Source organism: Terriglobus roseus DSM 18391 (assembly GCF_000265425.1).
GTDB classification, from domain to species: Bacteria; Acidobacteriota; Terriglobia; order Terriglobales; family Acidobacteriaceae; genus Terriglobus; species Terriglobus roseus.
On record NC_018014.1, the window covers coordinates 3,686,240 to 3,743,910 of the forward strand.

51 protein-coding genes (2 of these 51 running past the window's edge) are annotated in these 57,671 nt (G+C 56.9%); 31 read left to right on the forward strand and 20 right to left on the reverse strand.

The features are described from left to right. The 9 genes from TERRO_RS14970 to TERRO_RS15010 form a co-directional block, all read left to right on the forward strand. Positions 1–1,818, forward strand: partial view of a glycoside hydrolase family 2 protein gene (locus TERRO_RS14970; protein WP_014786535.1) — the 3' portion only. Its footprint begins 807 nt before the window's first position; only the last 1,818 of its 2,625 coding nucleotides appear in the window; its start codon lies off the left edge, out of view; the stop codon is at positions 1,816–1,818. Next, positions 1,815–3,131: an APC family permease gene (locus TERRO_RS14975; protein ID WP_014786536.1), complete on the forward strand. Its 1,317-nt coding sequence runs from the start codon at positions 1,815–1,817 to the stop codon at positions 3,129–3,131. Before TERRO_RS14970 ends, TERRO_RS14975 begins: the two co-directional genes overlap by 4 nt. Positions 3,132–3,141: 10 nt before the next feature. After that, entirely contained in the window at positions 3,142–5,403 is a 2,262-nt protein-coding gene (locus tag TERRO_RS14980; RefSeq protein WP_014786537.1) for a beta-glucosidase, read from the forward strand. A gap of 42 nt (positions 5,404–5,445) precedes the next feature. Then, entirely contained in the window at positions 5,446–6,666 is a 1,221-nt protein-coding gene (locus tag TERRO_RS14985; RefSeq protein WP_014786538.1) for a DUF5009 domain-containing protein, read from the forward strand. 1,011 nt (positions 6,667–7,677) lie between these two features. Next, positions 7,678–8,592, forward strand: a complete 915-nt coding sequence (locus TERRO_RS14990) for an ArdC family protein (protein ID WP_014786539.1) — start codon at positions 7,678–7,680, stop codon at positions 8,590–8,592. Next, entirely contained in the window at positions 8,592–9,011 is a 420-nt protein-coding gene (locus TERRO_RS14995; protein ID WP_014786540.1) for a DUF6908 domain-containing protein, read from the forward strand. The genes TERRO_RS14990 and TERRO_RS14995 overlap by 1 nt, the downstream gene beginning before the upstream one ends. An 83-nt stretch (positions 9,012–9,094) precedes the next feature. Next, positions 9,095–10,786 (forward strand): ParB/RepB/Spo0J family partition protein, encoded by a 1,692-nt coding sequence (locus TERRO_RS15000; protein ID WP_014786541.1) that lies wholly within the window; start codon positions 9,095–9,097, stop codon positions 10,784–10,786. 212 nt (positions 10,787–10,998) lie between these two features. Then, a complete protein-coding gene (locus TERRO_RS15005) occupies positions 10,999–11,853 on the forward strand; it encodes a RepB family DNA primase (RefSeq protein ID WP_014786542.1) in 855 nt (284 codons plus the stop codon). Positions 11,854–12,220: 367 nt separating this feature from the next. Continuing rightward, on the forward strand, positions 12,221–12,589 hold the full coding sequence (locus tag TERRO_RS15010) for a single-stranded DNA-binding protein (protein WP_014786543.1): 369 nt from the start codon (positions 12,221–12,223) through the stop codon (positions 12,587–12,589). Between the two features lie 67 nt (positions 12,590–12,656). Here the strand turns inward: TERRO_RS15010 and TERRO_RS15015 are convergent, their stop codons facing one another. From TERRO_RS15015 to TERRO_RS15025, 3 genes are all read right to left on the reverse strand, one after another. Continuing rightward, on the reverse strand, positions 12,657–12,965 hold the full coding sequence (locus TERRO_RS15015; protein WP_014786544.1) for a hypothetical protein: 309 nt from the start codon (positions 12,963–12,965) through the stop codon (positions 12,657–12,659). A gap of 249 nt (positions 12,966–13,214) precedes the next feature. Beyond that, positions 13,215–13,610 (reverse strand): hypothetical protein, encoded by a 396-nt coding sequence (locus TERRO_RS23200; protein WP_157178380.1) that lies wholly within the window; start codon positions 13,608–13,610, stop codon positions 13,215–13,217. Between the two features lie 31 nt (positions 13,611–13,641). Next, positions 13,642–14,124 carry a hypothetical protein gene (locus tag TERRO_RS15025; RefSeq protein ID WP_014786545.1) on the reverse strand — a complete coding sequence of 161 codons (483 nt, stop codon included), beginning with the start codon at positions 14,122–14,124 and terminating at the stop codon, positions 13,642–13,644. Positions 14,125–14,537: 413 nt separating this feature from the next. On the opposite strand from TERRO_RS15025, the gene TERRO_RS15030 reads away from it, so the two are divergent. Further along, positions 14,538–14,744 carry a hypothetical protein gene (locus tag TERRO_RS15030; RefSeq protein ID WP_014786546.1) on the forward strand — a complete coding sequence of 69 codons (207 nt, stop codon included), beginning with the start codon at positions 14,538–14,540 and terminating at the stop codon, positions 14,742–14,744. A 254-nt stretch (positions 14,745–14,998) separates the two neighbouring features. On the opposite strand, the gene TERRO_RS15035 is transcribed toward TERRO_RS15030, so the two are convergent. Together TERRO_RS15035 and TERRO_RS15040 are read right to left on the reverse strand one after the other, a co-directional pair. Continuing rightward, complete coding sequence (locus TERRO_RS15035) at positions 14,999–16,246, reverse strand: PepSY-associated TM helix domain-containing protein (protein ID WP_014786547.1); 1,248 nt, start codon at positions 16,244–16,246, stop codon at positions 14,999–15,001. Then, on the reverse strand, positions 16,215–18,482 hold the full coding sequence (locus tag TERRO_RS15040) for a TonB-dependent siderophore receptor (protein WP_041592628.1): 2,268 nt from the start codon (positions 18,480–18,482) through the stop codon (positions 16,215–16,217). The genes TERRO_RS15035 and TERRO_RS15040 overlap by 32 nt, the downstream gene beginning before the upstream one ends. 697 nt (positions 18,483–19,179) lie before the next feature. Between TERRO_RS15040 and TERRO_RS15045 the strand changes: the two genes are divergently transcribed. The 3 genes from TERRO_RS15045 to TERRO_RS15060 all read left to right on the forward strand — a co-directional run bounded on the left by TERRO_RS15045 (position 19,180) and on the right by TERRO_RS15060 (position 21,550). Further along, complete coding sequence (locus tag TERRO_RS15045) at positions 19,180–20,007, forward strand: hypothetical protein (RefSeq protein WP_157178381.1); 828 nt, start codon at positions 19,180–19,182, stop codon at positions 20,005–20,007. Positions 20,008–20,166: 159 nt separating this feature from the next. Then, on the forward strand, positions 20,167–20,598 hold the full coding sequence (locus TERRO_RS23210) for a hypothetical protein (RefSeq protein WP_157178382.1): 432 nt from the start codon (positions 20,167–20,169) through the stop codon (positions 20,596–20,598). Positions 20,599–21,061: 463 nt separating this feature from the next. After that, positions 21,062–21,550: an NUDIX hydrolase gene (locus tag TERRO_RS15060; RefSeq protein ID WP_014786552.1), complete on the forward strand. Its 489-nt coding sequence runs from the start codon at positions 21,062–21,064 to the stop codon at positions 21,548–21,550. 16 nt (positions 21,551–21,566) lie between these two features. Here the strand turns inward: TERRO_RS15060 and TERRO_RS15065 are convergent, their stop codons facing one another. Continuing rightward, positions 21,567–21,791, reverse strand: coding sequence for a hypothetical protein (locus tag TERRO_RS15065; protein ID WP_014786553.1), 225 nt, complete (start codon positions 21,789–21,791; stop codon positions 21,567–21,569). Between the two features lie 176 nt (positions 21,792–21,967). Between TERRO_RS15065 and TERRO_RS23215 the strand changes: the two genes are divergently transcribed. After that, positions 21,968–22,300, forward strand: a complete 333-nt coding sequence (locus TERRO_RS23215; RefSeq protein ID WP_157178383.1) for a hypothetical protein — start codon at positions 21,968–21,970, stop codon at positions 22,298–22,300. 264 nt (positions 22,301–22,564) lie between these two features. Continuing rightward, entirely contained in the window at positions 22,565–23,077 is a 513-nt protein-coding gene (locus tag TERRO_RS15070; protein ID WP_157178384.1) for a hypothetical protein, read from the forward strand. Positions 23,078–23,318: 241 nt separating this feature from the next. On the opposite strand, the gene TERRO_RS22760 is transcribed toward TERRO_RS15070, so the two are convergent. Both TERRO_RS22760 and TERRO_RS15075 read right to left on the reverse strand, forming a co-directional pair. After that, positions 23,319–23,609: a YXWGXW repeat-containing protein gene (locus TERRO_RS22760; RefSeq protein WP_014786556.1), complete on the reverse strand. Its 291-nt coding sequence runs from the start codon at positions 23,607–23,609 to the stop codon at positions 23,319–23,321. 123 nt (positions 23,610–23,732) lie between these two features. After that, entirely contained in the window at positions 23,733–24,089 is a 357-nt protein-coding gene (locus TERRO_RS15075; RefSeq protein WP_014786557.1) for a hypothetical protein, read from the reverse strand. 231 nt (positions 24,090–24,320) lie between these two features. Here TERRO_RS15075 and TERRO_RS15080 point away from each other — a divergent pair, with 231 nt between their 5' ends. The 6 genes from TERRO_RS15080 to merP all read left to right on the forward strand — a co-directional run bounded on the left by TERRO_RS15080 (position 24,321) and on the right by merP (position 28,186). Then, entirely contained in the window at positions 24,321–25,799 is a 1,479-nt protein-coding gene (locus TERRO_RS15080) for a sensor histidine kinase (RefSeq protein ID WP_245536110.1), read from the forward strand. Next, complete coding sequence (locus TERRO_RS15085; protein ID WP_014786559.1) at positions 25,799–26,443, forward strand: response regulator; 645 nt, start codon at positions 25,799–25,801, stop codon at positions 26,441–26,443. The genes TERRO_RS15080 and TERRO_RS15085 overlap by 1 nt, the downstream gene beginning before the upstream one ends. Before the next feature lie 349 nt (positions 26,444–26,792). Continuing rightward, a complete protein-coding gene (locus tag TERRO_RS15090; protein WP_014786560.1) occupies positions 26,793–27,218 on the forward strand; it encodes a heavy metal-responsive transcriptional regulator in 426 nt (141 codons plus the stop codon). Next, a complete protein-coding gene (locus TERRO_RS15095; RefSeq protein WP_014786561.1) occupies positions 27,208–27,528 on the forward strand; it encodes a DF family (seleno)protein in 321 nt (106 codons plus the stop codon). Before TERRO_RS15090 ends, TERRO_RS15095 begins: the two co-directional genes overlap by 11 nt. Further along, complete coding sequence (locus TERRO_RS15100; protein WP_014786562.1) at positions 27,528–27,878, forward strand: mercuric ion transporter MerT; 351 nt, start codon at positions 27,528–27,530, stop codon at positions 27,876–27,878. Before TERRO_RS15095 ends, TERRO_RS15100 begins: the two co-directional genes overlap by 1 nt. A 23-nt stretch (positions 27,879–27,901) precedes the next feature. Further along, on the forward strand, positions 27,902–28,186 hold the full coding sequence (merP, locus tag TERRO_RS15105; protein ID WP_014786563.1) for a mercury resistance system periplasmic binding protein MerP: 285 nt from the start codon (positions 27,902–27,904) through the stop codon (positions 28,184–28,186). 164 nt (positions 28,187–28,350) lie between these two features. Here merP and TERRO_RS15110 read toward each other — a convergent pair whose 3' ends face one another. From TERRO_RS15110 to TERRO_RS15125, 4 genes are all read right to left on the reverse strand, one after another. Continuing rightward, the gene (locus tag TERRO_RS15110) at positions 28,351–28,938 is read right to left on the reverse strand and encodes a ZIP family metal transporter (protein ID WP_157178385.1); all 588 of its coding nucleotides are present in this window, start codon (positions 28,936–28,938) and stop codon (positions 28,351–28,353) included. 121 nt (positions 28,939–29,059) lie between these two features. Then, the gene (locus TERRO_RS15115; RefSeq protein WP_014786566.1) at positions 29,060–32,140 is read right to left on the reverse strand and encodes an efflux RND transporter permease subunit; all 3,081 of its coding nucleotides are present in this window, start codon (positions 32,138–32,140) and stop codon (positions 29,060–29,062) included. Next, positions 32,140–33,189: an efflux RND transporter periplasmic adaptor subunit gene (locus TERRO_RS15120; protein ID WP_245536111.1), complete on the reverse strand. Its 1,050-nt coding sequence runs from the start codon at positions 33,187–33,189 to the stop codon at positions 32,140–32,142. The genes TERRO_RS15115 and TERRO_RS15120 overlap by 1 nt, the downstream gene beginning before the upstream one ends. A gap of 134 nt (positions 33,190–33,323) precedes the next feature. Further along, on the reverse strand, positions 33,324–34,607 hold the full coding sequence (locus TERRO_RS15125) for a TolC family protein (RefSeq protein ID WP_014786568.1): 1,284 nt from the start codon (positions 34,605–34,607) through the stop codon (positions 33,324–33,326). A 494-nt stretch (positions 34,608–35,101) separates the two neighbouring features. Between TERRO_RS15125 and TERRO_RS15130 the strand changes: the two genes are divergently transcribed. The 5 genes from TERRO_RS15130 to TERRO_RS15150 all read left to right on the forward strand — a co-directional run bounded on the left by TERRO_RS15130 (position 35,102) and on the right by TERRO_RS15150 (position 37,865). Further along, a complete protein-coding gene (locus TERRO_RS15130; protein ID WP_052313356.1) occupies positions 35,102–35,632 on the forward strand; it encodes a cation efflux transmembrane domain-containing protein in 531 nt (176 codons plus the stop codon). Between the two features lie 45 nt (positions 35,633–35,677). Beyond that, on the forward strand, positions 35,678–36,013 hold the full coding sequence (locus TERRO_RS15135) for a hypothetical protein (protein WP_169315312.1): 336 nt from the start codon (positions 35,678–35,680) through the stop codon (positions 36,011–36,013). 71 nt (positions 36,014–36,084) lie between these two features. Beyond that, positions 36,085–36,942, forward strand: coding sequence for a hypothetical protein (locus TERRO_RS15140; protein WP_014786571.1), 858 nt, complete (start codon positions 36,085–36,087; stop codon positions 36,940–36,942). Positions 36,943–36,951: 9 nt separating this feature from the next. Continuing rightward, positions 36,952–37,437, forward strand: a complete 486-nt coding sequence (locus TERRO_RS15145; protein ID WP_014786572.1) for a heavy-metal-associated domain-containing protein — start codon at positions 36,952–36,954, stop codon at positions 37,435–37,437. After that, positions 37,434–37,865, forward strand: a complete 432-nt coding sequence (locus TERRO_RS15150; RefSeq protein ID WP_014786573.1) for a hypothetical protein — start codon at positions 37,434–37,436, stop codon at positions 37,863–37,865. Before TERRO_RS15145 ends, TERRO_RS15150 begins: the two co-directional genes overlap by 4 nt. A gap of 592 nt (positions 37,866–38,457) precedes the next feature. Here TERRO_RS15150 and TERRO_RS15160 read toward each other — a convergent pair. Continuing rightward, positions 38,458–39,153 (reverse strand): recombinase family protein, encoded by a 696-nt coding sequence (locus TERRO_RS15160; protein WP_014786575.1) that lies wholly within the window; start codon positions 39,151–39,153, stop codon positions 38,458–38,460. A 293-nt stretch (positions 39,154–39,446) separates the two neighbouring features. Between TERRO_RS15160 and TERRO_RS15165 the strand changes: the two genes are divergently transcribed. Next, a complete protein-coding gene (locus tag TERRO_RS15165; RefSeq protein WP_014786576.1) occupies positions 39,447–40,310 on the forward strand; it encodes a hypothetical protein in 864 nt (287 codons plus the stop codon). A 20-nt stretch (positions 40,311–40,330) separates the two neighbouring features. Further along, complete coding sequence (locus TERRO_RS15170; RefSeq protein WP_014786577.1) at positions 40,331–41,134, forward strand: PGN_0703 family putative restriction endonuclease; 804 nt, start codon at positions 40,331–40,333, stop codon at positions 41,132–41,134. Positions 41,135–42,190: 1,056 nt separating this feature from the next. Here TERRO_RS15170 and TERRO_RS15180 read toward each other — a convergent pair. Continuing rightward, the gene (locus TERRO_RS15180; RefSeq protein WP_014786578.1) at positions 42,191–43,174 is read right to left on the reverse strand and encodes an LOG family protein; all 984 of its coding nucleotides are present in this window, start codon (positions 43,172–43,174) and stop codon (positions 42,191–42,193) included. 599 nt (positions 43,175–43,773) lie between these two features. Here TERRO_RS15180 and TERRO_RS15185 point away from each other — a divergent pair. Together TERRO_RS15185 and TERRO_RS23220 are read left to right on the forward strand one after the other, a co-directional pair. Beyond that, positions 43,774–44,937, forward strand: a complete 1,164-nt coding sequence (locus tag TERRO_RS15185; protein ID WP_169315313.1) for a hypothetical protein — start codon at positions 43,774–43,776, stop codon at positions 44,935–44,937. Positions 44,938–45,098: 161 nt separating this feature from the next. Further along, the gene (locus tag TERRO_RS23220) at positions 45,099–45,944 is read left to right on the forward strand and encodes a phosphoribosylaminoimidazolesuccinocarboxamide synthase (protein ID WP_157178387.1); all 846 of its coding nucleotides are present in this window, start codon (positions 45,099–45,101) and stop codon (positions 45,942–45,944) included. 86 nt (positions 45,945–46,030) lie between these two features. Here TERRO_RS23220 and TERRO_RS23225 read toward each other — a convergent pair whose 3' ends face one another. Further along, the gene (locus TERRO_RS23225) at positions 46,031–46,222 is read right to left on the reverse strand and encodes a hypothetical protein (RefSeq protein ID WP_014786582.1); all 192 of its coding nucleotides are present in this window, start codon (positions 46,220–46,222) and stop codon (positions 46,031–46,033) included. Between the two features lie 60 nt (positions 46,223–46,282). Here TERRO_RS23225 and TERRO_RS22770 point away from each other — a divergent pair, with 60 nt between their 5' ends. Further along, the gene (locus tag TERRO_RS22770) at positions 46,283–46,840 is read left to right on the forward strand and encodes a P-loop nucleotide/nucleoside kinase family protein (RefSeq protein ID WP_081490651.1); all 558 of its coding nucleotides are present in this window, start codon (positions 46,283–46,285) and stop codon (positions 46,838–46,840) included. 176 nt (positions 46,841–47,016) lie between these two features. Here TERRO_RS22770 and drmC read toward each other — a convergent pair whose 3' ends face one another. The 5 genes in view from drmC to drmD are tightly spaced (at most 8 nt apart) and all read right to left on the reverse strand, a layout consistent with a single transcriptional unit that may run on beyond the window. Then, positions 47,017–47,811: a DISARM system phospholipase D-like protein DrmC gene (drmC, locus tag TERRO_RS15195; RefSeq protein ID WP_014786583.1), complete on the reverse strand. Its 795-nt coding sequence runs from the start codon at positions 47,809–47,811 to the stop codon at positions 47,017–47,019. Next, entirely contained in the window at positions 47,808–49,643 is a 1,836-nt protein-coding gene (gene drmB / locus TERRO_RS15200) for a DUF1998 domain-containing protein (protein WP_014786584.1), read from the reverse strand. Before drmB ends, drmC begins: the two co-directional genes overlap by 4 nt. Beyond that, a complete protein-coding gene (gene drmA / locus TERRO_RS15205) occupies positions 49,643–53,032 on the reverse strand; it encodes a DISARM system helicase DrmA (protein ID WP_014786585.1) in 3,390 nt (1,129 codons plus the stop codon). The genes drmB and drmA overlap by 1 nt, the downstream gene beginning before the upstream one ends. Before the next feature lie 8 nt (positions 53,033–53,040). Further along, positions 53,041–56,991, reverse strand: a complete 3,951-nt coding sequence (locus TERRO_RS15210; protein ID WP_014786586.1) for an Eco57I restriction-modification methylase domain-containing protein — start codon at positions 56,989–56,991, stop codon at positions 53,041–53,043. After that, positions 56,991–57,671: the final stretch of a DISARM system SNF2-like helicase DrmD gene (drmD, locus tag TERRO_RS15215; RefSeq protein ID WP_014786587.1), read on the reverse strand. Its footprint extends 2,514 nt past the window's final position; only the last 681 of its 3,195 coding nucleotides appear in the window; the start codon falls outside the window, past its right edge; it ends in the stop codon at positions 56,991–56,993. The genes TERRO_RS15210 and drmD overlap by 1 nt, the downstream gene beginning before the upstream one ends.

The following is a 57,671-nucleotide window of genomic DNA, read 5'->3' on the forward strand; positions in this document are numbered from 1 at the left end:
CAGAAGGTCTCGCTCGCCGCGCATGAACAACGAACAGTGACGTACCCCATCGTTCGTGCGAAACATCCGGAGCTCTGGTGGCCTAAGCAGATGGGCGAGCCTCATCTCGAGAAGCTTTCTCTCACTGCTGTAGTTGCAGGCAGACAAGTGGATTCAAAGGAGATCGACTTCGGCATTCGTGAGATGTCGTCCGAGCTTACTGCCAACGGCAGCCGTCTCTTCCGCGTGAACGGCAAGCCCATCTTGATTCGTGGCGCCGGCTGGTCACAGGACATGATGCTGCGTTCTGATGACGACAAGTTGCGTGACCAGATTGAAATGGTGCAGCACCTGAATCTCAACACGATTCGGCTGGAAGGCAAGCTGGAAACGGAAGAGTTCTTCCACATGACGGATAAGAACGGCTTGCTGGTCATGCTGGGCTGGTGCTGTTGCGACCGTTGGGAGCAATGGTCGAAGTGGACGGACAAAAACCTGTCCGTTGCAACCTCATCGTTGCATGACCAGCTGCTTCGCCTGCGCAGCCATGCAAGCCTGCTGGTATGGCTGAATGGCAGCGACAATGCGCCGCCGGAGAAGGTGGAACGCGCCTACCTGGACGTCGAGGCCGCAGCACACTGGCCCAACCCCATCCTCAGCGCAGCCTCATCCCAGACAACTTCGCTAACGGGCTTGAACGGCGTAAAAATGTCCGGCCCTTACGACTATGTCGAACCCAGTTACTGGTATGTCGACCATAAGTACGGTGGCGCCTTCGGCTTCAACACGGAGACAAGCCCCGGCCCGGCGATCCCATCGCTGGCGAGCCGCAAGCTCTTCTTGACCGACCCGGAAGCATGGCCGGCGACGAACAACTGGAAGTTACACTTCGGCGGCAATGAGTTCAGCAAGCTGGATGTCATGGACCAGGCGATGGCGGCTATCTACGCCAAGCCTACGTCCGCCGAGAGCTACGAACGTATGGCGCACACCATGCAGTACGACTCGGAGCGCGCCATGTTCGAGTCTTACAGCCGCAACAAATATCAGTCCACGGGTGTGGTGCAGTGGATGCTGAACAACGCATGGCCTTCCATGATCTGGCACCTGTATGACTACTACCTGGACGCCGATGCTGGATACTTCGCCACGAAGAAGGCATGCGAGCCGCTGCACATCCAGTATGGCTACGACGATCGCAGCGTGGCCGTGGTCAACAGCACATACGCCGCATCCAGCGATCTGAAGGCGTCCATCAGCGTGCGTGATCTGTCTTGGCATGAGCTGTATCGCAAAGATCAAACGCTGACCTTGGCTGCAGACGGCGTGCAACAGGTCACAGTTATCCCGGAGAATCTCTACCGAAACGGCCGGAAGATCCTGCTGCTCGATCTCTCCCTGCGCAAGGCTGACGGTACCGTAGTGAGCCGAAACTTCTACTGGGTTCCCACCACACTCACTGCGTTCGATTGGACCGAGACAAACTTCACTCACACACCCGCGGCGCGTTACGAAGATCTCTCCGCACTTACGACGCTGCCGACGGCGACCATCGACGCACGCGTCACGATGGCGAGCGGTCCGGTACGAAACGCCACCGTCATGCTTCACAACAATTCCGCCACTGTGGCCTTCCAGGTCCGCGTCGCTGCGCGAAGCAGCAAAGGCGAACTGGTAGCTCCCGTGATGTGGTCCGACAACTGGATTGAAGTCCCGCCCGGCGAGACCACAACACTTACCGCTGCTCTTCCAGAGTCCGCCCCGAAGGATGTCGTATTCCAACTGGATGGCTGGAATGTCGCGGCTGCGACGCTCGCTGTGGCCGGCCAGACACGATGAGCACAACCTCAACGAAGGTTGGCCTGCGCCGGTCGCTGCGATTTTGGGATCTGGTGCTCTACGGCATCATCCTCATTCAACCCACCGCGCCGATGCCGAGCTTCGGTGTGATCTACACCGTTGCCGGCGGCCACGCAGTCACAGCGATCCTGCTTGCGATGGTGGCGATGCTCTTCACCTGCATCAGCTACGGACGCATGGCGCAGGCGCATCCACAGGGTGGATCTGCTTTTCTTTATGTGGGCAAGGAGCTGAATCTTGGGCTCGGCTACCTCACTGGCTGGTGCCTGGTACTGGACTACGTGCTGAACCCGCTCATCTGCACGGTCTGGTGCAGCCGCGCGGCCATGAACTTTCTGCCGCACGCGCCATACGTCGCGTGGGCAGTGTTTTTTGCGGCGTTCTTCACCATCATCAACTGCCTTGGCATGGAGACCTCCGCGCGCATCAACCGGGGCATGGCAGCCGCACTGGGCGTTGTGATTCTGCTGGTTATTGCAGCCGCTATCCGATGGTTGGTGCATGCGCCGTCGCTCACACCGCATGACCTGCTGGTGCCTTTCTATGACAGCAGCCGTTTCCAGTGGTCCCATGTGCTGCGTGGCACATCCATCGCTGTGCTCACGTACATCGGCTTCGATGGCATCTCCACGCTGAGCGATGAAGCCATGGAGCCGCGTCGTGACATCCCACGAGCCATCATCTTTACCTGCCTTGTAACAGGCGTGTTGGCCAGCGTCGAAGTCTATCTGGCACAGTTGGCCTGGCCCGTTGGGCTTGCCTTTCCAGACGTGGACACAGCATACGTGCATGTCGCACAGCGCCTGGGCGGTGTGGTGCTGTTTATTGTCGTCAACTCCGCACTGCTGCTGGCGACGATTGGTTCCGGCATGGCATCGCAGCTCGGTGCCGCACGCCTGCTGTATGCCATGGGACAAGATGGAGCTCTGCCACGCACGTTCTTCGGCGCCATCACCACAGAGCGGCGCATCCCGCGCAACAACCTTTTGCTGGTGGGCGCGCTCGCGCTCGCAGGTGCGTTGCTCTTCAGTTATCAGCTTGGGACGGAGCTGCTCAACTACGGTGCGCTCTTCGCTTTCATGGGCGTCAATCTTGCGTGCATCGCACGCGCATGGCGTCAGGACGCAGCGGGCAAATGGAAGATCGTCGTACCGTCCGCGCTTGGCTTCTTGGTCTGTCTGCTCCTATGGCTCAATCTCAGCCCGCTCGCCCTGAGCGTCGGTACGCTCTGGGCCGCGCTCGGCATGCTGTTGTGGTGGGCGCGCCGCAAGTACACAACGCTTCCCGCGTAAGAAGGATTCGATGAAACGCAACCGCACGCTCTCAGCCCTGGCCTTTACCGTCACTACATGCGGACTCATCTCATTCGCGGCGCCACTCTCTGCACAGCAAGACAGCAAGACAGACGAGGCATGGAAGAATCGCACGCTCTCCGCTGATCAGCGCGCGGACCTGCTGCTGCACATGCTAACGCTCGACCAGAAGATTCAACTGCTGCACGGTACAGGTGACCCGCATGACGGCCCGCCCGATCCGCTGGCGAAGGATGCAAACGGTGGATCCGGCTACGTGCCTGGATTTGAGAACAAGGGCTTTCCCGGTCTGCAGAGTGTTGACTCTGCAAGCGGTGTTGCCTATGCAGCCGGCAGCGGCCGTTACGCTACCGCACTGCCGTCCAACATCGCCGCTGCAAGCTCCTGGGACACATCGCTTGCGGAGCGTTATGGCGCAATGATCGGGCAGGAGCTGCGCGACCTCGGCTACAACATGACCCTGGGCGGCGGCGTAAATCTCACTCGCGAACCGCGCGATGGGCGCACCTTCGAGTACCAGGGCGAGGACCCAATCCTGAGCGGCACCATGGTGGGCCACCTGATCCGTGGTGTGCAATCTACCCATGTGGTGGGCCACATCAAGCACTTCGCCGTGAACGACCAGGAGAGTGGCCGCCACGCTGTATCGTCCGAGATCAGTGAACGTGCCATGCGCGAGACAGATCTGCTCGCATTCAAGATCGGCTTGGAGATCGGTCAGCCTGGCGCGGTGATGTGCGCCTATAACCGTGTGAATGGCGACTACGCCTGCGAGAACGACTTCCTGCTGCACAAGGTGCTCAAGGGAGAGTGGAAGTATCCGGGCTTCGTCATCTCCGACTGGCTTGCAACGCACTCTACCGTCAAGGCCTCGCATGCTGGCCTTGACCAGGAGCAGCCCGGCAACGTCTTCTTCGGCTCAGCCCTCAAGAAGGCAGTGCAGGACGGCGCCGTATCGCAGGCGGAGCTGGACGATCACGCGCATCGCGTGCTGCGCTCCATGTTTGCCGCTGGGGTCGTGGACGATATCCCAACGAAGCGGGTGCCGGACGTGTTTGCACACGCCACATTCGCGCGAGAAGTCGAGCAGAAGAGCATTGTGCTTCTGCGGAACGAGCAGGCGCTCCTTCCGCTGAACCCTACGCGCGCTCAACACATCCTTGTGGTCGGGCGTAACGCCGACAAGGGCATCCCGTCGGGTGGCGGATCGGCGCAGGTCGACGCGCCCGGTGGCAACGTCATTGGGACCATTCCCGAGAAGGACCGCAAGCAGGCCTGGCAGAAGGCTGTGTGGTTCCCCGGCGCTCCGCTGGCAGCATTGCGAGAGTCCGCTCCCGCCGCGGACGTTCGCTTTGAGGACGGCACAGACGCGGTACGAACGGCGAAGGCTGCGGCTGAAGCCGATGTCGTCCTGGTCTTCGCTTACCAGTTGCAGGCAGAGGGCGAAGACCTCACGACCCTTGGCTTACCCGATGGTCAGGATGCGCTGATCGATACCGTCGCCAAAGCGAATCCTCACACCGTCGTGATCCTGCAGACAGGTGGACCCGTGCTGATGCCGTGGGTGAAGTCGGTGAGCGCAGTCATGGAAGCCTGGTACCCGGGAACCTCGGGCGCGGGCGCAATGGCAGATGTGCTCTTCGGGAAGGTGAATCCATCCGCGAAGCTGCCGGTCACGTTCCCTTTGCGCGAAGAGGACTTGCCACATCCTCAGCTAGTCCTGCCTCCGCCTGCGTCCCAAGAGGACTGGAGTAATGAAGCCGCAATGTCGCGGAAGCTTCTCGCCGGCCTGCCTACCTTCCCGACCCGTTACGACGAGGGACTGCAGGTGGGATACCGCTGGTATGACCAGCAACAGAAGCCAGTACTCTTCCCCTTCGGCTTCGGACTCTCCTACACCACCTTCTCCTATTCCGGTCTGCGCGTGCAGGGGGATGCCGACACGACCGTAACCTTCCGCCTGAAGAACTCCGGCAGCAGAAGCGGCGACGAGATCGCGCAGGTTTATCTTGCATTGCCGACCTCTGCGAACGAGCCACCCAAGCGACTTGTCGGCTGGAAGAAGGTTCATCTGGAGCCGGGCGAAGAGCAGGAAGAGAGCATCTCGATCCCACGGGAACGCTTCGGCATCTGGGACGGAGAGAAGAACGGCTGGATCGTTCCTGCCGGGGCTTATCGCGTGATGCTCGGGACATCCTCCGCTTCCCTGCCGTTGCAGCAGACGTTGAAGAAGACCAGAACCAATCTGTAAGAACGAAGATGCTTCATGAACGAACGGCCTGGAGATTGTGCGTTGCTCGAAACGACTCGTGCCACGGTAAAGCCTCAGCGCATTCAGTCACTCGACATCTTTCGCGGACTCAACATCGCGCTGATGATCTTTGTGAACGAACTTCACGAGATCAAGGGACTGCCGTGGTGGACCTATCATGCGCCAGGCGCGGCCAATGTTATGACGTACGTCGACATGGTCTTCCCCGCCTTCCTCGTCATCGTCGGCATGTCGTTGCCGCTCGCGCTGCAGGCACGCATCCGGCGGGGTGATGAAACGCCGCAACTGATCTGGTATGTCGTGCTGCGATCGGTCGCTCTCATCGTGCTTGGACTGATCCTGCAGAACGCGCAGGTCGCGGAGATTTCGCTGATGCATCACATCGGCGGCAACTCATTGGGTCTGCTTGCATTGCTCTCTGCCTTCCTGATCTGGATGGACTATCCACGAACGGAAGATCCGCGTCGCCGCCGCACCTACACGGCGCTGCGCCTCGCTGGACTGCTCTTACTCGTGGTCCTGATGGTCGTCTTCCGAAGAAGCGATGCAGAGACGGGCACAACTGCATGGCTTACCTTTGATTACCCCGAAATCTTAGGCATCATCGGTTACACCTACCTCGTGGCAGGCCTTTGCTATCTCCTCACGCGAAGATGGTTGTGGGCGCCTGCCGCATGGTTCCTTGCCTTCCTCGCATTGAACATCGCTTCAGCGGCAAAGGGGATTCATACCAGTCTTCCGTGGTGGATCTTTCCCATCGGGAACGGTTCCTTCCTTGCGCTCGTCTTCGCCGGCGTTGTGCTGGCCATCATCTTTTTCCTCGAACCAAGGTGCGGCACGTATCAAAGCAAGGCCATGCCCGCCCTTGCCTTTGGGGTTATCGCTGCGATCGCAGCGCGCCTCCTGCATCCACTCGGCATCTCCAAGATCCGTGCCACACCAACGTGGGTTCTATACGACATCGCAGCCTGTTGCGCGATCTATTGCCTTCTCTACTTCGTGTGTGATGTGAAGAAGAAGGTCGCCTGGGCAGCTCCGGTGCGCTCCGCTGGCTCGAATACATTGCTTACCTACCTCCTGCCCGATCTCTGGGCCTATCTGCTCGGAGGCCTGGGCATCAACTGGTGGTCCACTCACTTCAGTCAGGGAGCCGTAGGTGTTCTCCGCTGCATCGTCTTCACCCTTCTGATACTCGGGATTTCAACGGCTCTCACACGCGCGCGACTTCGGCTGCAACTCTGAACGAAGACCGCTTGGGAGGGAGCATCAACGCTGCTACAGGTGACTAGTCGCTCTGCAGACAATGATCTCGAAAACGCGCTACATGAATGTACATCGCAAGTGTTGCGACGCAAAGCCCATGAGCGACGGCAGCTCAGCTTTGCCGGATGCTCGTCTCTTCGATGGCGGTACTGCGATGAGGGGGATTGATGCTTCTGGTCGGATCTGAGCCGGTCGAGACAGACGGACGACGGCTTGTGGAGCATCAAGGTTACAAGGTGCTCACAGACAGATTCCGAGCATGGGTAGCACGACAAACGGAAACCGGGCACCTTCATTTGGCTTTGCCGCGCTCGTCGTTCAGGGTGAGCGACTCCACCTAATTTGAGACCCTTGTCCGCCAAATAGCTTCTGGCGCATCACGGCCTCCAGCCTTTCTGGCGAAGCCAACGAGCGCTCAGGCACAAGTGAACTTGCCTTCGACGAGGTGCTTGGTGCCATGTAAACGACCACTCCGCTGGAACGTGGCGCAGCTAGAGCTCCCGATCTTCTGCGTAAAACTCCGAGCCTTTAGTGGCGCCGTCTGAACTGTGCCCGCGAGAATATCCAGGTACTTGCGCAGCCCTCAGTGATGCGTCAGTTTTAGTGACGCGAACATCAGTGCTTGGATCGTCGATCTCCAAGAATCCCTCACCCTGGGGAGAAAGCCTCCTCCCTCTCCGCAGCCGGCGGTGACGTCTTCCGCGACCCACCTCAGCGGGCCGTTCCTTCCCGCAACGCCCTCCCTGAGATCAGGCACGCTCCGCGTGCAATACAGAAACCAGACCTGCTGTGGGACTCCGTCCCTGGCGCGCGCAAGCTGATGGAAAAAGCTCCGTGCAGCTCCAGGTATTCGCTTCCTCCGGCCTTCGGCTGGATCTTCGATCCCCTTTTCCGCACAGCTTGCACTTGCCGCCCCTGCTGGCGTGGGCCAGGGCCAAGGCGTGTTTGAGAGCAAACACAGCACAGCCATTCAAAACGGAGAAGCCCACCATGAGCAGCAACCCCAACGCAAACAACGTCACCACCCTTCCCTCCACACCGAAGCCCCAGACCTCGAAAGAAGTCATCGCCGCAAACGTGCAGCTTCTCATCGAGCAGCTTGAGGCAGGACACTCCGAAGGCCTTACCGCATACCTCACCGCGATGGGCCGGTTTCATAACTACTCGTTCGGCAACATCCTTGAAATCGCACGCCAGATGCCCGAGGCGACCCGCGTTGCTGGCCTCTATGCGTGGAACCAGCTTGGACGCAAGGTGATGAAGGGACAGAAGGGCATCCGCATCCTTGCCCCGATGATCGGCACCCGCAAGAAGAAGGACACCGAAGCAACAGCAGACCCGGCTGTCACACATAAATCTGTTCTCGTGGGATTCCGTGCAGCTTACGTCTTCGATGTGAGCCAGACCGAAGGCGCAGAACTGCCGCAGTTTACGGAACGCACCAAGGGTGAAGTCGGCGCATACCGCGAGCGTCTGATCGACTTCACAATCGCCCAGGGCATCACGCTTGAGTTCAAAGAATCCATCGCCCCCGCACTCGGCATGAGCTACGGCGGACGCATCGCTTTGTTACCCGGACAGGCACCCGCCGAAGAGTTCAGCACCCTTGTGCACGAACTCGCGCACGAAATGCTTCACAAGGCAGAGCGCCGCATTGCCACCACGAAGACCGTACGCGAAACCGAAGCAGAAGCCGTAGCCTTCGTTGTCTCGCAGACCATCGGCCTTGATGCTGGCCGAGCCTCTGCCGACTACATCCACCTGTACCACGGCAACGCCGCTCTGCTGACTGAAAGCCTTGTGGTCATTCAGAAGACGTCAGCTCTCATCCTCTCTGCTATCGAGACGGCGCCCGCCGCAGCCGAACAGAACGAAACCACCGAAGCAGTAGCGGAGGTGGCGTAGTGCAGACCATCCTTCACATCCTCAAGAGTGCCGGAGGCTGGAACCCCGGCCTCTCCCTCACCATCGACAACGCACCATACATGCCTCTTGTCATCGAGGCACTGGACGAGCTTGGACCGTGTGGCCTTCCCGCCCTCTCTGTCGCTCACTATGGGGAACAGAACGGCGACCTCATGCGCGACCCGGAGATGTGCTTCGAGTTGAGCTTAGCCGGTAGCATCGCCGATCTCAACCCCTTCTACTACCGCAACGACTACATCGGCTGTGAGCAGTGGAGCCGATTCATCACCGGCACCGATTACGCCTACGTATGCAACCTGCACCGCCAGCATGTCAGCTTCGCCAAGGTCTGGGACCGCAACCTGCAATCGCAAGGCTTTGCAGAGGCATTCGAGCAACAGCGCAAGCAAGCCGCCTAACCTCCTCGTCCATGGAGCGAAGAACAGGCAGAGCTTCGCTTCGGAACCTCCGAGCTACAAAACCAGCCATCAGGAGAACTACCGTGCAGAACAGCAGCGAATTCCAGTACATCGCCATCGACACCATCCACGAGTCCGCCACCAACCCTCGCCGCACCTTCGACGACGCCAAGCTGCAGGAGCTTGCAGAGTCCATCCGCACCAATGGCCTCATCCAGCCGATCACGGTACGCCCGAACTCCGAAGGCTTCGAGGTCGTAGCCGGTGCACGACGCTTCCGCGCATCGCAGCTGGCCGAGATGTTTTCCATACCGGCACGCATCGTGGAGATCAGCGATGCTCAGACACTCGAGTGGCAGCTGGTGGAGAACTCGCAGCGCGTCGACGTACATCCGTACGAAGAAGCGCAGGGATTCCAGCGCTTGCTCGACATGCCTGGCTACGATGTTGCCGCACTGGTGGAGAAATCCGGCAAGAGTGCAAGCCACATCTACGCCCGATTGTCTCTTCTTCAACTCGTCCCTTCCATCGCAGAGGCGTTCAGCGCCGAGCGCATCACCGCCAGCCATGCCAACCTGCTGGCACGGCTCCCGCACGAGTCACAGGCCGAAGCCTTCGAGCAGTGCTGGCGCAAGGACTGGCAGGACAAGGAACCGCACCTGCTTCCCGCGAAGCACCTGAGCGCTTGGATACAAGCAAATCTCTATCTTGAGCTTGCGGAGGCCCCCTTCGACCGCGAAGACCCCACGCTTAACCCTGCCGCAGGAGCTTGTGTCACCTGCCCGCGACGCAGCGGCTACAACACGTCTCTGTTCTGCGATGTGCAGGGCGATCAGTGCCTTGACGGAGCATGCTACGAAACCAAGGTCAACCGACACATCAACCGCGAGCTTGCCGCACATCCCGAGCTTGTCCAGATCGAGAACGGCTACCGTAGCCCAAAGGAAAAGCGCCCCGGAGCCGTCCAGCGTGGACACTTCCGTGAGATCGAGCAGACCGATAATCCAGACGCTGAGCCGGTCGTGCCATGCGAGGCCACCAAGACCGCCATCATCGTGTACGGCAGACGTGTCGGCACCACCCTTATCGTTTGCACCGACAACAATTGTCCGATCCACGACCCGCGCGAGGCAGCACGCCGTGCCCAACAGGAGCAGGAAAACCCGATCCCAGTGATGGCTCCCGCAGCCGCCGAGGAAACCGAAGAAGAAGCCGTACAGCGTGAAGCCGAATACCAGCGGCGCAGGAAGGAGTACGAAGAAGAGCTGCACCACAAGGCAGAAGAACGCCGTCTCCAGCAGGAGCAGGAAGACGCAGTGTACGAGGCACGTCAGGCAGAGCGAGAGCAGCTTCGCACCCAGCGTGAGGTGACCTTCGAGCGCCTCATCGCCGACGCTCCCAAAACCTTCAGCGCACCGCAGCTTCGCACGGTGCTACGTGCGCTGGTCAACCTCGACCCGTATAGCTTCACTGATGATCTGGTCGAGGAGATCGCCGACGAAAACGAGAGCCGTAGCACCGAGGAAGTCCTCCTCTCAGTGATCGACGGCACCGCCGATGGCAAGCTGACTGCGTTTGCTCTGCGTCTCGCACTCTCTGGACATCGCGGCATCCCGCGTGAAGACGAACCCGACTTCCTTGCTGAAGCCGAGGCCGTGTTTGCTCAGCCACTGAAGAAGGTGAAGGCACAGAAGACGAAGGACGCCCCAGCCGCCCTGCCAGCGCCGAAGGCCCAACCGAAGAATAAGACAGCCAATAAGCAGATCGCAGCCTGAAGCCGCAGCGGGAGTCAGCCCATCGGCTCCCGCCGCACTTTCAAATAAGGTCAATGCGATGTTCAGTTCGTTGAGTTCCAGGTCGTCTAGCTCCAAGCTTCTGCAGTTGCAGCACCTTGCTCCCACATCGCCCACGCGAGGCGGGCGGCAGGGTCCAGTTCCCTCCCCTGCACCTCTCTCTTTTTTCTGAAAACATAAGCAAGGCAAAGACGATGGACAGAACCGAAACAGTCGTACGCAACATGCTGCAAGCCATCGAAGCCCCGCTCTACGACGTGGGTGTCCTCAGCGATCGTGGCATGCTTCCTGGTCTCGACGGGATCACGGGAGATGCTGTTCTCGCACGGCTCCCGCTGCTCAAGTACCGCAATGCCCGCGGCTCTCACATCTACATCCGCCCTTCCGGCGAACATCGGTACACCGCCCTCGACGATCTCTCCGAGATCTCGCTCAGCAGGCTGATCGCTGACGGCTTCACTCCGTGCGCCGTCGTCGAAACCAGTGCCGGCAACTTCCAGGCGTGGCTCAAGCACCCAGCGGCCTTTCCAAAGCTGCTCGGTACCTTCGCCGCCCAGCATCTAGCGGCTCGCTATGACGCCGACCCGAGCGCCGCCGACTGGCGACGGTTCGGACGACTGCCCGGCTTCACCAACTGCAAGCCCAAGTACAAGAGACCGGATGGACTTTTTCCGTTCGTACGTCTCAAGCTTCACACCGGCGAGCAGTACCCGATGGCGGAGAGCTTCATCGAAAAAATCAAGAAGCTCTACGAAGCACGAGAGCAGGAGCGTCAAGCACGACGCCTGCAGGCTGCTCTTTCTCCCCAGAAGGGCCCGAGGTTAACCACCCTGTCGCTGGAACGCTTCCGCACCTCAAGCAAGTACCAGGACCGGCCAGCAGCAGCAGACATCGCCTTCTGCGTTGCCGCTTACGCCAATGGCATGGATGAAGCTCGCATCGAACGAGCCCTCGAAGACGACTATCTCTCCCGCGATCCAAGCCCTTCCAAGCGGGCTTCCTACATCCGCAGAACCATGACGAAGGCGAGAGAATGGGCAGAGCGGTAGCCCTCGATACTCCGCACCCGATCGTTCTTCCCCGGTGCATTTGGTTTGCACTCTTCTAATTCTGAGTTGGCTATCGCTACTCGCGCCATGATGGGAGACCGTCGAACAGGATGGCTCCCTTGCGGTTTGCCTTTCTGTCTGCGTTCAGCGTGCCGCGCCAAAAGCATCCACGCCCTTCGGACGCACGCTCTCCCTCGTGGAACCCGCTACGCACCTCTGCGAGGTATGGACTCCTTGCCCCAGGCAAGCTGTGGTCCCTTTCCATAGCTTCCACTCAGTCGCCGAGGGAGTGGATGGCGACGGCACACCCTCCGGGTAAGCATGTACCGCAGACAGCCGACAAACCAGAAGAAACGGAGCCAACACCATGTTCAACAAAGTCATCCTCATCGGCCGCCTCGGACAGAACGCAGAAGCCAAAACCGCTCAGAACAACAAGGACTACGTCATCCTCAACATCGCTACCCAAGAGAGCTGGAAGAACGACAAGGGCGACTACGAAACACGCACCGAGTGGCACCGTGTCTTCGCATGGAGCAATCTCTCATCCTTCGCCAAGACCCTCCAGAAGGGGCAGCTCATCACCCTGGAAGGGACACTCAGGTATCGCGAGGTCACCGAAGACGTCGAGGGTGTGCCTTACAAGCACCGGCTCGCTGAGATCCATGCCATCAGCATGAAGCGGCTCTCGAAAGTCGAAGCCGCTGATGATCCTGCCGATTGGGCCACCGAGTAAACAACAAGAGGTGGATGAGCTTGTGCTCATCCACCTCTTCGTACCTCATGAATCTCGTCCAAACTTGCTACTCCGCGGATTTCTTTGCAGCTGCCCAACGCTTCTTCTGAGCAGCAGCAATGCGTGCCTTACCTTCCGCACTCAGCGTGCGCTTTGCCACGGCCTTAGCAGGCGTCGCGACCTTTTTCGGGCGGCCCGGACCACGCTTCAGAGCAATGGCCTTCGCGACGTCGTTCAAAGGGCTAGCAGCCTTCTTGGGACGGCCAGGGCCACGCTTCGTTGCGGCCGGCCCGGAGGAGCCACTGAGAAGAGCGCGGGCTTGCTGAAGCTTGGTAATTTCAGCATCGATAGCGGAAAGAATCTCATTGGTATTCATTTAGTTAGGTTAGATGCACATTACGAATTGCATTAGAACCATTCCCCCTCAGCAGACAACCGCGCGTGCTCAATATGAACGGTCGCACCGTGTTTAACTGCTGCAGCTCTCCCCAAGCTCTCCGTCTCACTCGGCAACAAAGAGTTGCGTATGTACATACGCAACTCCTCTTCGACCGGGGGCCGGAAAGAGCTGTTTCTTTGTTCTAAACCCCTTCTTGTAAGCGGATAGTTTTGCGCGAATCACGTGCTATGCTGGGCCAATCATGAGGCGAAGAACAGACGAACGGATGACGCTCTCTCTCTTTCCGGAGGGGAAGACCCAAGCGCAACTGAGTTGCAGGATGCCGTTCTCCGGGGCGTCAATGAGATCGCCGAAGAAGAGGGCCGTCGGCCTCTGCAATGCTTCACGATCAAGATGCCCTTGCCGCTCTATCTCGAATTCAAGCGCGAAGTGCAGCTTCTGCGGTCGATGTCTAATCCAGACACTAAGCAGCACTTCACCATCACTGCATTCGTCAACGCGGCGGTCAAGAAAGTCATCCTTCCTAGTATCAGGAAAGCGGATCGAGATCTCGTCGCATGAGGGACCGGACAGCTTCAATCCAACATCCGCCCGCTTGCTGGGTTCTTCGTCATCCTGCAAACACACGAGGTTAACAGCGATACCGAACAGGCTACTTGGCGGACACCGTTTTTGCTGTGCCGCTCAATTGGTAAGTCATGGTGGCGAGCGCAGCAAGCGCGATCAGGCCTGGAATTACGCGCCAATACAGATCAATGGTGATGAGCTGTTGCACGAGTGCAGGAATATGTCGATGGTCGCCGTAATCCATCTGCTTCTGAATGGGAATGGCAAGGCGCGTCGTAATCGCTCCGCCGAAAAGGCCTACGGCCAGCACGAGGATAACGAGCGAGCGCGAGATGGCAGGATGGCGCAGCCAAATCATGGCGATGCCGGCGGGCAGACTGAGTAGAGCGAACGGGATGATGTAGGTGTAAGTACCCACGATGACGGCGTGGTGAAAAGCATTGAACTCGGCGGGGCCGACGAGCGCCCACGAGGGATAGTTGACTCGGTCCTGTGACAGAGCTGCCCAAGTGACCCCAATGCTTAGAACCAAATAAAAGGTACTGTAAAGCCTGCGGAAATCGAGCATATGGCTCCTGAGTGGCTACGATAACGGATACCGACATAGGGTCGCATGGTTGGTAGCCGAGGGCGAGAAAGTTTTCCGACAAATCGATCGCAAGCTCACCTGCTGAGCAGTTCGAGGCGAACGCCCGCTCCAGAATGCGTTCTTTGAAGCTGTGCTGCTTTGATATCGGCTGCTCGCAGGTATGGAGCGGTCTGTCTTACCCATGAAGATCTCCGCCTTTATGCCCGAGGTCACCCGTGTTGCTGGTCTCTACAGGCCACAAAGCCAGTCAGTCCGGAACCCGACCACTGTGGTCTCCAATATCTCGGCCTCATGCGGTCGCAATTTACACCGAGCGAAAGCGTACGTAGGTTTGAGTTGTGGCGGGACAATGATGTCCCTGCCGACTAGCTGCGGCAACGGAGGATACGAGAATGGAAACAGTTCAGAACGGTCAGTGCGGTCTTTGCAACCACTTCGGCGAAGCTCACAAGACGGACGTACTCGTCAGCATCGTTAGCAGCCACCAGGCAGATCTCAAGATCCTCGATGAGTGCGGTCATCCGAAGCACGCTGCGCTGCACTTAAAAGTTACCGCGATCAGCGGATGCGATGGCTTTGTTCCTGCCGCCGCTGCATGAAGCGAGCAATAGCTGCATACAAAGGCGACCGGAGATTCCGGTCGCCTTTATGCTTTGTCCGAAGCCCGATCTCCATGTCGGCATTATGCGCGACCGCATGGTGCTGGCCGGCCCTGCAGGCGTAATGGCACCCTCAACGTTGAGGTAAATGGGTATTACGCCAATGCGACCCAAAGTGCAGACCGACGACGCAAGCCGCTGCGCGGCAGGTCGGCGTATTGTTCGAGCCAGCAGGAATTTGGCCCAAACAATGCTTACTGCAGCCGTTTCCACGCGGGATGCAATTTACGATTCCAGTACATCAACAGGCCCGTGACGGCGAGCATTGCGGGCGTAAGTCCAACGAATACCCAAACGACTCGTACGACGATTCCCAATGGCCCCGCGCCTCCGAAGGTGCCGAAGTGGAATGCGTGGAAATACTGAATGACGTGCATGCCGAACTGCATCTGGTGCGTGTCTGCGACCGCGAGGACGGCGCCACCATGTGGGTCGACAGCAACGCGGCGCATCTGCGTGTACTCGATGGTGTGCGGGTAATAGCTGATCGCACCGTACACATCACCGGGACGCGTGGGGAGTTGGAGGTATTGCGCTGGCGGCGCTGGGCTAAGCTCCCTATTGAGGATTGCAACTGCTCGGTCCATCGGGAGCAGTGGCGTTCCTGGCGCTGCCGGGCGAGCCTTGGGAGATGCAACGTACTGCATCGCCTGTTGAATGCTGCCACCCGTTGCCACAACAATGGCACCACCGATCGGCAGGGCGAATGCAAAATAGACTCCCGTGAAGGTGACGCCAAGCAGAGCAGCAGAGCTCCAGAATCCGACCACCGAGTGGAGATCCCAGTTGATCCGCTTCCAGTTGGATCGTCGGTGCAAGACCACAGCAGCCATCCAGCGCGAGACACCCGGCCACCACAGGAGCACGCCCGAAACGCAGAGCAGCAGAAGACCGACCGCCATCCAACCGCTCACCGTGAGCCCCAGACGTCCGGAGAGCAGGTAGTAGTGGAGGTTTGTCATCCAGCCCAGCAGGTTGTCATACCGCATGCGGTCGAGTACGACCTGCCCGGTGTACGGATTGAAATAGACGTAACGGATGTTTGTCGACGCAGGATTGGCCGTAAGCCGCATCAGCAGCATAGCGGCGTGGTCCTGCGATTGAAAGTCGCGTAGACCGACGGACATCCAGCCGGAGCGGTCACGCTCGATCCGCTGTACCGCATCAGCGAGAGTGACCTGCCGCACGGTCGGCTGAACCTGAAGCTGTCTGCCGTAGAGATGGTCTTCAATCTCTTTACGGAAGACCAGGACGCTGCCGCTAAGCCCGATCACGATGCTGTACAGCGTCAGGATGACACCGAGCCAGAGATGCACCTGGAAGATGGCGCGACGAAGCCGCAGGCGTTGCGGTGCGTGCCACCAGCCTGCGTGTCTCCGCGAGGCCGATGGCTGCGGTGCGTTCGATTCCTTAGAAGGAGAAATTGACTGAACCAATGACACTTCGGGGCGCTCCATAGTAGCAACTGGTTGCGGTGCCACAAGCACTTACATACCGCTTGTTCAGCACGTTGGTACTGTTGACCGCAAGACGCCAGCGCTCCATGGTGTAGTCAAGCGTTCCGTCGAAGAGCGTGTAACCGGGGGTCTGAAAGGTGTTGGCAAGATCGCCCCACTTGGGTCCGATGTAGCGCGCGCCACCACCGAAGCCGAAGCCTGTGAAGAGGGTGTGACGGACCGTATAGTGCGTCCACAGACCCAGTGTGTCTTTCGCCACCGGCTGCAGCATCTTCTTATAGTCCGCGCCATTGCTGCGGGTCACCATCGGTCGCGCGTGGGTATAGCTGAACGAGACATCGAGACTGCGCAGGACGGTTCCGTTGCCTTGCAACTCGTAGCCGATGGTCCGCACCTGGCCCACCTGCACCTGTGCGTTCAGGTGCAGCGGATTCGGATCAGCCGTCAGGCGGTTGTTCTGATTCATGCTGTAGCCCGCGAAGGTGATCATGCCGACGTGGCGGGGCAGCTGATACTTCAGTCCACCCTCATAGCTCGAACCGGTCGTTGGTTGGAACGGCGTGACCCCGTCGTAGGTCGTGCCGATCGACGGCAGGAAGGAAGTTGAGTAACTGGCGTAGGGCGCGAGACCGTCCTTCTGATACGAGACGCCGACATGCCCGGTAAAGGCGTGGGGCCGCTGGCGGATGCTCGAGCCTGTAAGAATCGTGACCGACTCCTGCGCAGTCTGGTCATAGCGGCCGCCGGCCGAGAGGGTAAAGCCGGCCACCTGCACGGTGTCCTGTCCGTACAAGCCCCCCTGGTACTGCTTCTGGTCGACCCTTGTGGTGATGGGCGTGACGACGTAGGGTCCACCATAGACCGGATTGATCAAGCTGAAGGTGGTCGCGTCAATCAGGCCGCCCTGCCGGTTCTGATACTTCTGCCATTGGAAGTCCAGACCACCCGTCAGTGTGTGGCGAAGCTTGCCTGTTCGCTGATGCGTGAGAGCATGCGTGTCGTTCTGGACCCCGTCGAGAACGGGTTGTGAACTGAATGTCACGCGGTAGATCGATGTACGCGCGGCATTGGCATACGTGGTGGCTGAGTAACGCCCGGAATAGCCGATGTTGCTGTGCACGTACCGCGTAGTGGAATGCAGCGCAACGGAAGGCGTGTGGTAGTCGAAAGACACGCCAGCCATGTATTGCCTCTTGCGGTAGTGATCAGAGGTCGGATCACCCGTGTTGAAGCTGGTCGGTAGATAGCCAAAGACTGGAGAGCGGTCGAGAGTTCCTTCGCGAGGAAGGAAGACTGCGCCTGTGCCCATATCCGTGTGAAAGAACTTACCGAATGCAATCACGGAAGTATTCAGGGTAGGACGCCACTGAATCGTAGGATTCAAGGTGAAGCGATCGTCCTTCGCGCCATACACATAGGTGTGGCTGGTGCGGGCAATGCCGTTCAGGCTGTAGAGAAGGCTGGCACTCCGATTGAGCGGACCGGAGAGATCGCCGCCCACCTGCAGTCGATCGAAGTTTCCGCCCTGCAACTGGATGGAGCGGCGCGGTGTGAGCGAGGGCTGCCGCGATACGGCGTCCACAATCCCGCCAAGATTGCTTTGCCCATAAAGCGTGGAGCTGGGTCCCAGAAGGATCTCAAGGTGTTGAATATCGTTTGGATCGACCTGCACTGCAGCAAAGCTGTTCGGTGAATTGACGACCTGCGGCAGCCGAAGACCATCAAGGTAGACATCCGCTGCATTCCCCCGAATGAAAAACCAATCGCCGCGCGGGTCAGGGCCGTAGGCTTCCGGTGCGGTCCCCGCGGTGTACTTCATCGCCTGGTTCAATGTCTGCACGTTCTGCTGGAGGATCTGTGCTGCCGTAACGGTCTGGATGGAAAACGGCTGTTCCAGGATTGGCGTATCGGACTTCGAGGCGGAAAAAGCTGATTCAGCAACGAATGCCGCATCTGCGGTCACGGTCACATCTGACTTCTCCCGGGCAACCGCAAGAACGATGTCCGGCGAAGAGCGCACCTGAGCCGTGACGCTGACCGGCCCGGAGAAAACTCCAAAGCCAGTCGAATGCACTTCGATCTGCCACGTGCCCGAGGTCAGGCGCAGGAGGTACGCCCCCTCCCCATCGCTCGTCGTGGTGAATGCCGTCGTACCGCAGGTGGCCCGCACCGTCGCATTGGGAATGGCGGCTTGGGAGGAATCGGTGATCTTTCCAATCACGGATTGCGTTGGGCCGGAGCAGGCTTCTCCCGAGTTTTGAGCAGAAAGAAGAGCCGGGCAAAACAGAAAAAACCCAAGCAGAGGCTTTAACAATCGTGAAGACAGGTATTGCGAGGACATAGAACGCACCTTTCGTGGGGCGTCCAAAGGCACGGCCGCTGCGTCTATAGTGGAAGACGTCGTCAGCCCTACCCCTGGTGGGTTGTCGATTCAAGGGTCTCTCGCGGTGCTTCGCCAAAAGGTAGCCGCAGGGACCCTTCGTAATTTCTGACTGATGTCAATATACGACAAAATGAGTCTGATATTGGTAGTGGGACCGGCCTGCCGTTCTTAACTTGGCAGCCCAGAAAATGCCTTGGACGACGGATTGCGGTAGCTGGCTCGATCCCGTCGTTGACCGCATGGACTACCAACTCACGACGCGTGCAACATGATGAAGCGTTTTGGAGTGAATGCCGCGCAAGAAGAATCTGTCTCTTGGAGCCTGCGGGTATGATGGTGCGCACCGAGCCGCATGACATCACCGCTGTTACCGCTTATGCGACTTGTAACCATGACTATCGAAAGAGCTGCCATGCCGAACGAAGAACCCCAGCTGCCGGTTATCCGACTCATCTCCGGGAAAGCACAGCCTCACCAATTGGGCGGTGCCGCAGTCAGCCCCCTGGCCGCGGCGAACGCGGAGGTGAAGCGGAAAATGGCAGCGTCGCTGTCGGACCGTGCAGCAGGGAAACTGTCCGGTGTAGGCCTTGCACAGGTCAACCTTGCTCCCGCAATTCTGCGCGTCAACGATAAGACCAAGCTCGATTTTGAGCCGGGTGGCCAGTACGAGATTTCAGGACGTGGCTTTGGGGAGCAAAAGGGTTCCGTCTTCCTCCGCTTCGATCATTACAACGTGACGTTTCGGATAGACGCCTGGCACGACGGCAAGCTTTACGTCGGCCTTGCGGACGATATCTCCGGGCTTCCTGACGCAGTGAAGCCGACTCTCTTCGTCGACGTTCCAGGCAAGGACGTGCTTCAGACGACCCACTTTGGCTTTCGAGCCGCAAGGGAGACGGTCAACGTCGTTCCGCCGGAAAGCAGCTTCAGTTACGACAAAGGCAAGAGCTCAAATGTTCTCGGCATTACCGTTTGGGAGTGCATTGCTCCGGATCATGTGGCTAGCGATGGTCAGTACCTCAATGTCTCGAGATACAGTTTCTACGGTGATCCGCACAAGTCCTGCTTTAACCCCGGCTTCGATGTAATCGATTGCGACAAGTTTCCACTGCAGCCGGGGTTTTCGATTGCGCAGTTCGTCTGGTACCACGGTGAGTTGACGGATACCGATGCAGGAAGTGAACAACGGACTGCGATCGGTAGCTACTCTGCAGATTGGGAGGGCAACCGCGTGCGGATCCGCTATGCAGTGCAGCGAGATCGAACACCGCAATTCGTGCTGGTACCGGGCAACGTAGCCTGCTCATCTTCCTACAAGATTCGCTTCGACGTCTCGGGACCGCGTGGCATGCCGCCACTCTAGCGGGCGTAACCGGGGGCGCCGCTAGAACATCGGCATGGTTTGCGTTCGCGTGTCTTCGCGCCTGAAGTCAAGAGTCCGTTGTTCGTGTCCCGCCGGGTGCTGCTCACGCCACAGCTTTAAGAGCAAAGGCGGCATAGCGGAAAGAACTACCCTCGTGCGGTGCACCTTCGCATGCCAACCTGGGCAGAGGGAAATCATCAGGGACAGTACGGAACTTCCTGGTACGCGGTGATGCACGATGATGGAGCGCTTGCTGCGCCCTGGAGCGTCGCACACGCGGCAACGGTACTGATCACGTTCCAGCACCGCCTCACGCAGGCCGGCGAAGTACTCATCATCCTGCCGGCGCAGGGTGTAGCACGTGGCGCACATTCCGAGAGCGAGGATCTCATTCCTCCCGCAGCGGCAGTGCAGCAATCCTTGCATAGCTGTCTTCACGGCCACTCCCGTCTCCAGATCTACGAAGCGTTTGCGCGACCGATGCTTCTACCGGAACACTTCGGCTCGCATCACGTCTTCAAGCCCGAGAGCAATATCAGCTTCGATCCATGCGATCTTCCACTCCTCCGTGCGAGACGTGTCGAAGGGTAGGCCTTCCCTGCGGGCCTGGCTCCCTGTCCCGAAGAACGGCAATGGCTCCTGCTGGATGCTGTCGCGGCCCAAGGGCTTCTTGAGTTCACGATCAGCATCCGTCCAGCCGCTTTGCCAGCTTCGAGTTGCCGTGAGGCTGAAGCTCTGGTTCTCGTGGCGTGCTGCGTATCCAGCTTCGTACTCCTCTGGATGTTGCACGATTTGCCCGGCGGGCTCTTCCGCCATGTGTTCGGAATTCCCCATAACCACCTATCTCTGAGCCCTGTGCTGCAGCCCCAAATGCAGTGAATTTATTCTACTTCGCCGTCTATTCGCCTGAGCGCGATCTCGTGACTTCTTTCACTTTCCGTAGCTGTCGAGGAGAAGAGGAGCGGATTCTTACCAGCGGTGCATTGGCCCGACAATGAGGTCTGCTCAGCTGCCACTCGGTCGCCGATCAGTAGCAGACAGCATCCAAGCTGCCATGTCGAGAACAACAAGCGCTGGTTTGCTGATGTTCCGGCATCGCAACGGAGAACTCGAAGTCTTCCTGGTCCATCCCGGTGGTCCCTACTGGGAGCACAAGGATCGAGGTGCATGGACCGTGCCGAAAGGACAAGTCGAGGACGGGGAGGGTCTGCTGACTGCTGCACAGCGCGAGTTCCAGGAAGAGACCAGATTCCTTGCTGCACCGCGTTTCCTCAGCCTTCGGTCTGTACGACAGAAGAGCGGCAAGACGACTTTTGTGTGGGCCTTCGAAGGGGACTGTGATCCTGCTGACCTGGTAAGCAACACCTGCAGCATCGTCTGGCCACCTCGCTCCGGACAGGAGATCACCATCCCAGAAGTAGATCGCGGCGGCTGGTTCAGCTTGGCGGATGCGCGGCCGCTCATCCGCGAAGAGCAACGTGTGCTTCTGCAGCGACTCAGCGGCGCCCTCCGCGCAAACGAGTCCACCATCAGTGCTCTCTAAAACACAACGTTTCGAATCAAGCTTCCGAAAGCGGTGGCATCGACTCGGTGCTCCCAAAGCTGCGAAACAAAGCCACAACCCGGTCGCAGGCGTCCGGCGCATAGAACATCTCAGTGTTCACCATCGTGTCAGCCGTCATCTCCTTCATGCGCGCAAACATCTCCGCCTCATATGCAGCGATCGCGGCGGCGGGAGTCTCGTCAGCGAGCAGCAGCTTCGACAGCACCAGGGCATCCAGCATTGCAGGCGCAATTCAGGTAAGTCGTCGCTGTCAAGCATCAGCTCCATCAGGGACGACTGGTGGGTTCTCCTACCGCGGGAGTATCATCATGCCGCTGGGCCTGCTCGCCCCGGCTACGAGGTCTTTCGATGCCGCGGTCAGGCACAGCCCGGTTAGCTCGGTTGTCCACCGGTTGGGTGCTGCTTGTTCTCTGCACCGCCCTGATCGCGTGGCGAATAGATTTCCGCATCGAGCAATGTCGCCCCTCCGGCTTCGGCAACACCGCCGCCGTGGCTTTCTTCGACGCAAACGAGCGGAACCTGGCGAAGCTGGATGAGACGCAACCTGCTCCAGGCTGGCGCTCGGTCGCAGAGCAACAATCTTCCCTCGGGCAGTCCGCTCACCCTTCACCTCGCGCTGCGTGTGCGGCGAAGCCGCTTCTATCGAGCTTTGAGAAGCCACCGGCCCTGAAGGACATCTTCTGTCGTTCCGTCTCGCTCTTCCCGAATCCTCCACCACCTCTGGGCTAGCCGCTTCACGGAATCTCATTCCGCCGCGCCACGTCTTCGGACGGGCAGAGAGTCGCGCCTGGAAATTAATCGCTCCTGGAGGATCGTCCCATGAATCTCATTCTTTTACTTCTCGTGCTACCCGTGTTTTGCGCAGCTATCGCACTCCACATCGCAGCGAAGGATCACGCGAAGGCGTCGCGAAGAGCATTTTTCGCTCTCAAGAGTTCGCTAAATCGTCACAGACCGTACCTGCGCTTTGCCGCCATCCTTATACTCCTGCCGATGTTTCGGCAGGCAAACGCTCAAGAGGTCATCCACGCTCGCGCAGGTCAGGTAGTAGCGGCGAATACAGCAGCGAAGACCCTCACACTAAAGGTCGCCGACGGCTCCACAGTAGTCTTCCATGACGTCGCCACTCCGGAACCAGCGATGTCCTTCGATAAGGACCTTCGCGACAAGACCACGGCCGCTGCAGCGTTTCACGATGTGGGCGCTTATGTTGTCGTCTTCTACTTTGGCTTCGGCGAGCCCACCGCAGTTGCCGTGGAATCCATGGGCGCAACGCCGCCTAAGAGAACCGCCGGAAGCGTCACCTCTTTCGACCGTCACCAGCATCTCTTAACGCTGAACACGGAGAGTATGGGGTCGCAAAAGGTGGTTGTCTCAGACGACACGATCCTCGACACTCCAGAGGGTGTCGTCAAGGCCTCCAACTTCCACCCGGGCAAAGGCCAGCATCTTCGCTGCTTCGCAAAGCCGGATTCGCAGAACGCGTTGTTCGTCGCGATAAATTAGTTGCGGCTCCGTTGGAAGGGCTCGTTCATGCTTGAGCCTCGGCAATTTGTTGGCTGCAAGAGAGAGGGCCCTTCCGACGATCTGTGATGAGCGGAAGTTGAGGGCAGGTATCGCTCGCAAGATAGTTGCTTTCTTGACGGGTCCATTTTGGCTGGAAGGATTCGAAGATCTTATTGATAGACCCCATTGAAGATGGCCGCCAGTCCACCAGGCGGCCCTCCTCAGTATGCTCGCGCTCTTGCTAGCGCCAGTACCCGCGATGGAAGTAGTAGCCATCACCTCGGTGATCGTAGTCACCCGGAACCCAAGTTGCCCCCGGCCGTGGTGGACGCCCCCAATGCCCTGCAGTCCACACATAACGACGCCCATTCCAGCGATGGTAGCCGCTTTGCCAGACGTAGCCGGGACGGGGAGGAGGACCGTAACGCTCCACGATGGGTGCCGGCGGCCCGATGCGTATCGCAACCTGAGCCTCAGCGGCGGCCGAACCGATCAATAACAGAAGTGCGAGTGGGACTGTCTTCTTCAGCATAACGATATTCTCCAAAGCGGCTGTCCGCCAGGCCCGCGCCGTTTGAACGAACGACGACGGTTGATGTGAAGTTGCGAGTGCAGATGGAGAGTTGGGAAGCACTCTCCGATCGTTTGAGGCGGATTATCTTGGCAATACACCGGGATCGGTTGCGGCATTGTGGTTGCGGTTGTAGATCCCTCGAGAGGTGCGGTCCTGCTCGCGAGCGAGCTTGTGACGATCGCTGGCAGTGAGACGGCCTCCATCGGCCGCACGCATACTGTTCTCACGTGAAGCCAACTTCGCCTGATTCGCTTCTGCGTGGGCCGCGCCGCCTGGGGTGATCTGCCCATCCTGAACGCCACGCGCGATGCGGGCCTGTTGACGATCCTGACGTGCATTGATCGAGTGGCGCTGGTGATAGGTCGTACGTTGCGCGAAAGCGCTCGAAGCAGGAATGATCAGGAGCGATGCTGCGACGACTAAGGATTTCAGATACATTGTGATGCTCCTTCTAAAGAGAACTGGGTTGAGGCATTCAGTGAGTTCGAATGCCGGGTGTACTGATCCAATCTTGCTGGCCGGGGCGCGACATGAGTCGTCTCGCGATCTGTATGTAGGAACGCATATCCGGCCATCGTCCCCCTCCCGTCGGGAGGGTATTCTTCTTGACCTCTGGACGTGAGGCAGGACCGGCAGGGAATCTGGGATTCTCCGTTCTACTTGGGTTTCGTGCGTATCCTTCCTCATGCCTTCTCCCATCTGGGCCTGCATCGAAGACGTCGTACCGGGATGTCGGACAAAGAGAGGAAAGGCGGGGATATCCTCTGTTCAGGAGGCAAAGCAGTGGCTTTGGTGAGCACAGGAAAACCCAATATTGCGAAACAGCACCTTTCGGGAATGAAGGTCCTGTGGGTTGGCTGCGCCTTCATCCTGGCAGTGATGTGTGTCAGTACGGCGGATATCATCTACTCCCTCCGCAAGACTTCAATCAGAAGCGATGCCGTGATATCAGCTTTCCGAGAAAGAACGCATTTGCTGGATACACTTCGAGCGCTAATGCTTCGGTCGGCCCTGTCACCGAACAATGCCGGTGAGCGTGCGATGGACGAGAGTCAATTGCCCACTACACATCTGCAGGCAAGCAAGGCGCTTGAAGACTTCGGGAGGTCACTAGAGGCAAGCGGCGATGATGCCACACAGCAGAGGTTGGCCGACCTCAAGACTTCTATCGATCGCTACTGGGAATCTCTTCCTGACATTCGGCAGCAGAATGGCAAGCTGAGAGATTCGATACAGCCACGAGCCGGATCGCCCGAACGAAGACAGATCAGACGCATTACACGACAAATCAATGCACTAAACAGAGAACAGCAGGACCGTACGGAAGCAAAGCTCCATGAAGAGCATCAACGTTTACAGGGCGAGCTTCTCCTCGCCTCTTTGCTTTCTTTGGCTGCGGTCATTGCATTGGTGACCGGGATGTCATACCGACTCAGAGCGTCTGAAGGTCAAGCCGAATCCCAATATCAGGCTGTAGTGCAGGCGCGTAACGAGCTGCGAAATCTTACCGCGCGCCTTGAGCAAGCGCAGGAAGAAGAGAGACGCACGTTGTCACGCGAGCTCCATGACGAATTTGGCCAGACCATGGCGGCAGCCCTTGTCGAACTCAGTCGCATACAGGATGAAAAGATTTATGATGACGGAACCAAGGCACAGCTTGCGAGCGTCAAACTGGCGCTTGAGCAAAGTATGCGTTCCATCCGGGACATAGCTCTGGCTCTGCGTCCTTCCATGCTCGACGACCTGGGGCTGGTTCCTGCCCTTCGCTGGCAAGGCCGAGAGGTGTCTCGGAGATCCGGGCTAGCGGTAAGCGTAGACGCTGACGATAATTCCGACTTTCTCCCTGATGCGTACCGAACATGTATCTATCGCGTCGTTCAGGAAGCTCTTCACAATACCGTGAAGCACGCATCCGCCAAAGCCGCTCGTGTTGTGCTCCAACGGACAAGCAACACGTTGAAGCTAAAGATTGAAGACGATGGCAAAGGGTTTCGCCCCGATTTGGAAAAAGGAATGGGTCTGCTCGGCATTGAAGAGCGAGTCAGTAGACTCTCCGGGCAGGTGCACGTGACATCTACCGTGAATAAAGGAACGTCAGTTCTTGTCACGCTCCCACAACCCGCAACCTTAGAAGACGAGATAGCTTGATGGTTCGGATAGTTCTTGCAGATGATCACACCGTTCTGCGCGCAGGTTTGAAATCCCTGCTGGAGCGTCAGCGCGACTTTGAGGTGGTCGGCGAAGCCGGCGACGGTCGTGAGTTGCTCCGCGTAGTCGATGAGCAACGCCCCGATGTGGTGATCTCCGACATCAGCATGCCGAAGCTGAACGGGGTAGAAGCGACTTCGCAGATCGTGGCAAAGCATCCGAAGACACACGTCATCGTGCTCAGTATGCATACCGACGAAGCTTATGTACTCCGAGCCCTGAAGGCCGGCGCACGAGGGTACTTAGTCAAAGAATCGGCTGAGGCCGATTTGATGATGGCGATCCGGACGGTACATGCTGGAAAGGCGTTCTTCAGTCCATCCGTGAGCGCGCTGCTGGTCGAAGATTACGTACGGCAAATGCGCGACCGTGGGGTGGAAGACAGCTATGAGCTGCTCTCATCGAGAGAGCGGGAGGTCTTGCAGCTGGTCGCCGAAGGACAAAGCAACAAAGACATCGCGCAGCAACTCGGTCTGAGCGTCTATACGATCGAGACGCACCGCGGAAACTTATTGCAAAAGCTGAATCTCCACAGTGTCCCGGAACTCATCCTCTACGCGGTGCGAAAAGGAGTCATCTGCTGAAGGTCGGGTCGCTCGTGCGGGGGCTTATCAACGTCCTTTGCAATAGCGATACGTCTTGGCTTTCCATAGGCCTAGCACCGGAGCGAAAGCTTTTCATAAAGCCTCGCAAAGTCTTTGATATGAACAACTTATGTCCGATAAGGTGGATTCTGTATAGTCGATCGCGGAGATCATTATCGGACGCGGCTATTGAGCATGCCTCTCGACAGAAATGGACCTGAAGTGCACCTCAGTGAGAGTTCAGATCCTCTTTGAGCAGCGAAGCGCTCGGGCGCTAAGGTATGGGCATACGACACGTGCTTGACTCTGGAGTCAGCTCCAGACCTATTCTGATAGTGAGTAGGGACGAATGCAGATCGGACACGTCGCGGAGAGTACAGGACTGAGCATCGATACCATCCGCTTCTATGAGAAGCAGGGACTCGTTCCGCCTGCCCAGCGAACCGCAGGAGGCTACCGCGTCTACAAGGACGCGGACGTGGACAGGTTGCGATTCATCAGCCGTGCCCAGTGTCTCGGGTTTTCCCTTCAGGAGATTCGCGAGCTGCTGCTTATCGAAGAAGGGCAGCCCGACGGATGCTCTCACGTCCGTAGCCTTATTGAGGCAAAGGTTGAGCAGGTGAAGGACAAGATTGCAGTGCTTCGGCGCATAGAGAGGCAGTTGTTAAAGGCGCAGGAACAGTGTGCCGCCGCTCTGACCAACTCCTGTGGTGCATGTTGCCCCGTGCTCGAACAACTGGCACCCCGCGAAAGGAAAAACCTACATGAAGGTTGACGTTTTGTATTTCAAGGGCTGCCCGAACCATATGCCTGCGGTTGAGCAGGTCCGAGAGGCGTTACGGACGGAAGGCGTCGAAGCCTCCGTAAACGAGGTTGAGATTACGGACCCTGTGATGGCCCAGGAGTTGAGTTTCCTCGGCTCGCCAACTATCCGTGTCAACGGCCTGGACGTAGAGCCAGAAGCGCGAGGAGTGCAGAGCTTCGGCTTCGGTTGCCGGACATACACCGATATCAACGGCAGACGTTCCGGACTCCCCTCGCTGGCCTCGATCAGGACGGCTGCGCGGGAAAGCATGCAGCCCTGATGTCCAGCAAAGCAGCCAACTCGGGAGTTCTTGCGTTCGGCGGTTTAGCCGCGATCCTCGCATCCTCTTGCTGCCTCGGGCCACTCGTCCTTGTCATGCTCGGCTTCGGTGGAGCGTGGATTGGGAACCTCTCCGCATTAGAGCCTTACCGTCCGATGTTTCTCGGATTTACTGTGATTGCATTGGTGATCGCTGCGTATCGCATTTATCGGCCTCAGCAGACCTGTGATGCCGACGGCAACTGCGCCACTCCCAAATCCCTTCGCCTACAGAAGGGCATCTTCGTTCTCGTGACACTTCTGGCCATCGTTGGTTTCGTGTTCCCCTACGTCGCTCAATTCTTCTACTAAACCCGCTCTTAAAAGGTGCTCCGATGAAACGCTTGCATGCTCTAGCAGCCGCCGCCACTTTCCTGATCGTCTCGTCCTCTGCGTGGGCGGCTCCGACCACAGTAATTCTCGAAGTGCCGGGTATGACCTGCCCAACCTGCCCAATCACGATCAAGAAGGCTTTGATGAAGGAGCAAGGCGTATCGAGCGTCGCTGTTCGGTATGAGAAGAAGGAGCTTGTGGTGTCTTTCGATAATGCAAAGACCACCCCAGCGAAGATCATGCAGTCAACGGCTTCGGTAGGGTTCCCATCCCAGGTTGCGAAATAAACTTCGCCATTCCGCCGAGTCCGGGTCCATATGGTTATGGCGCATCCTCGACGGACTGCACATGAAGCCGTTGTGCTCTGAGCTGAAGTAATGGATGTCTGAGCGGAGTCTTAAAGAGATTCATATACCGCCACCCGACAAGCCCTTTTTAGAGTGACGGCACATCATCGCGTAGTCATATCAGCGAGAAGAATCGCAAGGAAGCCTATGAAGAAGGTTGCTGTTGTGAAGCTGGTGTCTTCGCTCTCGTGTGCTTCCCGTAGGAGTTCCTCCGTTACCAGGTAAAGCAGAGCAGCCTCTCCAAAGCCAAGTGCGGCAGTGACTGCCCATGCAGGCGCTGATCTGAGTAGACCAACGCCTATGGCGGTGCCAGCAATCAAGGTCATCGAGACCCCTGCTGTGACTCCAAGGGCTTTCGTGGCTGATAGTCCCCGTTTACGCAGCTCTCCGACCAGAGCCAACCCCAATGCAACCAGCTCCAGCGTAAGTGCAAACGTCAGAAGGCGGCCCTGCCTTGTGCCTCCGGAAAATCCGATGCCAATGATGAACCCGTCCAGTAAGAGGTCGATTGCAATGGCACACAGATACACACGTGGAAGCCTGCTCTTCTCGGCTTCTGTGCCCCGGCTCTCTGTTTTTGCAAGGAGCAGTAAGGTGAGGACTGCCGCGATGAAGCCGACTGCTGTCGGAATGGGTGAATGCCGGGCAATGAGGTCAGGCGTAATTTCTAGCGCGACCGCCGCAAAGACCACGCCGCCAGCCAAATGCTGCACACTGCTTTGAAGGCGCGGTCACTTCCCTTCCAGAGAATGGCCACCAGAGCTGCAAAGAACGATGTTGCGACGGGAATCAGGGCATAGAGCAAAGCGGTTTTCATGCTTTCGCCTTGGCCTCCCGCCGCTCTTCGATCCACTTGTAAAGTGTTGGGAGTACCAGAAGTGTCAGCAAAGTAGAGGTCATTAGGCCCCCAATGACAACAGTCGCGAGAGGCCGTTGAACTTCGGCTCCTGCGCCTGTTGAAACCGCCATAGGTATGAAGCCGAGGCTTGCAACAAGAGCCGTCATCAGCACTGGTCTTAGACGCGTATCAGCTCCCTGCTCAACAGCATCGACAACTGAAAGTCCTTCACTGCGCAGTTCACGCACGTACGTGAGGAGAACGATGCCATTCAGAACTGCAATGCCGAACAGCGCAATAAACCCAACTCCAGCCGAGATGCTGAAGGGCAACCCACGGATGAGCAAAGCCGCGATTCCCCCGGTCGCCGCCAATGGAATGTTCAGGAAAATCAAGGCGGCAGGGAGCGCAGCCTGAAAGTTGAAGTACAACAATAAGAAGATCAGAGCGAGAGCAGCAGGAACCACGATTGCCAGCCGCCTGCTTGCACTCTTCAATTGCTCAAACTGACCGCCCCACTCCAGCTCGTAACCGTCCGGGATCTTCACTTTGGCGGCCACTACCTTCTGTGCGTCCGCAACGAAGCCGGCGAGATCACGCCCTCGCACATTTACTTCGACGCTGATACGGCGTTGGCCTCCCTCGCGGCTAATTTGTGAAGGCCCCTCTTCTTCTTCTATGTCTGCAAGCTGCGCTAATGGAATGAAGTGACCTTCACTGTCACCGACACGGAGGTTACTGATTGCCTCAGCGGACCCGCGCTGTTGTTGCGGGAAGCGAACCTGGAGAGCGAACCTTCGGTTCCCTTCCACAATCTCGCCCACGGGCTTTCCGCCAATAGTCTGAATGGTGTCGAGCACGGCCGCTGCATCCAGGCCATGTCGAGCAAGCTCGTCGCGCCGTATACGGATGCGGAGATACGGCAAGCCTGCAACGCGTTCCGCGCGCACATCGGCTGCCCCTCTCACCTTGGCGACCACGGCCGCGATCTGATCTGCCTTCATGCGCAGCGTTTCCAGATCTTCCCCGTAGAGCTTGATGGCGATGTCGCTTCGCGAGCCGCCTTCGAGTAGCTCTTGCATGCGCATCTGGATCGGCTGCGAGAAGCTGTATGCTGCGCCGGGTGCCTCCTCTTCCAGTCGCTTCTTCATCGCTGCGATCAGGTCCGTCTTGTTTCTGCCCTTTGTCCATTCGTCCGGAGGTTTGAGGTAGACATACACATCGCTTTGGTCAATCGCCATCGGATCGGTGGCGACCTCCGGACTTCCTGTTCGGCTAAAAACATGCGAGACCTCGGGAAACTGCCGCAGTACGGTTTCGATGATTTGATTGCCGTGCAGTGACTCACTGATGGAAATGCCCGGGACACGATACATCTGCACCAGGATCGAGCCTTCATCTAGCGACGGGATAAACACCGCGCCAAGAAAGGGAATCGCTACCAGCGACGCGACGAAGAGAGCGAGAGCGATGGCTGCTGTCAACGCTGGACGTGCAAGAGCGTGCCGCAGCATCGGTCTGTAAACGCCATCGATCTTACGCATCAACAGTGTGGGCTTCTCCGCGCCAGTTTTCCGGAGGATGTACCAACTTAGAACCGGCATGAGAGTGAGCGCGATGATGAGCGAAGCGAACAGGGCGAAGAGCACCGTAGCCGCCATGGGTTTGAACATCTTCCCCTCGACTCCGCTCAACGTCAGGATCGGCACATAGACCAGGAAGATAATCGCCACGCCGAAGAAGATCGGTTTGGCAACTTCAGCTCCGGCCCGTCGTATTGTCTCCTCGACAGCTTCGTCGGGTTTCCTTTCATGTAAGCGCCGGAGGATGTTTTCGATGATGACTACCGACCCGTCCACAATCAGGCCGAAATCGATAGCGCCCAAACTCATCAGGTTGCCGGAAATTTTGGCTTGCACCATTCCAGTGATCGCGACCAGCATGGAAAGCGGGATCGCAACAGCAACGACCAGTCCCCCGCGGAAGCTGCCAAGCAGCAGCAGGAGCACGACAATGACCAGGATTCCGCCCTCGATGAGGTTGCGGGTGACTGTGTGGATCGTTCTGTTCACGAGATCTTTTCGATCCGAGAGCATCTCGATTTTGACGCCAGGTGGAAGCGTCTTCTGAACCACTGTTAAAGCGTCTTTTACCCGGTCGGCGACGACCCGCGAGTTTTCCCCTAGCAGCATGAGGGTTACGCCAACAACAATCTCGCCCTTCCCGTCTTCAGTAGCAAAGCCGCGACGCACCATGGGTGCGAAGTGAACAGTTGCGATGTTCCGAATCAGAATGGGCGTGCCGGTGGGCGAGCTGGAGACAACGATATTCTCTATGTCCGCCAGACTCCCAATCAGTCCCTCGCCACGAATCAAGGCTTGCTGTTCGGCGTGTTCTACATAGGCTCCGCCCGCGTTGGCATTGTTTTTCGGCAGTACATCGAGCACGCGCGAGAGTGGAATGTGATAGCCGGTGAGCTTGTCACTGTCCACTTCGACCTCATACGTTTTCACCTCTCCGCCTTGGCTGTTGATTTCAACGATGCCCGGGACAAGCCGCATCTTTGGGGCGATCGTCCAGTCCAGAATGGTCCGCAGCTCCATAGGAGTCTTACCGGGACCGGTCACTTTGAACTGGTAAATCTCTCCCAGCCCTGTCGAGATTGGCCCCATCTCCGGGACTCCCACGCTAGCCGGAATCGCCTCTCGTGCCTGCGTCAGGCGTTCGCTCACCAAGTTCCGACAAAAGTAAGGGTCCATGCTGTCTTTGAAATAAACGGCGACGTAAGAGAGCCCGTATTTCGAGGTGGATTGGATATGAGTAATGCCCGGCAGCCCCGCCATGGCGGTCTCTACAGGGAAAGCGAGTAGTTGTTCAACTTCCAGGGGGGACAGGCTAGGAGCGCGAGTGAGGATTAGAACCTGATTCGGCGTGATATCCGGTTGAACATCTATTGGGAGACTCTGAAGCGAGAAGAACCCGCCCACGGCAACGAACAATGCACCGAGCAGCACGAGGACACGATAACGAAGAGCAAAGCCAACAATTTTCCCCATTACTCTTCCCCCAGATCGCCACCGGCGAGGATAGATTTCAGGTGGAAGGCTCCCTGCGTGACGACGCGTTCGCCAGCGGAAAGACCACTGATGATCTCCGTCTGACCGTTGATGGTTACGCCTTTCTCGACTTGCCGAGATTCGAATGTCGTCGGTCCATGCTGCACAAAGACGACGTTCTTGCCCTCAACATCCTGGAGAGCCGTAGAGGGAACGGCCAGAGCCTGCTTGCTGAATTTCGTAGGCAGCTCAATGTTGGCGAACATATCCGTTTTCAGTCGCACATCCTTGTTTGCCACCTCGCAGCGCACCTTAGCGGTACGCGTTTGAGGGTCGAGAACGTCACTGATGTACGCTACCCGGCCTGCAAAGCTCTCATCGGGATACGTGTCCACACGGATCGCAGCATTCTGACCAAGGCGGATGCGGCCAAGGTCCTTTTCATAGACTTCTGCCTGTACCCAGACCCTGGAGAGATCGGCGACCGTGAACATCTCTTTGCCCGGCTCTACGATGTCGCCGGGAGAAGCGGCAGCTTTCGTGACGACTCCAGCAAACGGAGCCTTGAGCACCGTAGAGGAGCCGTTGCCGCTGGCACCATAGCGATGGAGCCGCTGTTGTAGCCCGCCGAGAACAGCCTGTTGCGACTCGATGCTCGCCCGAATTCCTTGCTCTTCTGCCTTGCTGAATTCGTAGTCTTTTTCTGCTCCCGCTCCGATGTCGGCAAGTCGCCTGCTCCGTTCCGACTGTCGAGCCGCAGGAGTGAGTTGGGCGTTCAAGCGAGCCAGATCAGCGCGGGCCGACTGCGCCTGAGCGCCCAGCTCGACCGCCTCCAGATTGTCAAACGTCGCAAGGGTCTGTCCGGCGCGAACGCGATCCCCTACCTTCGCCCGAACCTCAAGAACTCTGCCACGTGCGAGGGGTGCAACTTCACCAACATGATTGTCGATCGGCTGCACCGTGCCTGTAGCCCTGAAATACTCGCTCAACTGGACGACCGCAGCGGGCGCCACGACCAGGCCTACATGCTTTTGAGCAGGAAGAAGCATTTCAACTTCTTTTTGCTTTGCAGGTTCCTGACTCTCTGCCGATGACGAGGCTTCCTTATCGCCGTCTGGAGCCGCTTTCCGCTTACAGCCTCCAACCAACACCAGACCGCAAACGAGAACTACAAGAAGTTGTTTCATGGAAGATTGCCTCCTATGGCGCGTTCCACTTCGGCCCAGCCGCGCGAGGCATCGGCTTGAGCATCGATATAAGCAAGTTCGTTGTCTACGAGTCGCCGTTGTTCATTCAGAACGTCCAGCAGCCGGAGTTGCCCCAGCTTGTAAGCTTCACGGATGACCGTCAGATTTGCGGTGGAAGGCTCGACCACGCCGGTCCGCAGAAGGTCGAGGGAGGCTCGGGCCGCCGTCCAGCGCTGGTAAGCAGATTCCACTTCGAGCGGTATAGACCGCTCCAGGTACTCCTGTTGCAACTGAGAGCCGGACGACCGCGCCGTTGCTGTCTGCACATCGCCAGCTCCGCTGCGGCTTGTCCGCAGAGGGATCGAAACACCAAACGTAAGCAAGTCGATCTGTTCGTTGATCGGAGCCAGAGCACCGGTGGATGTCTGCCCAAAAAGCCCTTCAAACAAGCTGTACTGCCGAGAGTACCCAGCAGAAAGCGTGACATCGGGCTTCGCATTCGCCTTCGCCAGAGCGATTCCCGCCCGATTCTGATCCGCTCGAAGTAGAGCGCTTCGTAGATCAGCTCTGGATTGCAACGCGCGAGACTTCAGTTCCTCAAGCGTATCCGAACCGGGAACCTCGGACGCGACTTGGGGGAGGGGTTGGTCGGCCGGGAGCCCAACGAGTTTTCGCAGGTTCGTTTCGGCGACGGCTAATCGTCCTTGTGCACTCGTTTTGAGGACGACACCACGATTAATTTCGACCCGCAGTAGGCTCGCTTCAAGCGGTGCAACATCGCCCTCGCGAACACGGGCTTCCGTAAGGCGCAACGCATCTTGATTCACGGATGCGAGGTCATCCAGCAGCTTGAGCTTCTCTTGCTCTGCCACACGTTCCGCAATTCCGCTACGGATCTGGTAAGCGAGCTCCGCCGACCGCTCCTGCAACTCGGCCTCGGCCTGCCCGATCCCGAAGCCAGCCACATCAATCCGCTTGGACCGTTTTCCGAACATCTCTAACGGCTGAGAGTAGTTCGCACCATACTGCTCTTGTCCCAGCGTACCCAGCGGCTTGCCGGTAACTCCATTGGCATTGATCGTGGGCGGGGGACGAACACCAGCTTGGCGAACGGCCCCTTGCGCTTCACCAATTCGCTCACGAATTGACAGCACATCCCTATTTTGAGCGAGTCCCATGCGAACCAGATCGTCCACAGTGGACGGACTGGTTTGCTGCGCACCCACACACGCTGGCGCGATCAGCAATCCGCACAGGAAGGACAAAAGTCTTCCTGGCATACATTTCTCCTAATTCCCAAAGGTCAATACAGACGCGGGTGGGCTAGGAGAGCTGTGGAGGGTGTTCGATGTCTTGAGATCTGCTAATGGGCTGCGCCGATAGCATGTCGGTTGAAGCTTCAACGGTCACGGCGGGAGCAACAAAGGTTAGCTGCGCAACGATAAGAGGGTGTGCGCAGCAGCAGATGCAGTTGTCCGGTGCCTGATGGGTTGGCGGGTGCTTGCCAATGGAGCTCACGACCGAACACTCTGAACTCGGCACATCACAGGTAAGCACATCCACACCTATATAAAGGATGAGGAACATCGCCGTGAAGCGAAACGCTTTAGCCCAGAATGCCACATCACATTTTAGCCTGTGTTGCGAACGGTATGCTGCGAGCCCGGAATCACCATAGCCGCATCCAAAGCGATAGATGGAACAGATGCTCGAAAATCCGGCGAAACTGCCAGCTTTTTCAGTAAGGCAGCTCCAACTTCTCACAGTAGGATGGATGTCCGTCGAACTGTGCGTTGCGCTCTTCACTGGGATTCGGGCTCGCAGCGTTGCGCTTACCGCCTTCGGTGCGGATAGTGGGATTGAACTGCTTTCAGCACTCGTCGTTCTTCGGCGTTTCTCCTCCAGATCGATCTCAGAACGCCTGGCAGCCCGGATCTCTGGGGTTCTCCTATATGCCCTTGCAGCTTACATTCTGGTCACCTCGGGACTGAGTCTCCTGAGTCCCCGGCTCCAGCCAGAGCCTACGGTGCTCGGCATTGGGCTGCTCATCGCCGCCGCGATCATCATGCCTCTGCTTGGACGGGCCAAGAAGAAGCTCGCAGCCCGGACAGGAAGCCGTGCCTTACGCGCGGACGCAGCGCAGAGCAACATCTGCGCCTATATGTCTTGGATCGCTCTGGCTGGTCTTCTGATTAACTTCTTCTTCCACTTCGCGTGGGCCGATTCAGCCGCCGCATTGCTTCTGCTCCCCATTGTTCTGAAAGAGGCTGGTGAAGCCAGCAAGGGCGAGGTCTGCGAATGCTGAAGACCAAAGGAATATAGTTAAGACGTGCGCAGGTGCTCCAGCATCGTGGCTGTTTTCATCATGCTCGTCATGATGATGCCGGTCCTTGCCTGCGCCTCAGCTCCGACGATGACTCGGATGGAGCAGGACTGCTGCCAGCAAATGCACGGCAAGTGTGGCGAGATGGCGAAGCAGGGATGCTGCCAGATCGACGTCCGAAACGACGCCAGTCAGCTACCCGCTCACGTCGTAGCAGCGCCGGTTCTTCCACTTGTGGCGATAGCGTTCCTGTATCCGCTGCTGTTCGAGCTGCCCGCATCTGTCGGCCATCCGTGGCGGTTGCCGAATCAACATTCCCCGCCGGGTCTCCTGATCGCTTCCACCATCGTTCTCCGCATCTGATCCGCTCCCCAGGCCAAGTGACTTGCACGCCTCTGCGTGCCTGAAGTTCATTTGCAACCAAGGAGCAAACAATGAAACATCTCGCCATCCTGGCGGGTGTGCTGATGCTGTCCGCACCAGCCTGGGCCTCAGACCACGGCCCCGTCTTCGGCTACGCTACCCCAGTCAATTCCCAAGGGGAAGTCAGCTGCGACACCGGACTCTTCGGCCGCAACGGCAGCCGGGGTACGCAGCTTTCGACCGGCACGGCATGTGGCTACGGCCTAACCCCACACCTCACGTTCACCGCGTTCGTTCCAGCCACCTTCGGCAGCGGATCGCTGCCCGAGTCGCGCATCTTCCCCACAGGGGGATGGACTGCTGGTGCGTCGTGGCGCTTCTTTCACTCCGTCACCCAGGTAGGGAAACGGCTAGAAGCAACAGGTTCGCTGGCACTTGTGGTGCCCGGACCGCAAGCGGATACGGGCATCCTTGGAAGCGTTAACCGGGCTCCCGGAATTGCCGGTACGCTGGCGGCCGGTTTTGCCTCGCGCAGTCAGTACCTCTGGCTTGGAGGCGGGTACACCGGCTTCTTCGAAAAGGGAGGTAGCAGACGACCCAACACCATCTCGTGGAGTACGGTGTACGGTTTCCGACCCGCGAAGCTGCGGCGCGGCTACGACCAGTGGGACTACCGAGGACTGGTTGAGTTCACCGGTGAGCACACAGGCGGCGTTCGCGTTCAGAATGCGGCCGTGCCCGATAGCAGCTCTACATCGATATGGCTCGGGCCATCGGTTCTCGCGATCTTCAAGAACGTGGCGATTGAAGGCGGCGTACAGGCACCGCTCTATCGCAATGTTTCCACGACCCTCTATGGGCACGAAAATGTTCGCTTTGCCCTCAACTTCAGCTATCTCCGGTTCTCGTCTCAGACGACCAAACACTAAGGATCAACCATGAATAAGCTTCTTGTTCTCACCGCTCTTTCGCTCTCCACGCTCGCCGCTCACGCCGAGTACAACCAAGTAAATATGACGGTCTTCGGGATGGATTGTGCTCCGTGCGCCCATGCAATCCACGTCTCTATGAAGGGTATCCAGGGAGTGAACAAGGTCGACGTAGACCTGAATACCGGCCTCGTTTCGATTCAACTAACAGCGGGTAACGGCGCAGGCATGCAGCAGTTTAACCAAGCCGTAGAGAAGAACGGATTCACGCATAAGGACGCAAAGATCGTCGCCACGGGCAAAATCACCGGCACAACCGCTGCACCCGTCTTCGAGGTAACCGGCACGGGCGACCGGTATTCGCTTGCCGGTGCGGGAACCAACATCTCTTCTCTTCTTGGAAAAATGGTCACTGTTGCGGGAACCCTTCCGCAAGCCTCTAAGGGCAAGGTTCCAGACACGCTCAGGTATGAATCCATCGCGGAGGCGAAATGATCGCTGCGACATCCTCCATCGCACCAGAACGCAGGGCCAGACGAGCGGCCCTGATGAACTACTTCTCCCTTTTCAGTTCCTTCAGCACGCTCATTTGCTGCGCGTTGCCGTCCGTACTTGTGCTCCTTGGAATGGGTACTGCCGTCGCTTCTCTGCTCTCGGCCGCACCTTGGCTGGTCAGCCTGTCCCGCCATAAAATTTGGACGTTCAGCATCGCAGGGGTTCTCATCGCCTGCAGCTTCGCGATGACTTATGTCATAGCGCCGCGGCTGCGTGTGGGGGAGACCTGTGACGCTGATGATCCGACCACCTGTGGCGAAGTCAGTAAATTAAGCAGGGTCTTGCTTTGGGGATCGGCCATCATCTACAGCGGCGGTTTCTTCGTCGCCTACCTGCTCGGACCCATCCTCAACTACATGGATCGCTAGCCGCTCACAGCCGGAAACATAAACCGGCTGTGAGTCTGTTCTAACCCCGTGGTTGTCGGATCGCCATTCTTGGCTTGGTTGTGCCCGGCTGTCTTCTTGTAATTCTGTAAATACACAATGATGGACAGCTACCGTTGCCGCGCTCGCCTTGCAGACGGTCGGTCACCCATTTCTTTGAAGAGCAACACGTTCTTTGCCTGGGGCGCTACCGTCGCAAAACTCAAGGCACTTTGTTCATGCCCTTCAGGATGTTGCTCTCGCCAGAGGACTCGCAAGAACTCCGGCCAGTCGTTTTGGACGTAGAACGTGCGTGTCACTTTCGCGTGGCATGGCAAGCACAGCGTCAGCATTTTCGCCGGATCGCTGTTCCCTGCTTCTCGGTGATGTACCGCGACTGACCGCTTTCCGCGCTTCACAGTTGTGCACCCTGGTACGCGACAACGGTAGTCGTCACGCTTCAGCACTTCCTCACGATGGCCACCGAAGTATTCCTCGTCTTGGCGCTTCAGCGTGTAGCACGTCGAACACAGGCCCTTTGCGAGAACCTTGGCGTTCCCACATGGGCAATGCATCACGATCTGCTTCGGCTTCGTCATGAGGACCCTGCGCCGATCGCTCTCGTTCTATAGCGGTGCAGAGTCATTCGCGAAACTCCAAACTCTCGCGCAAGCACCGAAGGTTTCTCCCCGGCTTCAAACCTCTGCACGAGCGAAACGACGACTTCCGCACTCAGCGTTCTTGGCCTGCCTTTGTACACGCCACGCTTTTTGGCCAGCTCAATTCCCTCTCGTTGGCGCTCACGAATCAGCTGCCTTTCAAACTCTGCAATGGCTCCCATAACGCTCAACAATAGATTCGCCATCGGCGAGTCCTCGCCGATGAAGATGAGATTTTCCTTGCGGAACTCGACGCGTACGCCTCGCTCCGTCAAGCCGAAAACCAGCTTGCGAAGATCATCCAGGTTGCGGCCGAGTCGATCCATCGAGTGACACACCACAGTGTCTCCCTCGCGGACGAACGAAAGCATCGCTGTGAGTTGTGGCCGTTTCACGTCTTTTCCTGAAACACGATCCACGAAGCGGCGGTCCACCGTCACGCCTTCGAGCTGGCGGTCCTCACGCTGATCGAGAGTGCTCACTCGGATGTACCCGACGCACTGACCTTTCGTGGGCCGAGCCGACTTTACGGCTTTTGCCGGTTTCGCGGGCCGAGGTGGTTTAGCAGTCTTCGTCGGCTGCGTCTGTCTCACGCCCTTTTTTGTAACAGTAAGCTCTTTGACCCGCGCCATTAGTCGTATCATAAAGGAGAATTCAACCTTTCGATACGGGATTTCGAGGGGAGCTGTTACGTATCGTTGAGGTATACCCCAACGACATGGCTAGCAGACCACTTTAGCGGTACCCGGCACATTGGTACATCAGGTATCTCCTGCTTGTGCCGTGGTAAAGAAGCTGATCCAGCGGCGCGCGCTGTCTGCGGAATCTCATCCCACCCGGACAACGTGAATGGGAAGTTCTTGTGGTCGGGGCTGAAGCATTCAGTCAGATTGCCTTATCTCCTGTAATGCGTTACAAGGGCAGGATGGCCCACACGATCTCGACATGGATTCAACATCCCGCTTATGGTCACGGACAGATAAGCGGTGAGCATAATGAGAACTTTTGGGTGGTCCGGTTCGTTACAGCTGGCGAAAAGACGATCCTTAAAACGGCCATCGTGCTGGACGGGCATCCTCCGAGCCCAGAATTTAAGTTCAACGAGAAGGGCCTAGCGGCGAAAGCTCCCAAGAAGACTAAGGCAGCGGCACTCAGCTTCGAACATTTGTTAGAACGATTCCTTGCGGCATACCCAGACGGAGTGAACGGTAAGCTTTTCGACGAAGACGAGCGTCGCTATAAAGCGTCCGCGTCGGAATCCTTCAAAAGCCAACTTAGTGAAGCAGAACTCAAACGCCTCATTGAGGGCTCGTTGTTCGATGAAGTCTCAAAGCGGGCTTTAGACCTTCTGAAAGCGACAAACCTTGTTTTTCACATCGAGGGGATGAGGTTTCGGGACGGACTCAAGACAGACGAAGGCAAGAAGCTCTTCGCGAACGGTCTTTACGATCATTTGTACGGCAGCGCCCCTGAAGAAGAGCGGTTCCAGAATTACCTCCTCGTGCTACGTCAACTTAACGCGCTGTCGTGGCCCATGGCTACGTACTTCCAGTTTCTTGCCAGTGGCGGAGAAGCTATGTTTATGAAGCCGACAGTTTCGCAGAGAATCGCGGAGTCCGTTAACGTGGCTTTGAATTACAAGCCAGAACCAAACTGGCTTACATACTGCCAACTCTTAGACGTCGCAAAGAATGTCAGAAGGCGTCTTCACGAAGCGGGCCAGGAGGTCCACTCTGCCTTTGATGTCCAGAGCTTCATGTGGTGTGCATACGATCAATCCAAGAAGTAGCCATCGAGGGTTCGTTCCAAATGAAGCAAGATCTTCTGAGTTCGTCGTACGCGGCTCTGCTTCTTGGCGCCAGAGCGGCTTCAAAGGCGAACTTTGACGCACGCGGCTACGCTCTGAGCTGGAAGGCCAATCTACTAGAAATTCTGCCAATGGACGCCATCGCAAAAGACCTAGCAGCCGGTGCAGGATGCGAACTCGACGGAAAGCTGAGGGCGGCCCATTCCTCTGCCGCTCTCGCTGTGAACACCTTCGGACCTTGGCGAGAGGAGCCCTATGCTATGAGGATCGGTGATGCCGATCGATTCGCAACCATGAGCTTCGAGGCTGTTTGCCCCACGGGCCTGCGCGGAACAGCTCCTCACCTCGATCTATTGGCGACCGGCCCTTCGATCGTAGCGGTCGAATCCAAATGTACCGAATGGATGTCACGCAAAGCAGCACAGTTTTCGCCTGCTTATGACACTCTCGAGAAAACGCACGGGCACTCCCCATGGTTCACTCAGATCCGTATGTCACGGGACAAACCGAACAGATACAGTTTTTTAGATTCTGCTCAACTGATCAAGCACGCCTTAGGGCTCATCACTCGCTATGAAGCAAGACCAGTGGAGCTGTTCTATCTCTACTGGGAACCCCGGAACGCAGATGAATGGTCCCAATGCGCGGTGCACCGTGCGGAAGCAAAGGACTTGGCCTCGCAAGTAGGCAATGCCAGCGTTACCTTGCGAGCACTCAGCTATCTAGAGTTATGGTCGGAATGGGAAGTAAAAGATGCTCCTGCACATCTTCCCTACTTGCGAACCCGTTACGACTGCAGTGTATGAGCTACACCTTCCCTCGCCTCTTTGTAGAGGGTGCTTCGGTCTCCGGGAGTCGGCTGCATAGGTTGATGATGACGTGAGCGCTCGATGGAGAGGGCTGGAATGTTTAAACTGGGCGGTATCGTAGCCAGACTGCTGGCCGGCGCCTGCCAGTAAGGCTGCAGATATCGGGAAACCCGAGCGGCTCGTCGTTCGTGGTGCGTGGCAGTTCCACAGAGCGACCGGAGTCGAGTTGGAAGAGCACGGGTTGGGCCCGCCACCGCCCAGAACCGGCTACATCAAACCTTTACAAACCACACGTCTTGAAAGAACGTGCAAATCGTTCGACCATTCCCACATAGGGCTGATCATTCCGTAGCTTTCCACGCGTTGCTCAAGAGAGCAACGTCGGTCGCCAAGCGTTCGGCTGTGAAGTTAAAGTCAGCTTACGGATGAGTGGTGTAAGGCACCTTCCCTCTGAAGCTAGCTTCCCCAAACGCATCGAATGATTAACGTGCGTCTGATCCCATCACAGCCAACAAGCGTGGCTTGACTGTTTGAAGTTGAAGCTACGGACAGCCCCGGGGTCTGCTGAGTCCAGTAAGTGCAAAGAATCAAAGGCGGATACCGCCCAGCAGGCTTTCGCCAATTAGTCTCCGGACGGTTCGTGTGCCAAATAGCATGATCAGAAACGTACCACCTAAAAGAGACAAACGACACACCTGCTTCCCTACCGCGTTTCAGGAAGGACCAGCGTGTCAGCCATACAGCGATCACCGACAACAAAGCCTAGGCCCTGCACTCGCAACAGTGAAAACGCAGCAGGACATTTGCACGAACCGAAAGTGCGGACACAAGAAGCAGCCTCGTCAGATTCATGGAACCGACTACAAAGAAACAATCGCAACTACCGCGGTGGAAATGACGGCCGTCGTGGAAACCGGCGTCCTCGCCGAGTTTGCAGCAGGATCGGTACAATCTTCTACGCAGCAAAAGTCACTCACCATCTCCACCTAGCCAACAGGTTCAGCTAAAGGCCCGTCTGAAAACGAGTCCGCACCAGCCGCTCTCAGATGGCGCCTAAACTCGCCTCAATTTTTCTAAGAAAGAAACAACCGCATTTGCATCTTCTGTGAAAAGTACCTTAGTGGCAAAATCCTTCTTGACGTCGAGCAGCGCTTGAATGAGCGGGCGTACGGGATATTTAATCTCCCAGTAGTGCTGACCATCAGCGGCCGGCGAACTGAAGAAGATCATCGGGCAAAACTCCCCGTAGTAATTCTGCGCGGCGTCCTGGAAAATCTCTTGGATTGTCCCGGCGCTTCCTTCTGCATAAATGATTCCGCTCACGCCCATCGTAACTAAGCCATCTTCCCTGATGCTGTTTTGAAAGTATTTACCACTGAGCGTCGCGAATGGCGTAGTTGGCTCGAAGCCATACAACCACGTAGGAATCCCTATACTCAGCCCTTGCTCATCTAGTGGTATCGACTTGACGATGGAAAGTGCTGGAGCGAGCCAAGCATGAAGTGCCGATGAGATTTGTGAGTCAATCTTTCCGGATCCGTCTTTAGCGACAAGTTTGTCGACGTTCGACGGCAGCTGTGGCACTTTTGCCAACAAAGCGATAGCCGAGTCTAGTTCCGCTTCTGATTTGTTCGAGTGGAAGGCTCCAAGATGTGTCGCCTCCATTGCGCCAGGTCCTCCCCCACTTATGAGAAGAAATCCGCTCTTCGCCAGTTCATAGGCTATGTGCGCTACACCGGCATAGGCCGGATCATTCCGCTTCATACCGTGTCCCCCCATGATCGCGACAACGTTCGGGAACTTGGCGATATATCGACTGATTCCTCTCGAAATCGAGTTGTCGTGAAGCGCTTCAAGGGTGGCCGCCCCGGTGAATTTAGTGGGATTCGTACCCATTCGCCAGAAATAGCTGAGAATCTTGATGTCTGCGCAACGCTCGTAGGAAGTTGAGTCAGCAGGGTCGAACGCGCCGAAAAGAGCGTCAGGCGTGTACAAATCTTCACGGAGAGGATTGAAAGGGATGCTCATTTCGTCCATGGAAGGGAATGCTACCACCCGCGACAGAGGTTTAGGAAAAGTGTTAGTGCCTGCCGGATGGTGTTTCGACTTGATTTTGGAATGACACCAAGCTGGAAGACGCCCACGTTGCTTGTGGTACTCGTGCAGATGTCGATGAAACTTGCAAGCTGTACAACAAAGCCCCAAGCAATGCCGTACGTGTCATTCATTCTCAGAGTACCTGTGGTATCGTTTCGATCCAGACCTGTCAAGACATATATTTGTCGGTGTTTGCTACTTGCTCGCGTGTACTGCGGGGACGAGAGGGGGCGGGCGCGACACAAGTATGTGTGGGCAGAGTTTTATGAGGTCGGAGTTGCGAGACGCACCGGCGTACCCGTCCGAAATCAAGACCACGATAGTCCACAGCGGCTCGGGGAGGAACGATGGAGACAGTAGGTCACCCAGGTAGCTTTGATATCAGGGTCGTAGAGCGCAGCCCGACGTGGAGAAACAAGCCGTTCGTCGTCTCGTACCTAATGCTGAAACATGAGCCAACAGCCGAGCAGCTCCAATCTTGCCAATTATGGGCCAACGCGAACCGGCTCCCCAACCCGAGGGTCATACCGCCTTCCGTAGTGCGATGGTCCTCCCTATTCCATCCCGCGTTTTTCGACGCAGTCAGCTCGGAAGTGACACGTTCAAAAGAAAAAGGTCCATTCGGGCTCGCTTGGTCGACAGAGCATAAAGAGCTTGAGCGGATCAATCTAAAGCGGCTTTGGATAGAATCGGTTGTCTTCTTAGCCGGAGTCACCCTCTCGGCTGCGGTGATCCAGTCAAGACATACAAGAGGAACAGTCGAGAGTAAATACGATCACCTCTGGGAAGCGGGGACTCTAGCTAGCAATGGGGTGGCTCCTGAACTTGCCACACTCGGCTTGCATCATGTGGTCCGAGAGCTCGCATCAGATTTGGCAATCCTTGATGTGGATCGGCTGCTGCGTGTCCGTCAATCGTTTATGGCAACTTTCAAGGCTCTTGCATCTTCTGATCCGCAGATAGTCACGCTAGGCCGCGCCACCCTACCCCCTCAGATCGCAGAGAGGTTTCGCTTTGTCGAAGAGCTTCGTTACGCTTGCGGCCCGAAACTACATGGTCTAGTCGCTTATGGATCAAGCACCACCAGTGCCTCATATTCAGACTACGATATTATTGCCGTTACTGATGAACCTGAGACACTGCTCCGGAAGCTTGCTGGAACATCGCCCAACTGGTACGGGAAAGAACTGAACATGGGAGTGTATTCGCCTGATGAATTCCTCGCTATGCAGTCCTTGTCAGGAGACAACCTGTCTAATATTTGTCTATGCCTTTGGGGAGAGGTACCGATAGTTTATAAATCCCAGTCGACGCTCCTTGCGCGGAATTTCAGCTTTGCATATGTACGCCGACGTCAACAGCTAGGCATGCTCAGCCGTGCGGCGGACCAAATCCGAGCACCTGTTGATGACAGAAAAAATCTATATGATTACTTCGTGAAGATTCCGGCAAACGTTGCCAAGGGCACGTTCGGATCTATCGGACGAGATTTGCCGAAAGAAATCGTTCTTGAGTGGCTTCAAACCAACGTAGGATTCGACACAGCGCTCGAGCGCGAACGCGCTGTTTCGCAGCCCGGCTACGCGCTGGCTTCCTCTTCCCTCGCTACTGGACGCGTGATGGAAGTTATGAATAGGGAGGTAAATCTGGTTGAGTCAGCTGTTGATCGACGCTTAGATTCGGGACCCGGAGGCCATCGTTGAAGACTGCGACAGGAAGTACCGAGTTGGAATATCTCTTGGATGTGTGTGACGACTTAGCGCTGACCGTGACCCCCGACGGCGAGTCAAGTGCGAATGTTTTGTCTCTCCGAGGTCCTAACGGAGAACCAATCAGAGTAGACATACGATCAGAAGAGTTCTCGATGCTTGAGCAAGTATTGAAGTGCTTGCGCTTTCGGTTCGAAGATTTAACACTACTGGTCAATGGAGATAGCAAAGAAATCCGATTGCTTACTCCACGCATCGCGCTAGCGAGACTGCGCCCGACAGTATATTCGTTCACGTCAAATCGTTACGGTATTGCACCTGGTACCGAAATCGTACGGTCCCGTTTTTCTGCAAAGCTTTTCAGGTCGATGGCTTGTGAGCCCGGCTCAGTGCATCTATCTTCGGCATTCCTTGGGCTAATTGAGACGCCGTCTGGTCCCTTGATGGCCGAGGAGCTTGTTGAAACGTGCAACTTAGAGGTTCGCGTCAAACGATTTCATGTTGGCTCCCCGGTTCACCGATACAGATACACAGATCGGCATCGCTCTGCGTTGCTCGGGGAGCCAATTTCCCGCTGGACTCGCTTTGCCGCTCCTGTAGTTTGTTTTGACTGGCGCAATCCGATGGTAGCGGAGGATGGGAGCCGTCTTGCTGATGAACCGCTTTCGGATGACTACGCTGCTCTTTGGATTGATGACGTTCCAAAGGCAAAACTTCTGGCCTGTGATGCCTTCCAATGGATTGAGCGTCGCTTCCTTCGTGCCGGCTTGCAGCTCATCGATATTTGTTTTTTCATAGATCGCACAGGGAGCGTACTATATGGAGAAATCAGCCCCGATTGCATGCGGGTCCGAAATAGGGCCTCTGCCGACTCCGAAGCTCTTGACAAAGATCATTGGCGGTCAGGTGGCGAACCTGAAGAGGTGCTAGCCCGATATGAAAAGCTTTACGAGATGGTTTTTCGTGCAAAGCAATCGACTCCGGCCGCAGGAGATAAGTAAAAATGCCTGACAATATAACTGACCCTTCTTCAGCATCAACAATTCAGAACCGGCGTCTTAAGATATCGCCCGGTGGCCTTATATCGCTACCCGCTGCCGTTCGTAGATCCCTCAAAATGGTTGACGGCGCGGGCGGTAGAGTAACAGTAGCTGTCGCTGACCGCACCGTTGTACTGATGCAAGCCGGTTCGACCGGGGGCTTCCGGATTTCTCGTAACGGTCAACTTGAACTTCGCGGTGAGGCTAAGAGACTTCTCGCCGAGGGCGTCGCACGTCATTATTGGGTAGAACTATGCGACCTCGAAGGAAAGATCAAGCTTCATCCATACAAGGACTAAGTGGCTCTGATCATTGCATTAGACGGGCATGACGGTTCGGGAAAAACGACCTTATCGCGGTCCCTTGCCGCACGTATCGGCGGAATCCATCTACGTCCATTTCAGGGCAGGCTGGGTGCTGGTCTTATGAAGGCTGCCGAGGCAAATAACTCCTCGGACATCATATCGGTGGGCAACGAGGCTTTAAACCTCGCAGGCGATTCATACGATATTGGTGTCCCGCTTGTATTCGATCGAGCATGGCTAACGGTTGCTTCTCTTCTTGATGCAAAACACATGGCGTCGTTTCGCCAGAAGTGGGCGGTTCACATTCCAACCATCGTCTGCTGGGCTGACCTGGAAACAACTGTCAAACGTCTCAGCGCTCGTTCCGAGGTCGTGGGATCACTCGATGGTCACCGTCACTATCTAGCGAAGTACCGAGAACTTGCTGATGTTTGTAGCTGCCCAATTCTACGAACAGACGTTTACTCAGAAACTGAGTGTCTCGAGCAATTGTTAAGCTGGATCGGACAGTTATCTGAAGGGAACCTCAATGCCTTCGGAAGGCCTTCCTAGGACCTCAAGCTGTCACTTTCAGCATTATCTGGCGTATGTTCTGCGACGGCGAAGCCTAGCTGAGCGGCAAACTGCAGCCGCCCGCCAGATAGCGCCGAGAACAGCGCCAAGTAATTATCGAAGCTACAGATCCGACTGAGCTGTACAGACGCTATGACGCTATTTCTATTGGCGGTTCAGATACAACGCTCACAAACACCATTGTTAATGAGTTCTGAAAAGAAGGTTGTGGCTTGTTTGGCCAACGTGTGGGATTGCAGGAGTATCCCCATCTCAATGTTCCGGTTTTGAGCTGCTTCGGTGAAGTTTGCAGAGGAAACAAATAGTTCAACTTCATCCCGGATCACACATTTAGCATGGAACGCCACTGAAGGACCTGATGTAAATGTCAAGGCGCGACGGTCAAAGAAAACCTCCGGGAGTCGGTGTTCAGTCGGCCAATGGTGAGTTTTAAACTCTCGTGAGAAACGAGCAACCGAGGCAGAATGCGACACATCTCCCGGACGTAAGTTCAAATTGAGGAATAGGCGAACTTGCAACGAGGGTTTTAGCCGCATTCTTGACGCTAGCTCTTCGAAAATCTTCTTACCCTGATGTACTGCGTACCCCGCTACCAACATGGTGTACTCGGTTCTCCTGAAGAGATCAGTCACTACGACTCGAGTGTCCCTGTGATAAGCTGCCGGCTCCGTGGGAGCTGTCATCACCAACTGAGCAGCATCTTCGATCGAAGGTCTCCGCTCTAACGCCTGGGCAAGAAGATCAATCGACAAAGCGAGACTCTCTGGTTTCAGACCTAGATCGACAATATGCTGCAAGGCGACAGCGACCGCAGGTGCCATACTCGCCCCGGTGAGGCGGGCGAGAGCTGGAGCTGAGAAGGGCGACGTCAGTCGCCTCGATTTCAGAGCTGCAGAAATGCTTGCCAAATCGCCCTTCCCGAGTTGAGCTAAGACTTCTCCCGCGTTCAATTCGGAAGCTCGTGAAAGAATTCGGAGTCAGCACCTTGTACGGTTCGTACAACGAGTGAACGATCAAGGAGATCATTTTGTTGTTCGCAGCTAGTTTCAGCGACCAGCAAACATCCGTGGCAGGCTGCACCCAAAAGGAAGCTCCGCGCGTGGGGGTTCTCCGGTAGATGTTGGGAGCAAACTGGATCGTTTGAGCATAGTGCTCCGAGCTCCAATGCGTTATGAATCGTGTCGGCAATTCGACGACCGACTTCGATCAGTCCACCAAGAGTACCCTCGGAATCTGAGCTGCCTGTGTACAGCAGCACTCCATACCCAATCTCGGGGATCGCATAGATTCGTTCTCTGATCGAACTAGCTGGATAGCCGCACTCAAGAGCAATTGTGGTGATCATCAAATGGGCAAATGAATGCAGCATGATGTACGCCGGTCCTCCGAACTTCCGGCTCGATGAGCTGTGCTCGGCCTTCCACGCATCGAAACCTCTCCTAAGCTGAACAGCACGTTCAATGACAGACGGCTTTGCAAGCCAATCTTCGATCGCTTTCCGTCGGAATAACAGGAATATTCCCTCGCCACGATTCTCCACAGCGGGAACCCAAGTGACGTTTCTCGCCAGATCGGCCCGACGAACGCCCATATCCAACTCTCCATCTGTATCGGGAGCTGCAGCTTCGAATCGGGTGAAACCCACAAGCGCCATCACCTCGCGGAGTCGTTGCACTAAGATGACTTTCTCAATCCCCTTCAACCACGGCTTATCCCACTCCTTCTGAGGCAAAGCACGCGCATAGAAGACCCCCTCTGGCCGGTCCTCCCCGAGCTCCTCGTTTGCCGAAATCAAGGTTTCAAGTTCTGCATACTTGACCGATTTCTCTTGCACCTGAGACGGCGCGCGTCGAACTTGGATCTCGGCCCAAACTTCTGCGTCAGATACGCCTTCTAACGCCTCCTTGACCTTTGCTTTCCGTCGCTCCCTGGCAACATCGCCTTCGTCTTCTGCTGTTTCAAGAAAGTCCCACACTGCAGAGACGGCTTCCCGAACTGTTTCCACTCGCTCTGGAAGTGAGATCACGCTCATCCGTTGAGGAAAGTATGCATTTGAGGCGGTCCGTACCAACAGCCGATTCATCTCGTCGCATTTCTCTTTCATTGCGGGGCCGAGCCAAGGGCGAGCACCATCACAGCGGCCGAAGACTTCGGCTTTCTGAAGAGCTATTTGCGCCATGCTTCGCTCTGCCTTGCCGCATGAGCATCGAATCCAAATTTCTGATAGATCGCCACTGGTTCCGCGTTCGTCGAGGTAAAGCAGCCTTCCTTGGTTACGACAGGTGTTTTCATTCCCGTGCAAGAAGAAATACCAGTCGATATCCCCTATGTGACCGAGCCGACAGGCTCGCACAAATCGCACGGGAACGACAGAAAGCCGTTTTCTCGTTTCGGGATGTATGAATGCGTTTCCACGCGCTAGAGCCCGGACGTGTACAAGATAACGGCTGCGCCGCGACTCATCTTGTCCCTTGCCTGGCGCATCTTGGGTAACGAACCATTCAGGAAAGCGATAAGCTCTTACGCCCGTTATCCGTTGATCTTCGATGTCCCCCGCTGATGGCGGCGTTTCTAGTCTGACAGAAGGGATCTTAAGCAAATTTGCAATCTTTGCACTTAGGCGGGGTTCGCTGATGAGCTCGCGCTCGCCGACCCAATCTTCCAAGCCAGCGATCAGAACGGAACGCTCTGGCAGGTCAGTCATTGCACCCGGGCCGAACGTCGTAATGAGCTGGCCCTGACGAAGCTGGCCCTGCGGTCTCTTTCGTTGTGGGGCTTTCATTAGTCCTCGTCCAGGTCGAAGCCCTCAAGGCTTCGTACCCACATGTTCACGTTTGGTTCGACATTGCGCAGAGAGCGATTGGCTCTGAACTTCATCTTCCAATTACCAACCGGAAGGTTCTTGAGCGATGGATCAAGGAAATCCTGCAACAGAGGCACCCCGGCGCCATGTTCATGCGGGTTGTACTGAAGGCCAGCTCCGACCTGCTTCTGATCTTGCACAACCTTCACCCATTCATCCAAGAGATCGCCACAGCGCTGTCGAACTGTCTGCCGTAACCGCTCTCGATCTGCTGCGCTCAGCTTGTTATGGTTGAATGCTCGATCGGCAAATTTCTGTACTACCGATTCCAGGGCATGACGTTGGTTCTGAACTTCCATCGCCCCTTGCGGCGGCGTCATTAGCTCAAGACCTAGTCGGGAAAGTGCCACAAGCGATGCGGCCAACCCGCGATCCAACGCTCTCGGAGAGAACGGCGTGACGCTCGTTGCTTCGACGCTCCTGTAGAAGGTCTCGTGATAAGCGCAGAACCGTTCGTAGTGAGATCGATCGCGCGGCTTGTGAACGTTCAACAACGTAACGACGAGACCTGGTCTTGAAGGATCACGTCCCACTCGACTGCTGGCCTGTATGTACTCGGCGGATGTCTTCGGCTGACCGAACACCACCATCAAGCCAAGACGAGTGATATCCAGCCCAACAGAAATCATGTTGGTCGCAATCGCCACATCCGCGTGATTCCTTTCCTCAAAGGAGAGTCCAAGTTTTCGTTTTGCCTCAGATACTTTCGAAGTATCGACACGGCTCGTAAGCTCGACTGGTTCATAAGCGATCTCGCGGTCAGCGAAGAGTCCAACGGCTTCCCCAACCCGCTTTCTGGAGCCGTATCGTTCTAGCCGATTTCGAATTTCGTCTTCGATCAACCGCCGTGCGCCGCCTAGCTCACGAAGTGCATTGAAGTAACCGACCAACGTCATGTAGGGATCGGCTGGGTTCGGCGAAGTCTTCCTCAGATCTTGATAAGAGAGTTGTCCAGCGCCAAGGAGCGCTAAATACACCCGAAGCATTGCAACCTTCGGGCTTCGTCCCTGCGCGGCGATACCCACATAGAGACGCGGATTTGTGTCGGTCTTGCCTTCTTCCGGTTTCAGTGTGCTGGCGAAAAAGGAGTCACGCCGGTCCGGTCCTGGCGGGGGGAAGATGTCTACCTGGTCGCGATTGAAGAGGGCCTGAATCTGGCTGTCTGCTCGCCTTACGGTTGCAGTGGATGCGACGATCTTCGGGCGCACACTTCCTCGAACTGCGAGCTCTTCGAGAGCCGTCTCGTAGAGTCCCACCATCGTGCCAAGTGGTCCGGAGATGAGATGGAGTTCATCCTGAATAATCAAGTCCGGCGGCAGGAGATGCCCACCCGGTAAGAAGTTGCCTTTCGTTGGCTCCATTGGTCCGTAGAAGCCGGACTTATCGTGACGCTGCACCCTGCCGAAGAATCCGGCAATCTTGCCGGTCCACGGCATACCCGCAAATTTGTCGACGGTCGCGATGACGAAGCAGGGCAAGCGTCGATACATCGGTTCATCAACGGCCACAATAGGAAGCGGGCGATCGCGGGTAAAATCGCAGTCGCGGTTGACGCACCCAATCTGTAGGTTTTCCGGATAATCCCGATTGACTCTCCCGTTGGCGGTCAGTCTGAAGGACTCTTTTTGAAACTTGGTTCCGCACCACGGGCACTCTTCCAGTGGCACAGGAGAGGGCTTACTGCTGTCGTTCCAGAATGCGATCGTGCGGCGGCGTGCTGTCTCCGGATGGTCACGGTCCTTGCTGCCCATCTCATTCGGGGTCGCAGCGCGTCCGACCCAGAGCCCAATCTCGAAAGGCCAATCTCCTAGAGTGGTGTCAGCTTCCCTCAGCAGTTCCAGCGCACAAATCAGAGTGGCGGCGCGGCTGAGTTGGTCAAGAGTCAGCAGCCGTAGCGTGTAACGCATAAGAACGCAGAGGCCAGCTCCCGTTATGCCAGGATTTCGCAGCCGTCGCAGAATCAGGCTGAATGCGGCGAGCCCCAGGTAGGCTTCTGTCTTACCGCCACCTGTCGGAAAGAACAGGAGATCGACCGTCCTGCGGTCTTTGTTCTCTGGCTCTGCAATACCCGGAAGATTCATCAGCAAGAAGGCAATCTGAAAAGGCCGCCACTGCGGTGGCTTAACCGACTCCACCGTCATGTTCTGCATTGGACCGAATCGACGGCGGGCGGCGGTAGCCATGGCCTGATTTGCAAGACGGAATGCTTTGAGGCATTCGGCATCGGCCAAAAGAGATATGCCGCCCTCGATCCGATCAGCGGCAACGCTGGCATGGTCGAGCAGATTCTTGCCGGTGACGGCTCGCCTTGGAGGTGAAGTCGGAACTTTGGCCCGCTGCGCTTCGATCCACTCACGATAATGGACCACGAGCGGCATCAGCTTTGTGCGGGCTTCCGCTCCGTCCAAAAGTGAACCGAGTTCGTCCATGCCGAGCGCAACACCTTCGATGTTTGCGGGGGCAACGCGCTCGACTTGTGCCTCGGGAATCCAACAAGTGCGGACTTCTCGCGGATTGCCGGCAGCAGCCACGTTGTGACCAACCGCATACTCGCCAACATCGCGATATTGTAGGTCTGCAACATTCTCATCCCAATCGTCAGACAGGAGTCCGCGGGTATTAGGACGTTCTAGAAAGGGTTGGTCCGCTTTCAGGTGCAACTCGCTCTGAAAGGCGAACGCTTCGTCACGAATCTCGTCACCCTTGGGAGTTCTGCGGTTGACGAGGAAGACTGAGATGGTCTTGGCACCTTCATTCAATCCGGCCTCAGCCCCAAATGTTCCGACTGGGAGAATCGTCATCGCAATACTGAGGCCGCCATGCTTGTCACCGCTTTTGGCCACTCGTTTCTCGATTGGGTGTTCGAGTTTGTCCGCGAGTTCCAGAGTTAGCGTCTCTTCGCGCGGTTCCCTTGTCCACTCTTCTGAGCCCGGCGCGCTGGTCTTCAGCTTGTAGTCACCCCAAGCGACACGCACCGATAAAGTCTTGGCTTCTTTAGGGAGTAGTACGCTAACGCCAATTGAGCTTGGTAAATACTTTTGTTTTGCGGCGGCGCTTGGCTCCGGCTCGCTATCGTCGTCGCCTCCTGGTTCACCAGATGAATCGAGGTCATCGTCTGCCTCGGCATCGCTTCGTTGTTCGGGTGGCGCGTCAAGAGGCGCAAGGAATCCTGTTAGATACCAGCGGGAGGGCGACTGTGGCAATACTTCCACTTCGTTGCCCAGGCCCGTCTCAGGACCTACAAGGTCAAGCTTAAGGGCTTCAACGAGTTTGCTTCGTACTTGGGCGGATGTCGTCTCTGCGGCCATTGGTTCCTTTACTCAAACAAAGCAGGTTCTCTCACATCAATTTTGTCTACCTTGATGCGTTTCCTCGGAACGCGCACCGGACCAGCCGTTGCGAGGTTTACTTTCGAGCCTTGGATAGTGGCTCTTTCGACGTTGAGCGACAACAGGCGCGCCAGAACATCATCGTGAAGCTTCTCCGGCCAACGCAAACGATACTTGGCCGGACGTGGTCGCGATGGTTGCGAGGAGTCATCATTGTCCTCCTCGTCAAACTCGGGGAAGAACTCACACGTCAACAGAAGCTCGTCCCAACGATACGCGCGGATCACAGCTTCATCCATCCGCTCATGCAGGTGACGCAATTCCACAATTTCTGGAGAGCGTTCGTCTGGACGGTGAAAACGATTGTATGTCTTGGTTAAACCTTCATCTTTTTCGAACATAAGTTTAGCTCGAAAGTCATAATACCTACGGCCAGCTTGCTCCAACTCCATGTTGACCTCGTAGTCTTGCGGAAATGGAAATGTTTCGAAGCAGTCCGATGGTGAATATGAAAGATCATCTTTGAGAGTTGAGCTAAGAAAGCGAGCCCAAATCTCGTGCACACGCGACTGCATAACGCAAAAGGCCGGGAAACTACTGATGTCGAAAACTGTGAGCTTTTGTGAGTAGATGTAGTTCGTCGGCAAGAATGCAAAGCTCAGATGACCGCTGACGCTCGAATTCGCGAGAACCTTGGAGGCCGATTTGATCCGTTCGTAAAGTTCGGGCCGGTGTGCCTGATATGCCCACCACAACCGCTTTAGAGGGACGTTGTTCGGGTTGTCTCCAAGCACATCCCGGCCTGGCTTTACCCGCCTCCTCACGATCGCTTCAAGTTCCGGCCAAGGCGCCAGCTCCGTCTCTGACTTGATATCGCTCAAGAAAATTACATATCGGGGCGCTACTTGAGTCGGGCTGCTGTTTAGGTCTTCGCCACCGATATACGGAAATATGCGAGAAGCGCACTCTGGATTGGCTCTGATGACTTCGAGTCTAAGTGCGTCGGGATTCGCCTCAGGGTCTTTGTCGTCGAAGAGAAAGCCTTGGCCATAGATCTTGCTTCCCAAGGAGAAATACGGTGATCCAACTAGTCGTTCAGGACTCTCATCAACGTCACCGGCAATCAAGAAGGCGCTTATCCGGTCAACTGGTGAGCCATTGAGGAGGACCGGATTCACGGCGAAAGCTTTAGCAACATGAAGACGGCTTACGATGACCGCGGCTTCCCCGGGCCACCTCAACCTAACCTGCGCAGCATATATGGACCCGCCCGACCGAAGGATGGGTAAAAGAGAGCCTTCCCTTGTGTCGCCTTGTGCAATGGTGTTTGTTGCGATTAGCCCGAGGCAACCACCTTCTCTCAACAGAGAAAAACTGCGACGGAAGAAGTATCCAACAAGATCGCATAGATGCCCTGCTGGGGCGTAATTGCCTGTCAGCCACGCAAAATAATCCATCCCGTGACCTTCAGAAATCTTGGTTCCACCGTAGAAAGGCGGATTACCGACAATCGCGTTGAAACCACGCTCGGCTCGTAGATCCCGGTCAAGCGCAAAGACCTCCGGGAACTCTAATTCCCAGTGAAACGGGGTAACGGGCTTTGCGCGCGCGCGTAACTGGGCTCCTACACTGTCTAAGCGAAGTCCCGCCTTGGTATCCGGTCTATTGCCAAAGGCCAAATCGACATCGTGAAGGAAAACTTGTCGTGCGTTCTCACGAGTCCGGGCATTCTTGCCGCTAAAGAATGCCGAAACCAGAACGTCACCGAGATTTCGAGCGATCTGAAGCTTCTCTTCAACCTTACCAAGTTCCTGCGAGAGCTGGGCGTAGGGCGTACCATCCTGCGCATTGAGAATCTTCCGCCGCCCTTCAGCGACGGACGCGATGTCCCGCCGGACGCGCTCGAGGATGAACGTTTCCTTGGCCGGCGGCTCCCAGTGAAACGCGGCGGACTGTTTCGCGGAATAGCCCACTAGGGAGTCGCCATGGCGAAGGCTGTGGTCAAGGAATGTAAATTCATGATCGCGCGCTAAGGTCGCAAGCCAAAGCGAGAGCTTGGCGAGATCAACCGCCATGACATTCCTGTCCACTCCATATAGGCAGCGTTGAGCGACCAGCCTGCGGGCGTGGAGCACTACATCTTCGTCGGGCGGCAAGTGAGGAGGGATAGGAGTCTGGTCGTGGCGATCCCACGCGGCGACCAATGCATCTCCAAGCTGACGGCAAGCCTCCACGAGGAACGCCCCAGAGCCCATCGCAGGGTCGCAGACTTTGAGAGCGAGAATCTGCTCCGGCTTCGGATTCTCTCCGAGATTCTTGAGCACGGGAGCCAGCGCCGCCTCGACGATGGGTTGGGTCAGCGACCTTGGAGTGTAGTGCGAGCCGCTACGCCGCCGTTCTGCCGACGGCTGGAAGATCATGGCCTCTGCTGGAACGATGGTCGGCGTCACATTTTTCGCGATCCGCCTATCAAGGGCGGCCATGAGGTCATCGATGGAACTTGCCTCTTTGAGGGCCCGTTCCGCTTGCCCGGTCAGCTTCTGATCGGCCTCTTTCTTGAGCCAGTCATTCCGCTTAGATCCTACAACTGCGAGAGCTTCAGCGAGGTTGATGGTGATCGGTGCGCCGTTTCGCTTCTTCGGCTTCAACGCGATAGACGGCCCTTTAGCGACGTGCAGCTCGAATCCCATCATGGCTTCGTAGACACTGCCAATCTGTTCCACATCGAGATTCCGATAGCTGAGGCGTTCTCCGTCGAGAATAAGGAGCTGCCTCAGAACGCGATACAGGACGCCATCCGGAACTCGCGGCATCTGTATCTCTTCTGTCTTCGCATTTGGACGGCCTTCGAGAAACGGATAGCGGTCTGGATCGAAGAGGTATCCCTTGCGACCGGGAATGTTAAGCTTGGCGTGCCGAGCGCCTTTATAGATAAGCCGGAAAAGCACAACGAGCCTTGCCCATGCACCGTACCGCTGGTCCATCGTGTCTGGATGATGTGCCTCGTCCTCTCGCAGACGCTCAAACAATCCACCCACGGAATAACTGTTGATGAAGGTCTCGTCCGACGAGAGAAGGTCACGGTCCTCGGCATACAGGATGAAGACGAGACGAAGCAAGACGGTGAGAAGGCCGGCGTAGACCTGGTTCGGATCGTCGCGGAGCACCTCAGTGAGAACGCCGGTCTGATCGTGTGCGGACTGGAAGCCGCGCAACAGGTCGAACAGCGCCTCCATAACTTGTCCGGAGAGCTTGTTCGAGACGACGTTCTGGTGCTTCCGGCTGGCGATGAGCAGCGCTGGCAGGCGTTGATCCTGGGCAAGAGTAAACAGCCTCTCAGCCGAGAGAAGCATATGGAGAGCGGCAAGGATCGGACGGCCCGCAACCTGAGCCATGTCGGCAATCTTGAAAGTAATGTGTCCGCTGGATTCGCCCTTGGGAGCGTAGACCAGCCGAATCGCATCTGGACTGACAAGCAAGCCCGACGGAACGCCGGTTTCCCTCAATAGCCGCTCGAATTTGGCCTGCGGCGAGGCGTGCCAATGCCTCGGCTCCGGCGGCGGCACTGTGTCGAAGTCCGCACCTGTCTTGCAGACCAGCAAAAGTAGGCAGCCGGCATCCTTAACGACATAGTCGGGGTGAAGGATCTCTTCGTATCCGGGAACTGCAATCGTGAGAGATTCGTCCGGACCCTCTAAATCCTGAGGTCGCCATCCAAGGACACCGGTTGCGAACTTTGGAAAATCCGTCAATTTGAGAATAGGGGTGCCATCGGACTCCTGAGGAAGGACTGCCAGGAATTCCTTATACAGTGGTACGAAGTTTCGGTTGATCGCGGCTCCCGCTTCCAGCAGTGCTGGAGTTGAGACGACCACACCGACCGGCTGCACATACCCGAGCCATTCCTGATGAGAGACTGCTGTTGCATCGTAAGCCATCAGTGTCCCCCTTCCGAAGCAGGCCAGAGATAGACGATGCCGACCGGCTCGATACGCGGCGCACTCCGAATCCGATAGATGTCTTTGATCCTGTCGGGTTCGTCCTTTAACTCGCTCTCCAGCTTATCGAGACGACTGTTCCAGTGGCGACGGTCTGCGTTCAACTGCCGCAACTCTTCGTCTCCAAACTTCAGCACGCGCTGGCTGTCCTCCAGCTTTTTCTCCAAGATGTGCTTTTTCTGTGACTCCAACAGAGTCCGCATTTGGCGTGACTCATCTTCGCCACGTTTGGACAACTTCTCGGTAGCCTCCTTGGCGTACTCCAGTCCGCGTTCCTGGAGATGAGGAAGCAATTCGTTGATGTCGCGGCTGACAGCGTGCCGCAGAGTCGCTTCGATAGTTTCGTTGGGAGTGCCGCTTGAGAGAAGAGCCTTCTCCAGGAGATCCATCGTCTTCAGTTCCGCCTCTCGTGCATAGGGCAAGAGTGGCGATTTCCGAATGGCGGGATCGGTCCATCGCGCAGTGACGACAATGATTTCTTCGTGGAGACGCGCCGCACCCGGTCCGTAAAGAGCGAGACGACCAAGCAGCAGGACACGAGGGATCGCATCGCGCGTCTGCGCTAGACATGCTCGCGAGAGGTCATGGTGAACGAACCCCTGTGAGAGGAATCGACCAAG

What these genes read in the sequence shown, in the direction of transcription:
- TERRO_RS14975 (WP_014786536.1), top strand. Translation starts at nt 1,815, where the DNA reads ATGAGCACAACCTCAACGAAGGTTGGCCTGCGCCGGTCGCTGCGATTT.
- TERRO_RS14980 (WP_014786537.1), top strand. Translation starts at nt 3,142, where the DNA reads ATGAAACGCAACCGCACGCTCTCAGCCCTGGCCTTTACCGTCACTACA.
- TERRO_RS14990 (WP_014786539.1), top strand. Translation starts at nt 7,678, where the DNA reads ATGAGCAGCAACCCCAACGCAAACAACGTCACCACCCTTCCCTCCACA.
- TERRO_RS15005 (WP_014786542.1), top strand. Translation starts at nt 10,999, where the DNA reads ATGGACAGAACCGAAACAGTCGTACGCAACATGCTGCAAGCCATCGAA.
- TERRO_RS15010 (WP_014786543.1), top strand. Translation starts at nt 12,221, where the DNA reads ATGTTCAACAAAGTCATCCTCATCGGCCGCCTCGGACAGAACGCAGAA.
- TERRO_RS15015 (WP_014786544.1), bottom strand. Translation starts at nt 12,965, where the DNA reads ATGAATACCAATGAGATTCTTTCCGCTATCGATGCTGAAATTACCAAG.
- TERRO_RS15025 (WP_014786545.1), bottom strand. Translation starts at nt 14,124, where the DNA reads ATGCTCGATTTCCGCAGGCTTTACAGTACCTTTTATTTGGTTCTAAGC.
- TERRO_RS15030 (WP_014786546.1), top strand. Translation starts at nt 14,538, where the DNA reads ATGGAAACAGTTCAGAACGGTCAGTGCGGTCTTTGCAACCACTTCGGC.
- TERRO_RS15045 (WP_157178381.1), top strand. Translation starts at nt 19,180, where the DNA reads ATGGCAGCGTCGCTGTCGGACCGTGCAGCAGGGAAACTGTCCGGTGTA.
- TERRO_RS15060 (WP_014786552.1), top strand. Translation starts at nt 21,062, where the DNA reads ATGTCGAGAACAACAAGCGCTGGTTTGCTGATGTTCCGGCATCGCAAC.
- TERRO_RS15065 (WP_014786553.1), bottom strand. Translation starts at nt 21,791, where the DNA reads ATGCTGGATGCCCTGGTGCTGTCGAAGCTGCTGCTCGCTGACGAGACT.
- TERRO_RS15070 (WP_157178384.1), top strand. Translation starts at nt 22,565, where the DNA reads ATGTTTCGGCAGGCAAACGCTCAAGAGGTCATCCACGCTCGCGCAGGT.
- TERRO_RS22760 (WP_014786556.1), bottom strand. Translation starts at nt 23,609, where the DNA reads ATGCTGAAGAAGACAGTCCCACTCGCACTTCTGTTATTGATCGGTTCG.
- TERRO_RS15075 (WP_014786557.1), bottom strand. Translation starts at nt 24,089, where the DNA reads ATGTATCTGAAATCCTTAGTCGTCGCAGCATCGCTCCTGATCATTCCT.
- TERRO_RS15085 (WP_014786559.1), top strand. Translation starts at nt 25,799, where the DNA reads ATGGTTCGGATAGTTCTTGCAGATGATCACACCGTTCTGCGCGCAGGT.
- TERRO_RS15090 (WP_014786560.1), top strand. Translation starts at nt 26,793, where the DNA reads ATGCAGATCGGACACGTCGCGGAGAGTACAGGACTGAGCATCGATACC.
- TERRO_RS15095 (WP_014786561.1), top strand. Translation starts at nt 27,208, where the DNA reads ATGAAGGTTGACGTTTTGTATTTCAAGGGCTGCCCGAACCATATGCCT.
- TERRO_RS15100 (WP_014786562.1), top strand. Translation starts at nt 27,528, where the DNA reads ATGTCCAGCAAAGCAGCCAACTCGGGAGTTCTTGCGTTCGGCGGTTTA.
- merP (WP_014786563.1), top strand. Translation starts at nt 27,902, where the DNA reads ATGAAACGCTTGCATGCTCTAGCAGCCGCCGCCACTTTCCTGATCGTC.
- TERRO_RS15115 (WP_014786566.1), bottom strand. Translation starts at nt 32,140, where the DNA reads ATGGGGAAAATTGTTGGCTTTGCTCTTCGTTATCGTGTCCTCGTGCTG.
- TERRO_RS15120 (WP_245536111.1), bottom strand. Translation starts at nt 33,189, where the DNA reads ATGCTTCTTCCTGCTCAAAAGCATGTAGGCCTGGTCGTGGCGCCCGCT.
- TERRO_RS15125 (WP_014786568.1), bottom strand. Translation starts at nt 34,607, where the DNA reads ATGCCAGGAAGACTTTTGTCCTTCCTGTGCGGATTGCTGATCGCGCCA.
- TERRO_RS15130 (WP_052313356.1), top strand. Translation starts at nt 35,102, where the DNA reads ATGTCCGTCGAACTGTGCGTTGCGCTCTTCACTGGGATTCGGGCTCGC.
- TERRO_RS15140 (WP_014786571.1), top strand. Translation starts at nt 36,085, where the DNA reads ATGAAACATCTCGCCATCCTGGCGGGTGTGCTGATGCTGTCCGCACCA.
- TERRO_RS15145 (WP_014786572.1), top strand. Translation starts at nt 36,952, where the DNA reads ATGAATAAGCTTCTTGTTCTCACCGCTCTTTCGCTCTCCACGCTCGCC.
- TERRO_RS15150 (WP_014786573.1), top strand. Translation starts at nt 37,434, where the DNA reads ATGATCGCTGCGACATCCTCCATCGCACCAGAACGCAGGGCCAGACGA.
- TERRO_RS15160 (WP_014786575.1), bottom strand. Translation starts at nt 39,153, where the DNA reads ATGGCGCGGGTCAAAGAGCTTACTGTTACAAAAAAGGGCGTGAGACAG.
- TERRO_RS15165 (WP_014786576.1), top strand. Translation starts at nt 39,447, where the DNA reads ATGGCCCACACGATCTCGACATGGATTCAACATCCCGCTTATGGTCAC.
- TERRO_RS15170 (WP_014786577.1), top strand. Translation starts at nt 40,331, where the DNA reads ATGAAGCAAGATCTTCTGAGTTCGTCGTACGCGGCTCTGCTTCTTGGC.
- TERRO_RS15180 (WP_014786578.1), bottom strand. Translation starts at nt 43,174, where the DNA reads ATGGACGAAATGAGCATCCCTTTCAATCCTCTCCGTGAAGATTTGTAC.
- TERRO_RS23220 (WP_157178387.1), top strand. Translation starts at nt 45,099, where the DNA reads ATGCTTGAGCAAGTATTGAAGTGCTTGCGCTTTCGGTTCGAAGATTTA.
- TERRO_RS23225 (WP_014786582.1), bottom strand. Translation starts at nt 46,222, where the DNA reads ATGACGTGCGACGCCCTCGGCGAGAAGTCTCTTAGCCTCACCGCGAAG.
- drmB (WP_014786584.1), bottom strand. Translation starts at nt 49,643, where the DNA reads ATGAAAGCCCCACAACGAAAGAGACCGCAGGGCCAGCTTCGTCAGGGC.
- drmA (WP_014786585.1), bottom strand. Translation starts at nt 53,032, where the DNA reads ATGGCCGCAGAGACGACATCCGCCCAAGTACGAAGCAAACTCGTTGAA.
- TERRO_RS15210 (WP_014786586.1), bottom strand. Translation starts at nt 56,991, where the DNA reads ATGGCTTACGATGCAACAGCAGTCTCTCATCAGGAATGGCTCGGGTAT.